The sequence below is a fragment of the Methylobacterium haplocladii genome, from assembly GCF_007992175.1.
Lineage (GTDB): Bacteria > Pseudomonadota > Alphaproteobacteria > Rhizobiales > Beijerinckiaceae > Methylobacterium > Methylobacterium haplocladii.
This window is the reverse complement of sequence record NZ_BJZT01000021.1, coordinates 1-44,658: the sequence shown is the minus strand read 5'-3', so window position 1 is coordinate 44,658 and position 44,658 is coordinate 1. Positions and strand designations below refer to the sequence as shown.

At 68.4% G+C, this 44,658-nt stretch carries 41 protein-coding genes and 1 tRNA gene; 25 read left to right on the top strand and 17 right to left on the bottom strand.

The window, feature by feature from the left end; translation table 11 throughout:
* From pyrF to MHA02_RS10585, 5 genes are all read right to left on the bottom strand, one after another.
* A partial coding sequence (gene pyrF, locus MHA02_RS10605) for an orotidine-5'-phosphate decarboxylase (RefSeq protein ID WP_147078610.1) occupies positions 1-546 on the bottom strand: 546 nt, incomplete at its 3' end.
* Positions 547-577: 31 nt separating this feature from the next.
* On the bottom strand, positions 578-1,258 hold the full coding sequence (locus MHA02_RS10600; protein WP_147078615.1) for a uracil-DNA glycosylase family protein: 681 nt from the start codon (positions 1,256-1,258) through the stop codon (positions 578-580).
* 96 nt (positions 1,259-1,354) lie between these two features.
* Positions 1,355-3,169: an extracellular solute-binding protein gene (locus tag MHA02_RS10595; RefSeq protein ID WP_147078614.1), complete on the bottom strand. Its 1,815-nt coding sequence runs from the start codon at positions 3,167-3,169 to the stop codon at positions 1,355-1,357.
* Between the two features lie 179 nt (positions 3,170-3,348).
* Entirely contained in the window at positions 3,349-5,259 is a 1,911-nt protein-coding gene (locus MHA02_RS10590) for an extracellular solute-binding protein (protein WP_147078609.1), read from the bottom strand.
* Between the two features lie 134 nt (positions 5,260-5,393).
* On the bottom strand, positions 5,394-6,353 hold the full coding sequence (locus MHA02_RS10585; protein WP_147078608.1) for a c-type cytochrome: 960 nt from the start codon (positions 6,351-6,353) through the stop codon (positions 5,394-5,396).
* Positions 6,354-6,638: 285 nt separating this feature from the next.
* On the opposite strand from MHA02_RS10585, the gene MHA02_RS10580 reads away from it, so the two are divergent.
* Entirely contained in the window at positions 6,639-7,382 is a 744-nt protein-coding gene (locus tag MHA02_RS10580; RefSeq protein ID WP_147078607.1) for a 3-deoxy-manno-octulosonate cytidylyltransferase, read from the top strand.
* A gap of 132 nt (positions 7,383-7,514) precedes the next feature.
* Positions 7,515-8,372 (top strand): prephenate dehydratase, encoded by an 858-nt coding sequence (locus MHA02_RS10575; RefSeq protein ID WP_147078606.1) that lies wholly within the window; start codon positions 7,515-7,517, stop codon positions 8,370-8,372.
* A gap of 202 nt (positions 8,373-8,574) precedes the next feature.
* On the opposite strand, the gene MHA02_RS10570 is transcribed toward MHA02_RS10575, so the two are convergent.
* Genes MHA02_RS10570 through MHA02_RS10560 form a run of 3 tightly spaced genes read right to left on the bottom strand, consistent with a single transcriptional unit; the run spans position 8,575 to position 11,079 of the window.
* Entirely contained in the window at positions 8,575-9,345 is a 771-nt protein-coding gene (locus tag MHA02_RS10570; protein ID WP_147078605.1) for an ABC transporter ATP-binding protein, read from the bottom strand.
* A complete protein-coding gene (locus tag MHA02_RS10565; protein WP_147078604.1) occupies positions 9,326-10,060 on the bottom strand; it encodes an ABC transporter permease in 735 nt (244 codons plus the stop codon). Before MHA02_RS10565 ends, MHA02_RS10570 begins: the two co-directional genes overlap by 20 nt.
* A gap of 32 nt (positions 10,061-10,092) precedes the next feature.
* Positions 10,093-11,079: an ABC transporter substrate-binding protein gene (locus tag MHA02_RS10560; protein ID WP_147078603.1), complete on the bottom strand. Its 987-nt coding sequence runs from the start codon at positions 11,077-11,079 to the stop codon at positions 10,093-10,095.
* A 219-nt stretch (positions 11,080-11,298) separates the two neighbouring features.
* On the opposite strand from MHA02_RS10560, the gene MHA02_RS10555 reads away from it, so the two are divergent.
* Positions 11,299-11,673 (top strand): 4a-hydroxytetrahydrobiopterin dehydratase, encoded by a 375-nt coding sequence (locus tag MHA02_RS10555; RefSeq protein ID WP_147078602.1) that lies wholly within the window; start codon positions 11,299-11,301, stop codon positions 11,671-11,673.
* Positions 11,674-11,820: 147 nt separating this feature from the next.
* Here MHA02_RS10555 and minC read toward each other — a convergent pair whose 3' ends face one another.
* The gene (gene minC / locus MHA02_RS10550; RefSeq protein WP_238180370.1) at positions 11,821-12,489 is read right to left on the bottom strand and encodes a septum site-determining protein MinC; all 669 of its coding nucleotides are present in this window, start codon (positions 12,487-12,489) and stop codon (positions 11,821-11,823) included.
* Between the two features lie 329 nt (positions 12,490-12,818).
* Between minC and typA the strand changes: the two genes are divergently transcribed.
* Together typA and MHA02_RS10540 are read left to right on the top strand one after the other, a co-directional pair.
* Positions 12,819-14,645: a translational GTPase TypA gene (typA, locus tag MHA02_RS10545; RefSeq protein ID WP_147078600.1), complete on the top strand. Its 1,827-nt coding sequence runs from the start codon at positions 12,819-12,821 to the stop codon at positions 14,643-14,645.
* Between the two features lie 216 nt (positions 14,646-14,861).
* Entirely contained in the window at positions 14,862-15,791 is a 930-nt protein-coding gene (locus MHA02_RS10540) for an alpha/beta hydrolase (protein WP_147078599.1), read from the top strand.
* Positions 15,792-16,077: 286 nt separating this feature from the next.
* Here MHA02_RS10540 and MHA02_RS10535 read toward each other — a convergent pair whose 3' ends face one another.
* Positions 16,078-16,353 carry a PepSY domain-containing protein gene (locus MHA02_RS10535; protein ID WP_147078598.1) on the bottom strand — a complete coding sequence of 92 codons (276 nt, stop codon included), beginning with the start codon at positions 16,351-16,353 and terminating at the stop codon, positions 16,078-16,080.
* A gap of 112 nt (positions 16,354-16,465) precedes the next feature.
* Between MHA02_RS10535 and MHA02_RS10530 the strand changes: the two genes are divergently transcribed.
* The 3 genes from MHA02_RS10530 (at position 16,466) to MHA02_RS10520 (ending at position 19,094) form a co-directional block, all read left to right on the top strand.
* Entirely contained in the window at positions 16,466-16,780 is a 315-nt protein-coding gene (locus tag MHA02_RS10530) for a PepSY domain-containing protein (protein ID WP_147078597.1), read from the top strand.
* Positions 16,781-16,942: 162 nt separating this feature from the next.
* Positions 16,943-17,614: a response regulator transcription factor gene (locus MHA02_RS10525; protein WP_147078596.1), complete on the top strand. Its 672-nt coding sequence runs from the start codon at positions 16,943-16,945 to the stop codon at positions 17,612-17,614.
* A gap of 91 nt (positions 17,615-17,705) precedes the next feature.
* Positions 17,706-19,094, top strand: coding sequence for an ATP-binding protein (locus MHA02_RS10520; RefSeq protein WP_147078613.1), 1,389 nt, complete (start codon positions 17,706-17,708; stop codon positions 19,092-19,094).
* On the opposite strand, the gene MHA02_RS10515 is transcribed toward MHA02_RS10520, so the two are convergent.
* From MHA02_RS10515 to MHA02_RS10500, 4 genes are all read right to left on the bottom strand, one after another.
* Complete coding sequence (locus MHA02_RS10515) at positions 19,081-19,815, bottom strand: hypothetical protein (RefSeq protein WP_210245062.1); 735 nt, start codon at positions 19,813-19,815, stop codon at positions 19,081-19,083. The genes MHA02_RS10520 and MHA02_RS10515 overlap by 14 nt on opposite strands.
* A gap of 150 nt (positions 19,816-19,965) precedes the next feature.
* Positions 19,966-21,771, bottom strand: coding sequence for a translation elongation factor 4 (gene lepA, locus MHA02_RS10510; RefSeq protein WP_147078594.1), 1,806 nt, complete (start codon positions 21,769-21,771; stop codon positions 19,966-19,968).
* Between the two features lie 147 nt (positions 21,772-21,918).
* The gene (locus tag MHA02_RS10505; RefSeq protein WP_170249166.1) at positions 21,919-24,846 is read right to left on the bottom strand and encodes a response regulator; all 2,928 of its coding nucleotides are present in this window, start codon (positions 24,844-24,846) and stop codon (positions 21,919-21,921) included.
* A 107-nt stretch (positions 24,847-24,953) separates the two neighbouring features.
* Positions 24,954-25,709: a HugZ family pyridoxamine 5'-phosphate oxidase gene (locus MHA02_RS10500; RefSeq protein ID WP_238180363.1), complete on the bottom strand. Its 756-nt coding sequence runs from the start codon at positions 25,707-25,709 to the stop codon at positions 24,954-24,956.
* Between the two features lie 367 nt (positions 25,710-26,076).
* Between MHA02_RS10500 and MHA02_RS10495 the strand changes: the two genes are divergently transcribed.
* The 6 genes from MHA02_RS10495 (at position 26,077) to MHA02_RS10470 (ending at position 31,586) form a co-directional block, all read left to right on the top strand.
* Positions 26,077-26,787: a response regulator transcription factor gene (locus MHA02_RS10495; protein WP_147078591.1), complete on the top strand. Its 711-nt coding sequence runs from the start codon at positions 26,077-26,079 to the stop codon at positions 26,785-26,787.
* A gap of 32 nt (positions 26,788-26,819) precedes the next feature.
* On the top strand, positions 26,820-28,670 hold the full coding sequence (locus MHA02_RS10490) for a sensor histidine kinase (protein ID WP_147078590.1): 1,851 nt from the start codon (positions 26,820-26,822) through the stop codon (positions 28,668-28,670).
* Positions 28,667-29,182 (top strand): HPr kinase/phosphorylase, encoded by a 516-nt coding sequence (locus tag MHA02_RS10485; RefSeq protein WP_147078589.1) that lies wholly within the window; start codon positions 28,667-28,669, stop codon positions 29,180-29,182. Before MHA02_RS10490 ends, MHA02_RS10485 begins: the two co-directional genes overlap by 4 nt.
* Before the next feature lie 125 nt (positions 29,183-29,307).
* A complete protein-coding gene (locus tag MHA02_RS10480) occupies positions 29,308-29,709 on the top strand; it encodes a PTS sugar transporter subunit IIA (RefSeq protein WP_147078588.1) in 402 nt (133 codons plus the stop codon).
* A 173-nt stretch (positions 29,710-29,882) separates the two neighbouring features.
* Positions 29,883-30,203: an HPr family phosphocarrier protein gene (locus tag MHA02_RS10475; protein WP_147078587.1), complete on the top strand. Its 321-nt coding sequence runs from the start codon at positions 29,883-29,885 to the stop codon at positions 30,201-30,203.
* 156 nt (positions 30,204-30,359) lie between these two features.
* Complete coding sequence (locus MHA02_RS10470) at positions 30,360-31,586, top strand: acyl-CoA dehydrogenase family protein (RefSeq protein ID WP_147078586.1); 1,227 nt, start codon at positions 30,360-30,362, stop codon at positions 31,584-31,586.
* Positions 31,587-31,613: 27 nt separating this feature from the next.
* Here the strand turns inward: MHA02_RS10470 and MHA02_RS10465 are convergent, their stop codons facing one another.
* Complete coding sequence (locus tag MHA02_RS10465) at positions 31,614-31,808, bottom strand: DUF2735 domain-containing protein (protein ID WP_147078585.1); 195 nt, start codon at positions 31,806-31,808, stop codon at positions 31,614-31,616.
* A gap of 412 nt (positions 31,809-32,220) precedes the next feature.
* Between MHA02_RS10465 and MHA02_RS10460 the strand changes: the two genes are divergently transcribed.
* The 8 genes from MHA02_RS10460 to MHA02_RS10425 all read left to right on the top strand — a co-directional run bounded on the left by MHA02_RS10460 (position 32,221) and on the right by MHA02_RS10425 (position 40,452).
* Positions 32,221-33,102 carry a DUF3108 domain-containing protein gene (locus MHA02_RS10460; RefSeq protein ID WP_147078612.1) on the top strand — a complete coding sequence of 294 codons (882 nt, stop codon included), beginning with the start codon at positions 32,221-32,223 and terminating at the stop codon, positions 33,100-33,102.
* Between the two features lie 52 nt (positions 33,103-33,154).
* Positions 33,155-33,481 (top strand): hypothetical protein, encoded by a 327-nt coding sequence (locus tag MHA02_RS10455; protein ID WP_238180365.1) that lies wholly within the window; start codon positions 33,155-33,157, stop codon positions 33,479-33,481.
* A gap of 89 nt (positions 33,482-33,570) precedes the next feature.
* Entirely contained in the window at positions 33,571-36,936 is a 3,366-nt protein-coding gene (locus tag MHA02_RS10450) for a helicase-related protein (RefSeq protein ID WP_238180366.1), read from the top strand.
* Positions 36,937-36,972: 36 nt separating this feature from the next.
* Positions 36,973-37,272: an RNA-binding S4 domain-containing protein gene (locus MHA02_RS10445; protein WP_147078584.1), complete on the top strand. Its 300-nt coding sequence runs from the start codon at positions 36,973-36,975 to the stop codon at positions 37,270-37,272.
* 235 nt (positions 37,273-37,507) lie between these two features.
* Entirely contained in the window at positions 37,508-37,846 is a 339-nt protein-coding gene (fdxA, locus tag MHA02_RS10440) for a ferredoxin FdxA (protein ID WP_147078583.1), read from the top strand.
* Positions 37,847-38,289: 443 nt separating this feature from the next.
* On the top strand, positions 38,290-38,886 hold the full coding sequence (locus MHA02_RS10435) for a CarD family transcriptional regulator (RefSeq protein WP_147078582.1): 597 nt from the start codon (positions 38,290-38,292) through the stop codon (positions 38,884-38,886).
* 253 nt (positions 38,887-39,139) lie between these two features.
* The gene (locus MHA02_RS10430) at positions 39,140-40,012 is read left to right on the top strand and encodes an RNA polymerase factor sigma-32 (protein WP_147078581.1); all 873 of its coding nucleotides are present in this window, start codon (positions 39,140-39,142) and stop codon (positions 40,010-40,012) included.
* A gap of 218 nt (positions 40,013-40,230) precedes the next feature.
* Positions 40,231-40,452: a hypothetical protein gene (locus MHA02_RS10425; protein ID WP_147078580.1), complete on the top strand. Its 222-nt coding sequence runs from the start codon at positions 40,231-40,233 to the stop codon at positions 40,450-40,452.
* On the opposite strand, the gene MHA02_RS10420 is transcribed toward MHA02_RS10425, so the two are convergent.
* Together MHA02_RS10420 and MHA02_RS10415 are read right to left on the bottom strand one after the other, a co-directional pair.
* On the bottom strand, positions 40,416-41,378 hold the full coding sequence (locus MHA02_RS10420) for a LysR family transcriptional regulator (RefSeq protein WP_238180367.1): 963 nt from the start codon (positions 41,376-41,378) through the stop codon (positions 40,416-40,418). The two genes, MHA02_RS10425 and MHA02_RS10420, sit on opposite strands and share 37 nt — an antisense overlap.
* 261 nt (positions 41,379-41,639) lie before the next feature.
* A complete protein-coding gene (locus tag MHA02_RS10415; protein WP_238180368.1) occupies positions 41,640-42,935 on the bottom strand; it encodes an MFS transporter in 1,296 nt (431 codons plus the stop codon).
* A 233-nt stretch (positions 42,936-43,168) separates the two neighbouring features.
* Here MHA02_RS10415 and MHA02_RS10410 point away from each other — a divergent pair, with 233 nt between their 5' ends.
* From MHA02_RS10410 to MHA02_RS10400, 3 genes are all read left to right on the top strand, one after another.
* Complete coding sequence (locus tag MHA02_RS10410; protein WP_147078577.1) at positions 43,169-43,921, top strand: 4'-phosphopantetheinyl transferase family protein; 753 nt, start codon at positions 43,169-43,171, stop codon at positions 43,919-43,921.
* Positions 43,922-44,005: 84 nt separating this feature from the next.
* Positions 44,006-44,082 (top strand) — tRNA-Pro (locus MHA02_RS10405).
* Between the two features lie 80 nt (positions 44,083-44,162).
* The gene (locus MHA02_RS10400) at positions 44,163-44,471 is read left to right on the top strand and encodes a hypothetical protein (protein WP_147078576.1); all 309 of its coding nucleotides are present in this window, start codon (positions 44,163-44,165) and stop codon (positions 44,469-44,471) included.
* Positions 44,472-44,658 lie beyond the last annotated feature (187 nt).

Genomic DNA, 44,658 nt, shown 5'->3' with positions numbered 1-44,658 from the left:
GGCTCCCGCCGGTCGGATGCCCGGCGTCACCACGAGCCTGTCCGGGCCGATGACCGCGCGCACCGCGACCGCCTCGACCGCGCTGCAGACGATGCCGTCGATTCCCGCCTCCGCCGCCTGTCGCGATCGCTGCGCGACGAGATCGGCCACCGGCAGCGCATAGCCGGCCTCACGCGCATCGGCCTCGTCGTAGGAGGTCAGCACGGTCACGGCGAGGATGTTCAGACCGCTTCCGGAAGCACCGCGGACGGCGGCGCGCATGGTCTGCGGATAGGCATGCACCGTGAGGAACGTCGCACCGAGGCCGCCGAGCGAGCGCACCCCCTCCTCCACGGTATTGCCGATGTCGTGAAGCTTCAGATCGAGGAACGTCTTCAAACCGCGCCGGGCGAGCCGCGCGGCGAAATCGAGGCCGCCCGCGTACCCGAGCCGGTAGCCGATCTTGTAGAACGTCGCGGCATCGCCGATGCGCTCCACCAGCGCCTCCGCCTCATTCACGTCGGGGAGGTCAAGGGCGACGATCAGGCGGTCGCGGGGGTCTTGCATCGGCGGTCCCGGTGGAAAGGTGGCGGCACCATCACCGGGTAGCGGACGCTGTCAATGCCGCGCGCGCCGTGGCCGGTTCTCGGGGTGTGCCCATCACCCGAGCCACCTCGGCCTTCAACACCGGCAGGAGCTCCGCCTCGAACCACGGCTCGCGCTTGAGCCAGCCGTTGTTGCGCCAGGAGGGATGGGGCAGCGGCAGGATGCGGGGCGTGCGGGGCTCCGACAGGATCTCGCGCCAGCGCCGCACGGTCTCGGTCAGACCGCCCTCCATACGGCCGAGGTGCCAGCCCTGCGCGTATTGCCCAATCACCAGGATCAGTTCCAGCCGGGGCAGCCCGGCGAAGAGTTCCGCGCGCCAGCGTTCGGCGCATTCGCGCCGCGGCGGCCGGTCGCCGCCCTTGGCGTCGAGACCGGGGAAGCACGCGCCCATCGGCACGATAGCGACGCGCCGGGCGTCGTAAAAGTCCGGTTCGCCAAGGCCGAGCCAGTCGCGCAGCCGCACGCCCGACGGATCCATGAACGGCACGCCGGAGCGATGCGCCCGATTGCCCGGCGCCTGGCTCGCGATGCAGAGCCGGGCACCGCCCGAGCCCTGCACGATCGGTAGCGGCTCCTGCGGCAGCGGCGCGCCGTAGAGCGGCGCGTCCCGGCAGATCCGGCAGGCACGCAAGCGGGCGGCGGTGGTTTCGAATGACGGGCGGGCTGGGGCCATCAGCGGGAGATGGGTCGTGCCGTCAGGCGCGGCCACCGTCTCTCGCGGCCGCCGCTGTCGCACGACACGCCCGCGGCCGCCGACCGTCCTACACCATCAGTTGCGCCCGATCCGCTTGGCCTTGTCCTCGTCGAACCACCACAGACCCGGCGCACCGAGGGCGTATTGCGGGGGCTTTTCCGGTCGGCCGAACACGTCCCAGACCGCGAGCCGGTGGTTCGGAGAATACCACATCGGGATCCAGTAGCGCCCGGCGCGCAGCACGCGGTCGAGGGCGCGGCAGGCGATGGTCAGCTCCGCGCGGGAAGCGGCGGCGGCAATCTTGTCCAGCAGCGCGTCGACCGCCGGGTCGTCGATGCCGGCGAGGTTGTTCGAGCCGGGGATGCCGGCCGAACGCGAGCCGAACGCCTCGCGGATCTCGGGCCCCGGCGTCGGGTCTGCCCCCGAGGCCCGGGAGGCGACATCGAAATCGAAGTCGCGCATCCGAGCCTGATATTGCGAGGCATCGACCACGCGCTGGTTGGCCTTGATGCCGATCAGACCGAGATTCTTGATGAAGGGCTGAACCACCGGCTCGAACACGGAGTCGTTGTCCAGGAACTCGAATTCCAGCGGCTTGCCGCTCGGCAACCGGATGGTGCCGCCCTCGCGGGTGCAGCCGGCCTCCTTCAGCAGAGCGACGGCGCGCGCCAGCAGCGTGCGATCCTGACCGGTCCCATCGGCCGCCGGCAGCGTGAACGGCTCGCCGAAGACGTCCTTCACCCAAAGCGCCGGCAACTTTTCGTGCAGCGGTTCGAGCAGGGCCAGTTCCTCGGCCGAAGGTGGCCCGTTGGCCATCAGGTCGGTCTTCTCGAAGTAAGAGCTCGTGCGGGTATAGGCCCCGAACATCGCCGAACGGTTTGTCCAGGGGAAATCGAAGCACAGCCCGATCGCCTCGCGGATGCGCGGATCCCTGAAGGCCTCCCGGCGGCTGTTGAAGTACCAGCCCTGGATGTTGGGCGGCGACAGGTCCGGCAGCGTGTCGCGCTTCACACGGCCCTCGCGCACGGCCGGAAAGTCGTAGCCGTTCGCCCAGATCCGAGCGGTGTATTCCTGGCGATAGGTGAAGGCACCGCCCTTGAAGGCTTCGAACGCCACCTGCCGATCACGAAAATACTCGTACCGGATCCGGTCGAAGTTGTTCTGGCCGATCGCCACCGGCAGATCGGCCGCCCAATAGTCCGGAACGCGCTCGTGCTCGATGAAGCGGCCGATCTCCATGCGCCCGACCCGGTACGGGCCGGAGCCGAGCGGCGCCTTCAGCGTCGGCTCCTCGAAATCGCGACCGCCGAAATAGGCTGCGGAAAAGATCGGCAGCTGCGCCACGACCAGCGGCAGATCCCGGCTGCGGCCGGCGGTGAAGCGCACCACCAGCGTCTCGTCGTTCTCGGCCGTGGCCTCCGCCATGTCGCGGATCACCTGGGAGATCGTCGGGTGGCCCTTCTCCTTCAGGATCGACAGCGAGAAGGCCGCGTCCTTCGCCGTCAGCCGGGTGCCGTCGTGGAAACGCGCCTGCGGGCGCAGGAAGAAGCGATAGGTCAGGCCGTCCGAGCTGATCTCGACGGCCCGCGCCACGAGGCCGTAGAGCGCGTCCGGCTCATCGAGCGCCCGCACCATCAGCGTGTCGAAGGTCAGGTTCATGCCCGCCGCGCCGTTGCCGCGGAAGACGTAGGCGTTGAGGGTGTCGAAGGTGTCGAAGGCCTGGTTGCCGAAGGTCTGCGTGATCTGCGCCGAGAAGCCGCCGCCGCGCGGGGCCTCCGGGTTCACGTAGTCGAAGGCTCGGAAATCGGCCGGGTATTTCAGGTCACCGAAGCTGGAGAGGCCGTGCGCGACACGCGGTGCGTCGTCCGCGCGGGCGCGCATCGGCAGCATGCCGGCCGCTGCGAATGCGCCGGCCCCGATCACGAGGCCACGCCGGCTCGGCTGCAGCCCCCCGTCATTGCGAGCCGGAGGCGAAGCAATCCAGGGCCACACCCGCGACGTCAGCCCGTTGACCCTGGATTGCTTCGCTTCGCTCGCAATGACGGGGACGTGCTGGCTGGGCTCCTTGCTCAACGCGGCGCCCCTGTCTTCGCAGCGAGCCCCTCGTCGTACCACCACGTCGTCGGGAAGCCCGAGCCGCCGTATTTCGGCAGCACCTTCGGCCGCGAGAACCGGTTCCAGTGGATCGTCCGCGTCACCGGCGAGGACCATTGCGGCAGGACATAGTTGTGGGCGAGCAGCACCCGGTCGAGGGCGCGGGTCGCAGCGATCTGGCTCTCGCGGTCGGTGGAGTAGATCAGCTTCTCGATCAGCGCGTCGACGGCCGGGTCCTTGATGCCAGCGATGTTGCGCGTACCCGGCTTGTCGGCGGCGGCGGCCCCCCAGAACTCGCGCTGCTCGTTGCCGGGCGAGAGCGATTCCGGCCAGTTCGAGGTGGTGATGTCGAACTCGTAGCCGCGCATCCGGTTCTGGTATTGGGCCTGGTCGATCACTCGGATCGAGCTCTGGATACCGATGAGCTTCAGCTGCGCGGCGAAGGGCAGGATCACCCGCTCGAAGACGTTCTGGAATTCCAGGAACTCGACGGTAAGCGGTTCGCCGCTGGCCTTGTTAACCATCTGGCCGCCCTTGAGCTCGTAGCCGGCCTCGCGCAGCAGTTTTACGGCTTCGCGGAGATTGGTGCGCACGGCTTCGGGGGTGTCGTTGACCGGGTTCTTGTAGCGCTCGGTGAAGACGCCGGCCGGAATCTTGTCCTTGAGCCCTTCGAGCAAGGCTTTCTCGGCGCCCTCCGGCAGGCCCGGGCCGGCGGCCAACTCCGAGCCGAAGAAGTAGGAATCGATCCGGCTGTAGAGCCCGTAGAAGAGCTGCCGGTTCATCTCCTCGAAGTTCATCGCGAGGTTGAAGGCCCGGCGCACGCGCTCGTCCTTGAACTTGTCCCGGCGCAGGTTGAACACGAAGGCCTGCATGATGCCGGTGCCGCGGCCCGGAAACTCCTCCTTGATCAGCCGGCCTTCCTTCACGGCGGGGAAGTCGTCGTAGGCGGTGGCCCAGTTGCGGGCGATGTTCTCGGTGCGGAAGTCGTACAGATCGCCCTTCAGCGCCTCCAGCAGCACCGAGCCATCGCGAAAGTACTCGAAGCGCACAGTCTGGAAGTTGTTGCGACCGACGTTCACGGGCAGGTCCTTGCCCCAGTAATCGTCGACGCGCTCGTAGACGGCGCTGCGGCCGGCATCGATCTTGGCGAGGCGATAGGGGCCGGAGCCGAGGGGGATCTCCAGGGTGGTCTGAGTGGCGTCGCGCGGCTTGCCCTGCGCGTCCTTCCCGGTCCACCAGTGCTTCGGAAGCACCTGCATCTGGCCGAGCACCTGCGGTAGCTCGCGGTTGCCGGCCTCGTCGAAGCGGAAGGTGACCTCGCGCTCGGCCGTCTTCTCGGCCTTCGAGACGCTCTGGTAATAGGCGGCGTAGAACGGGCTGTTGGCCTTCAGCGTGTCGAAGGACCAGATCACGTCCTCGACGGTGAGCGGCTGGCCGTCGTGCCACTTGGCCTGCGGTCGCAGCCGATAGGTGACGGACTTTCCGTCCTCGGCGATTCGCACGCCCTCGGCGATCTGGCCGTAGGAGGAGAACGGCTCGTCGGTCGAGTCCTCCATCAGCGTCTCGTAGATCTGGGTGATCCCGCCCTCGAGGTCGCCCTTGAGGCCGTTGACGATGAAGTTGAGGTTGTCGAAGCCGCCCTGCGCCCCGAGGCGTACCAGCCCCCCCTTCGGCGCAGCGGGGTCGGCGTATTCGAAATGCTTGAAGTCCGGCGGATACTTCGGATCGCCGAGCAGCGTGAGGGCGTGACGCCAGGTGCCGGGCGCTTCCTGCGCGGAGACCTGAGCCGGATCGGCGCCTCCCTGCGCAACGGCGTTGCGGGCGGCAGCTATGGCCAGAGCTCCGGCGAGGAAACTGCGGCGTCCGATCGCGGCGTAGGCTGTCACGTTGAGGCGGTCTCCCGGATCCCGCGGCAGGGTCGCTGCGAGGATCGGGGGCCGTTCTAGGACGGACGCCGCTCGGAGGCCAATCCGGCGCGTGCGCGCAGGACGGAAGCCTCGGCGGCGTCGCGTATCGGCCGTTACGGCTGGGCCGGCTTCTCCTCGGTGGGCTTCTCGGCCGGCTTGTCGCCCTCTGCGGGCTTGGTGTCCTCGGCCTTCTTCTCGGACTCCGCAGGCTTCGCGTCCTCCGCCTTCTTGTCACCGTCGGGCTTAGCCTCCACGGGCTTCTGCTCCGGCTCGGCAGCCTTTTCGGCCGGCTTGGCTTCTGATGGCTTGGCCTCTTCGGCCTTCGCGGGCTCGGTAGCTTTAGCGTCAGGCTTCTTCTCGCCTTCGGCTTTCTTCTCGCCCTCTACAGGCTTGGCCTCTTCCGCCTTCTTCTCGGGCTCGACCGCCTTTGCGTCGGGCTTCTTCTCGCCCTCGGCCTTCTTGTCGCCTTCGGCGGGCTTGGCGTCGTCCTTCTTGGGCTCTTCCTTCTTCTCCGCGGCCGGCAGCGGCTTCGGAGTATCGGCGAGCGTGCGCAGATAGGCGATGACGTTGGCGCGCTCGGGTGCCGCGGAGATGCCCTGGTAGGACATCTTGGTGCCCTTCACGTACTCGCTGGGCTTCGTCAGGAAGTGGTCGAGCTCCTCGTAGCCCCACTCGCCGCCCTTGGCCTTCATGGCCTCGGAATAGCCGAAGCCCTCGTGCGAGCCCTTCTTGCGGCCGACGACCTCCCAGAGGTCCGGACCGACCTTGTTCGGGCCGCCCTTCTCGAAGCTGTGGCAGGCCTGGCAGGCCTTGGTGCCGGCCTTGCCCTTCTCGGCATCGGCGCTGGCGAGCAGCGCCGCGATGCCCTCGCCCTTCGGCGCGGCCGTCTCGCCGCCACCGGCCGGCGCGGCAGCGCCGTGCTCCCCGCCCTCGGAGCCGCCGGGCAGGGCATAGCCCGCATTGCCGGCGGGTTTCGGCGTGTAGATCAGTTCCGCGAGAAAGCCCGTCCCAAACGCGAACAGCAGGGTCCCGAGCACGGCGCCCGCGACCTTGTTCAACTCGAAAGAGTTCATTCTCGACGGCTCCCCGCGCAGGGTCTCGGACCCGGGCTACATAGCGCCCGACGCAAGCGCCGCCGGACTTTGGAGGTTTTCGAAGGTGCTTAGCCGCTCGGCCCCGTTTCTGACAATGGCCGCGCACGCCGCGCGTGGTCGCATCACGGGTTTTTAGCGAATGATCGCACTGCGGACGTCGTCCACCCGACGCTGCCGGCACGCCGAGCGCTTTCATGACAACGGCCGCCGCCCCTGGTAAGCACCGGCCTCCCGCCAGCCGTGCTCGCGCGTCCGCTCCGAAACATGTCCGATCCCCTCGTCCTGATTCCCGCACGGCTTGCCGCGACGCGCCTGCCGAACAAGCCGCTGGCCGAGATCGCCGGCGAGCCGATGATCGTGCATGTCTGGCGCCGCGCCGTGGAGGCGGGCATCGGCCCCGTGGTCGTCGCCACCGACACGGCCGAGATCGTCACCCTCATCGAGGCGCAGGGCGGCCTCGCGGTGATGACCAGCCTCGACCATGCCAGCGGGTCCGACCGGCTCGCCGAGGCCCTGGAGACAATCGATCCGGAGGGCCGGCACGATGTCGTCGTCAACGTCCAGGGCGACCTGCCGACGATCGATCCGGCCGTCATCGGCGCCGTGCTGCCGCCGCTCTCCGACCCCTCTGTCGACATCGCCACCCTCTGCGCCGTGATCACGCGTGCGGACGAGGCGGAGAACCCGAACGTGGTCAAGCTCGTCGGCCATCATGTCGGCCCCGGCCGCCTGCGGGCGCTGTATTTCAGCCGGTCCCGCGCCCCCTGGGGCGACGGCCCGCTCTTTCACCATATCGGCCTCTACGCCTATCGCCGGAAGGCGCTGACTCGGTTCGTCGCCTTGCCGCAGGGCGAGCTGGAGCAGCGCGAGAAGCTGGAGCAGCTCCGCGCACTGGAGGCCGGCATGCGCATCGACGCGATGATCGTCGACGACCTGCCGCTCGGCGTCGACACCCAGGCCGACCTCGACCGCGCCCGCGCCCTGATGGCGCGCCGGCGCTTGAACTGACCCCGTCCGACGGCCGCCGACCATGACCTCTTCTGCGATAGGCCGTCGGCAAGCGCGAATGCGCGCCGCCGCTTATGCGGCCGATGTCCTCGATCGTCTTCGGTCGAGGACAACACAAGAAAGTCCGAAACAATGACCGAAAACACCATCGCCTATCAGGGCGAGCCGGGCGCCAACTCGCACATCATCTGCGCGCAGGCCTATCCGGACTGGTCCTCGCTGCCCTGCCCCACCTTCGAGGACGCCTTCGCGGCGGTGACCGAGGGCCGGGCAGCGCTGGCGATGATCCCGATCGAGAACTCGATCGCCGGCCGCGTCGCCGACATCCACCACCTGATCCCGACCTCGCCGCTGCACATCATCGCCGAGCACTTCCTGCCGATCCATTTTCAACTGATGGCGCTGCCGGGCGCCCGCATCGATCAGCTCACGAGCGTGCACAGCCACATCCATGCGCTCGGCCAATGCCGCCGCATCATCCGGCGCCTCGGCCTGAAAGCCGTGGTGGCAGGCGATACGGCGGGAGCCGCCCGCGAGATCGCCGAAGCCCGCGATCCGAGCCGGGCGGCCCTCGCGCCCGGGCTCGCGGCCAAGGTCTACGGGCTCGACATCCTCGAAGAGGACGTCGAGGACGAGACCCACAACACCACGCGTTTCGTCGTGTTCTCGCCCGAGCCCGGCCCGGCCGTGCCGCACGGGACGGAGAGCGTGACGAGCTTCGTTTTCCGCGTCCGCAACATCCCGGCCGCGCTCTACAAGGCGCTCGGCGGCTTCGCCACGAACGGCGTCAACATGACCAAGCTCGAAAGCTACATGGTCGAGGGCCGGTTCACCGCGACGCAGTTCTACGCCGAGGTCGACGGCCACCCGAACGACCCGTCGCTGCTGCGGGCCTTCGACGAGCTCCGCTACTTTTCGCGCGAACTCCGGATCGTCGGGACGTACCCGGCCCACCCGTTCCGCGAGACGACGCGGGTGGCGGCGGAGTAATTGTTCGGAGCGCACGTCCGCAGTCAGCACAAACTCTGTCATTGCGAGCGTAGCGAAGCAGTCCAGGGCCAACGCGCCGACCGTCGAGCCTGTGGCACTGGATTGCTTCGCCTCCGGCTCGCAATGACTGGTATTGCCAAGTCTTGAGTGCCCCGGTCATTTAATCGCTGCGCGAAAGCGGTTTGCTCGAGCGGCTTGACGATCAATCCGCGATCACGCTCGGGAACCGCCCCGCCAACCCCCGCCGCGTCGCCTCGGCCCAACTGCGCGAGCGCTCGACGCGCGGCGTGTCGAGCGGAACCTCGGCGACAAGACTGGCGGGCCGGCCCGACAGCAGCAGCAGCCGGTCGGCGATCTCGATGGCCTCGTCGACGTTGTGGGTGACCATCAGCACGCTGGTGCCGAAGCGCGCCACCGCCTCCACGACGAGGGCGCGCAGGCCCGCCGCCGCCGCATCGTCCAGCGAGACGAAGGGCTCGTCGAGGACGAGGATGCGCGGCTCCTGCGCCAACGCGCGGGCGAGCGAGACGCGCCGCTGCATCCCGAGCGAGAGCGCGCCGGGATAGCGCGAGCGCCATGGCGCCAGCCCGAGGGCATCGAACAGCGCGTCGAGGTTCTTTTCGCGTTTGGGGCGCGGGAGCGCGAGGCGGACGTTCTGCTCGACGCTGCGCCAGGGAAGCAGCCGCGGGTCCTGAAAGACCATGGCGATGCCGGCCTCGGCCGGATCGGGCAGGACGGTGCCCTCGTACTCGGCATCGAGGCCGAGTAGGATGCGCAGGGTCGTGGTCTTGCCGGCGCCCGAGGGGCCGATCAGGCAGGTGATTTCCCTCGGGCCGACCTCGAAGGCGAGGTCGCGCACCGCCTCGACCGGTTCGGTCCCGGCGCGGCGATAGACCTTTTTCGTGATGGCGACGCGCAGCAGCGGCTCGACCTCGGGCCGCGGCGCGAGGATCTCAGCGCCAGCGGCGGACATGGGCATCGATCGGCTGGAGGATCAGAGTGTCGATCGCGAGCATCACGGTCATGAAGACGAGGCTGTAGCCGATCACCGCGGTAACGTCGAAGAGCTGGAAATAGTAGTTGATGGCGAAGCCCACGCCGTTCGGCCGGCCAATCAGCTCGACCACCAGCACGATCTTCCAGGCGAGCGAGATGCCGGAGCGCGCCGCCGCGATCACGAAGGGCTGCAGCTGCGGGATCAGCACGTTGCCGATCCAGGTGCGCCGGTCGAAGCGGTAGCTCGCCGCCATCTCCTCCAGCCCCGGATCGAGCCCGCGGGCGCCTTCGCGCATGATCACCGCGACGTTCGGCAGCTTGTTCAACGCCACCGCGACGATCGCCGCGGTCTCGGTCAGCCCGAGCCAGACATAGGCGAGGACGGTGATGACGAGGGCCGGCGTGTTGAGGATCACCAGCAGCGGTGTATCGAGAACCTGGTCGGCCCATTTGGACCGGCCGAGCACGATGCCGAGCAGGCAGCCGAGACTCATCGCGATGACGAACGAGATCGCCACCCGCATCAGGGTGATGCCGACGTTGAAGAACAGGTCGCCCTTCTGCGCTTCGCGCCCGATGAAGGCGGCGACGGCGGCGGGCGAGGGCAGCGTGCGCACGTCGGCATAGACCGACACGGCCTGCCACAGCACCAGCAGCACGACGAGGGAAGCAAGACGCGCGAGGAGAGCCATTCGCGCGTCAGTGGCTCCGGAAGCCAGCCGGCTCAACCATTGCCGGCCGCATCGAGATAGAGGTTCGGCGGCAGAGCCTTGGCCGTGCCGACGAGCTGTTCGCCCCCGGTTCGCACCAGCGTCGCGAAAATGTGTTCACCGTCGACGCGCTCGACCTCGATCGTCCGGCGCGGAATGCCGGCCAGGAACTGGCGCTTGAGGGCCTCGAACGTCGCATCGTCCTCGGCCGCCATCAGCGGCCGCACCGCGTTCCAGGCCTCGGGATCGCTGGCGAGGATGTCCTTGGCGGCGCGGGAGGCGCGGGCGAAGCCCTGCACCGCGTCGGGGCGCTGCGCCACGGTCTCGCCCTCGAACAGGTAGCCGATCAGCGAGACCGCGCCCTTGGCCCCGAAGGCGCGCATCACGTCGTCGGCGCTGATCAGCCGCTTGAAGCCCTTGGCCTCGAGCCGCGCGCAATATTGCCAGTAGAGCAGGGCCGCATCGAGTTCGCCGGTCTCCAGTTTCTGCGCCAGCAGCGGCGGCGCGCCGAAAGCGAGCTTGGCGGTGTTCTCGAGGTCGATGTCGCCGGTCTCGCGGCCCTGCGCCTTCAGGAGCACCCAGCTCTTGTCGAGGGCGCCGCCCGCCACGCCGAGGCGCTTGCCGGAGAGGTCCTTGAGCCCTCTGATCGGGCTGTCGGCGGGCACCATCACGGCGCCCTCCGTTGTGGAATACGGCAGGAACTTCACGCCGCGCCCCTCGCTGCGCAGCCGTGCCGCCCAGATCAGGTCGCCGATGATGGTGTCGAGCTGCCGGCCCTGGAAAGCGATGCGGGCGGCATCGTTGCCGGCGAGCTTGACGGTCTCCAGGGTGAAGCCGTTCGCCGTGTCGAGCCCCCGCGCCTTGATGACCGCCGCCTCCCAGGCCGCGGTGCCGAAGGGGAGCACGCCGAGCTTGATCGTCTCGGACGCCGCGCGAGCGGGCAGGATCGCCGGCAGGGGCCAGAGGGCCGCTGTCGCGAGCAGTCCGCGCCGTGACAGCATGGGCGCCATCTCCCTGAGCTCTCGAGGATCGACCATCCGGCACCGCGTGCCGGACGCAATCTCTTGCGTTTCAGATAAGGTTTTGCCCCCCCCGCGTCCACAGCGGAGACGGGCTCCGGTCTGCGGCAAATCCCGGAGGGTGGAGACGCTTGCACCCTGTCGGAACTCGGCGCAGGCTTTCGGGGGACGAGCCTTCGACAGATCACGGGAGCGACGAACATGGCCAAGGCGACGGTCTTCGACGAGGCGCAGGTCGAGGCGCGGCTGAAGAGCGAGCTGCCGACCTGGCGGCTGGAGGAGGGCTGGATCCGGCGGACCTACAAGACGGCGGGCTGGAAGGGCACCCTGATGGTCATCAACACCGTCGGCCACCTCGCCGAAGCCGCGTTCCACCACCCCGATCTGACGGCGTCCTACGCCTGGGTCGAGGTCCGGCTGATGAACCACGCGGCCAAGGGCATCACCGAGTCCGACTTCGCCCTGGCAAAGAAGATCGAGGAGGTGGTGACGTGGCAGCCCGGCCTGGACGAGAGCAGCCCGCTGTCCGGCACGCCGGACGACCCGCGCTTCGCGTACATCAAGTACGACAAGTAGGGCGATTTAGGCCCTCGACCGTCATTCCGGGGCTCGCCGACGGCGAGAACCCGGAACCCACCCGTGATGCTGCGCTGGTCGTCGCGCTCGGTCGTGAATCCCGGGTTCCGCTGCGCGGCCCCGGGATGACGGTGAGCCATCGGCCTCTCAATCCACCGCCGCCACCACGATCGTGTCGCCGTCGAGCCGAGCCTGCACCGCCTGCCCCCAGAACCGCTCGCCGAGATCGTCGGCGGTCTTGTAGAGGCCGTCGATGGCGATGAGTTCGGGCTCGAAGCGGCGGGCGAGGATGCGGGCGTTGGAATCCCCCGTCGCTCCCGCGATGGCCCGGCCCCGCAGCGCGCCGTAGACGTGGATCGAGCCGCCGGCGATGATCTCGGAGCCCGAGGCGACCGAGCCGATCACGGTGACGTCGCCATCGAGATGCTGGACCACCTGCCCCGAGCGCACCGGCGCATCGAGCACCAGCGAGCGCACCCGTCCCCCCGGCTTGGCCGTGGACACCGCAGGCTCGGCGGCGGCCGCCCGCGCCTCGCCCGCCTCCGGCACGGTGACGTCGTCGGCCGCCTTGCCGCCCGTCAACGGCGGCGGAAAGCCCGGTCCGAGGGAGGTCGGGCCGATGCCCTCGATCCCGAGGATGGTGATGTTGCGCTGAGCCAGAGCCGCGCAGAGGTCGGCGAGGTCCGAGCGGTCGAAGCTCAGGCCCGTGACGTCGAGGATGATAGCGCGCACCGTGAGGAAGGCCGGCGCGCGCTGCTTGAGTTCGTCGAGTTCCGTCAACCACTGGGCGATCGGCGGCACCGGCGCCAGCACCATGGCGAGGAACGAGCGGCCGCGGAAGCGGATCGTCGGGCGGGGAGAGGCAGGGCCGGTCAAGGCTGTGTCCGCTGAGCGTCGAAAAACAGAAAGCGTCCCGTCCTTATAGCAGGTTGCACGCCGCGCCCGGCGTCCCGCCGCCTCGTCAACACGTTTCCGAAGCTCCCGTTTCCGGGTGCGGGCGACGCATGCGCGTCGGTGTCTTGCCGGATGCGGCGGCTGTCTCTATTGCAGCGCGACACGATCACGCCTTTCCCGCCCGACGCCGAGGGCCGCATGACGCGGCTCCCGCCTTGTCGGGCTCGACCCGTTTCGGACTCAATTTCCCGATGAAGCTGCGCAACATCGCCATCATCGCCCACGTCGACCACGGCAAGACCACGCTCGTCGACAAGCTGCTGCAGCAGTCGGGCACCTTCCGCGACAACCAGCGCGTCGAAGAACGAGCGATGGACTCGAACGACCTCGAAAAGGAGCGTGGCATCACGATCCTGGCCAAGGCGACCTCGGTCGTCTGGAAGGACACCCGCATCAACATCGTCGACACCCCCGGCCACGCCGATTTCGGCGGGGAGGTCGAGCGCATCCTGTCGATGGTCGACGGCGTGATCGTGCTGGTGGACGCGGCCGAAGGCCCGATGCCGCAGACCAAGTTCGTGGTCTCGAAGGCCCTGAAGATCGGCCTCAAGCCGATCGTCGCCGTCAACAAGGTCGACCGGCCGGACGCGCGCATCACCGAGGTCGTCAACGAGGTGTTCGACCTGTTCGCGGCGCTCGACGCCACCGACGATCAGCTCGACTTCCCGATCCTCTACGGTTCGGGCCGCAACGGCTGGATGGGCGATTCGCCGGAATCCTCGCCGGAGGAAGGCCTCGCACCGCTGTTCGAGCTCGTGCTCAAGCACGTGCCGCAGGCGCGCGTCGAAGAGGGTCCGTTCCGGATGCTCGGTACGCTGCTCGAAGCCAACCCCTTCCTCGGCCGCATCATCACCGGGCGTATCGCCTCGGGCACGGTGAAGCCGAACCAGTCGATCAAGGTCATGGACCGCACGGGCAAGCTCGTCGAGACCGGCCGCGTCTCGAAGATCCTGGCCTTCCGCGGCCTGGAGCGCGCACCGATCGACGTCGGCGAGGCCGGCGACATCGTCTCCATCGCGGGCCTTGTGAAGGGCACCGTGGCCGACACCTTCTGCGATCCGCAGGTCAACGAGCCGATCCAGGCCCAGCCGATCGATCCGCCCACCGTCACCATGTCCTTCATCGTCAACGATTCGCCGCTCGCCGGCACCGAGGGCGACAAGGTCACGAGCCGCATGATCCGCGACCGCCTGTTCAAGGAGGGCGAGGGCAACGTCACGCTCAAGATCGAGGAAGCCGCCGACAAGGATTCTTTTTATGTGTCCGGCCGCGGCGAGCTGCAGCTGTCCATCCTGATCGAGACCATGCGCCGCGAGGGCTTCGAGGTGGCCGTGTCGCGTCCGCGCGTGGTCCTGGAAAAGGACGAGGCCGGCGAGATCCTGGAGCCGGTCGAAGAGGTCGTGATCGACGTCGACGAGGAGTATTCCGGCGTCGTCGTGCAGAAGATGTCCGAGCGCAAGGCCGAGATGATCGAGATGCGGCCCTCGGGCGGCGACCGCCTGCGCCTCGTCTTCCACGCTCCGACCCGCGGCCTGATCGGCTACCAGGGCGAGCTTATGACGGACACCCGCGGCACCGCGATCATGAACCGCCTGTTCAAGGCCTACGAGCCCTTCAAGGGCGAGATTGCCGGCCGCCGCAACGGCGTGCTGATCTCGAACGACAAGGGCGAGGCCGTGGCCTACGCCATGTGGAACCTGGAAGACCGCGGCCCGATGATGATCGAGCCCGGCGCCAAGGTCTATCAGGGCATGATCGTCGGCGAGCACAACCGCGAGAACGACCTCGAGGTGAACGTGCTCAAGGGCAAGAAGCTGACGAACATCCGCACCACCTCGAAGGACGAGGCCGTGCGCCTGACGCCGCCGATCCGGATGACGCTGGAGAAGTCGCTGGCCTGGATCCAGGACGACGAACTGATGGAAGTCACGCCGAAGTCGATCCGCCTGCGCAAGATCCACCTCGATCCGAACGACCGCAAGCGCTTCGAGCGCTCGAAGGAAGCGCTGACGGGCTAAGGCGTCCGGGGGTTACCCCGACCTTCGAACAACCTTCACGACGAAACGGCCCGGGCGCCACCGCCTCGGGCCGTTTCGCGTTCGGGCAGGCGCGTTGAGCGGTCGATCGTCGCCATGCCCGGCTCGCTATGGCGTCCGCCGATCCGAGGCTCCTTCCTTGACAGCCGAGCACCCCGCCTGGGATCAGGCAGGCATTCCGTCCGGCCAGGAGCCCGCATGACCGATCCCAATCGCCGCGCCCTGCTCGCCGGAACCGCGGGCGCGCTGATCGGCGGAGGGCTGATCGTGGGGCCAAGCACTGCGCAGAACCTCGTCGAGGGCCCGGACAACTGGGCGACGATGAACCGGGCCGAGCGCGACGCCGCCTACAACAATTCCGCCGCCGTGCCCGAGGGCGCCGGCATGATCGACCGCTGGAATGCGGCGTCGGCCGAATTGCGGCGACAGCACAAGGACACCGTCGACCTCCCCTACGGCAAAGGGGAGAGGAACCGCTGGGACCTGTTCCCGGCGAAGAACCCCGGTGCGCCCTGCTTCGTCTTCATCCACGGCGGCTACTGGCAGTCGCGTTCCCGCGAGAGCTTCGCCTGCCTCACCGACGGCGTGCGCGAGGCGGGCATGGCGGCGGCGCTGCCCGGCTACACGCTGGCGCCGGATGCGACGCTGACCGAGATCGTGTCGGAGCTGATCGCGGCGCTCGACTGGCTCGGCCGCGAGGGACTGAAGCACGGCATCGCGGGGCCGGTGATCGTGTCGGGCTGGTCGGCCGGCGGGCATCTCGCGGCGCGGCTCCTTGCGCATCCGAGCGTGCGGGCCGGGCTCGCGATCTCCGGCGTCTTCGAGTTGGCGCCGCTACGCGACACCTACCTGAACGACAAGCTGAAGCTCACCGACGACGAGGTGGCGACGCTGTCGCCGCTACGCCTGCCGGCCGTCGAGAAGCCGCTGACGCTGGCCTACGGCACGGCCGAGCTGTCGCCGCTCGTGGAGAATTCCCGGGTACTCCACGCCTTCCGCGCCGCGCAGCACGCCCCCGGCGCGCTGATACCGGTGGCGAAAGCCAACCACTTCTCGGTGTTGGATGCGCTCAGGCCCCGCGACGGTCTCCTCGCGCGGGCAGCGATCGATCTCGCTTACGGATTGTGAAGGCCGGTCAGCGGCGCAGGACGCGCAGGGCGGCATCGTTCAGGTAGGCCATGCCGAACAGGGCGAGGCCGAGCGTGAGCGGGGCGGAGGTGAAGAGGGCCATCGGGCTTCCTTGTCGCTGGGGGACGGGCCTGAGGTTCAGGCGCGAGTATCCGGGCAGAGGACCTTGCCCGCAAGGGCGAGGCCGATGGTGAGGGCGGCGATCGCGATCATCGACATGCTCTGGTGCCTTCAGGTCGGGACGAGGCCGGCCGGGTGCGGGTGCACGCCGGCCGGAGCGCGCGGTTCAGTCGTCGTCCTTGTCGGCGGGCTTCTCCTTGGTGATGGCGCCGGTCTTCGCGTCGGCGTGGAACGCGATCAGCCCGCCGTCCTTCGTCGCCTTGCCCTCCCAGTGGCCGTCGTCGGCCTCGACTTCGCGGATGTCGGCATAGCCGGCCTGGGACAGCGCCTTGACCACCTGGTCGATCGGCATCCAGTCCTTGCCGGGCTGGTCGGCCAGTGCCGGGGCGGCAGCACCGAGGGTGAGGCCGAGGGCGACGAGGACTGCGGTAGAGGTCTTCATGGGGACGATCCTGGGTTCGTTGCGGATGCCCCCCTTTTTGCAGACGCCGAGCCCGCCGGCCTGACGCAGCCTGTCAGCGTTCCGTCAGCCGCCGTTTCGTAGTGTCGCGCGGATGTCCCGCCGCCACGCCATCGCCCTGCTGCTCGTCGCCCTCGCCGGCGGCGTCTCCCTGTCGGTGCAGGCCAAGGACGACCAGGAGCAGGCGCGCCAAGCTGTCGAGCGCGGCGAGATCCGCTCCCTGGACGAGATCCTCGCGGCCGCGCGAAAAGCCGTGCCCGGGGATGTCGTCGCCCTGGAGCTCAAGCGGAAGGACGAGCGCTGGCTCTATGAGATCAAGATCCTCACCGCCGAGGGCAAGCGCCGCGAAGTCAAGGTCGATGCGAGTTCGCTGGCGATCCTGGGCCAGGAGGATGACGATGACGACTGATTCCGATGGCCGTCCGCCTCGACCCTTCGTGCGATCGGCCGTCGGCAAGCGCGACTGCGCGCCGCCACGGTCGCACGTCGTCAGACTGCGAACCCTTGTCCTCGTGCGGCGGACCGTCATCGCGGCCCCAGCCTCGATGACCCCTCGAGAAAAGCACTTCCGATGCGCATCCTGATCGTCGAGGACGAGCCGCGCATCGCCGAGGACGTGCGGCAGGGCCTGGAGCGGGCCGGCTACGTCGCGGACGTGGTGGGCGATGGTGAGAAGGCCTGGTTCCAGGCGGAGGTCGAGAGCTACGACGCCATGGTGCTCGATCTCGGTCTGCCGCGCCTCGATGGTCTGAGCGTGCTGAAAAAGCTGCGCGCGACGGAAAGGCCGTTGCCGGTGCTGATCCTCACCGCCCGCGACGGTTGGCGCGAGCGGGTGGAGGGCATCGATGCGGGTGCCGACGATTACCTCGTCAAGCCGTTCCGGATGGAGGAGCTAGTGGCGCGGCTGCGCGCCATCCTGCGCCGCAGCGCCGGCCACGCCTCCCCCGTGCTCAAGGCGGGAACGGTCGAGCTCGACACGCGCACGCGCGAGGTCGGTGTCGCGGGGCGGCCGATGAGTCTGACGGCGCTCGAATACCGGCTGCTCGCCTTCCTGCTGCATCGGCAGGGACAGGTCGTGCCCCCGGGCGAACTCCTGGACCACCTCTACGATTCCGGCACGGAGCGCGAGGCCAACGCCATCGAGGCGCTGCTGACGCGTCTGCGGCGCAAACTCGGCGTGCCTCTGATCGAAACGCGCAGGGGCCACGGCTACATCATCCCGGCCGAGCCCGAGGCATCGTGATCCCGATGGTCGTGACCATCGGCAAGCGCGACCGCGCGCCGCCGCTCATGCGGTGGTCGCCTTCGGCCAATCATGGCCGAAGGCGCGCATGATGAGACTCCGCTCCCTCAGGCTCCGCCTCAGCGTCGCCGCGGCAGGGCTGATAGCCCTGGCGCTCGGGCTCGCCGGGGCCGGCCTCGTCGTGATCTTCGACCGCGTGCTCGACGCGCGCACCGCCGAGGATCTCGACCGCACGGCGAAGTTTCTGGCGGGGCAGGTCTCGCGCGCCCAGGACGGGCACCTGCACCTCGCCGCCGAGCCGGCCGATTCGCGCTTCGCCACGCCCTATGGCGGCCTCTACTGGCAGATCGCGCCCGATGGTCCGGACCGGGCGGGCGACCTGCACTCGCGCTCGCTCTGGGACAAGAGCCTCCCGGCCGCGACCTCCGATGCACGCGCCGTCGATCTCGCCGGACCGGAGGGCACGCGCCTGATCGCCGTCGCCCGCCGCGTCACCATCGGCCGCGAGGGGGCGCAGACGCCGTTGACGATCACCGTGGCGATGGATCGTCGCGACCTCGCGGCGAGCCGCACCACCTTCCTCGGCCTCATCGTCCCGGCCTTGGCCGGCCTCGGCCTCGTGCTGGCGCTCGCCATGCTGGTCTTCGTGCAGCGGGCTTTAAGGCCCTTCCGAACGCTGCGGACGGATCTGCGCGCCATCCACGACGGCTCCCGGACCACCCTGCCGAATACCTTTCCGGACGAGGTGCAGCCGCTGGTCGACGACCTCAACCGGCTGATCGGCGTGCAGGAGCGCGCCCTCCAGCGTGCCCGGACACAGGCAGGCGACATGGCCCACGGCCTCAAGACGCCGCTCGCGGTGCTGACGGCCCTCGCCCGCCGCAGCGCCGACGACCGGCCCGAGCTCTCGGCGGAGATCGAGGGCCAAGCCCTCGCCATGGGCCGGCAGGTCGAACGGGCGCTGGTGCGGGCCCGGGTCGCCGCGTCGGGCAACCTGCGACGCCGCGCCTGCCCGGTCGCTCCGGCGGTCGACCGCCTCGTCGCGACGCTGCGGCGGCTGCCGGACGCGGATTCGCTGTCCTGGGAGACGAGCGTCCCGGCCGTGCTGAGCTACCCCGGCGACGAGGGCGACCTCACCGAGATGCTGGGCAACCTATTGGACAATGCCCGCAAATGGGCCCACCGCCGCGTCGTCGTCACCGGTGAGATGCACGGCTCCGAGTCCATCCTCGTCATCGAAGACGACGGCCCCGGCATGACAGAAACGGCCATCGCCCGCGTCAGTCGCGGCCGCCGCTGGGACGAAACCAAGCCCGGCACCGGCTTCGGGCTCGCGATCTCGTCGGATATCGCCGAGGAGACCGGGGCGCGGGTAACGCTGGCGCGCTCGGAGCTCGGCGGCTTGCGGGTCACGCTGGACTGGCAATCGGCTTTACCAGCCGAAAGGCGGACCGCCGGACGCGAAGCTACTCCACATTAGGCTTCGCAGGGGCCGGCTTGCGGCGCTGCGCGCTTGGCTTGGGCGTCGGCTTCGGTTTGGGATCTGCCGATTCGGCCCCGCTCTCGGCTGCCACCTTGATCGAATTCGTCGGAGCAGGGCGGTGTTTGGCCCGGTCGTCACGGGTCGCAATCGCGGCCTTGAGCCTGGCATCGGACGGTCGCGACGGTGGCCGGGGTGCTCGCGCCATCGCCTGGGGAGCGGATGCCGGCTCCGCGACCGCGGACACGGCGACCGGCGGCTTCGCCTCCGGCTCCCGGGTTTCGGGAGCGGGGAGCACCGCAAAACTTTTCACCTCCGACGCAACGGGCTCGTTTTGAAGCGGCAGCGAAGCCGAGAGCGTTGAAGGCGCCTGCACGGCTGCCTGAGTTTCGCGCGGGCGGCCGACAGTGGTCGCTACGCCGGAATCATCCTTCGAGGCTTGCTGGCCGCAATTGCTGACGACGGCTTCACGCGTCTCGTTCCCGATCGTCGCGCCGACGATGCAAGTCGGCGGATGATAGACGAGCTCGAACTGAAACGATCGGGCATCGTCGGACGTGGTCTCGTACCGGCCGTCCAGGACGACGCGCTGGCGAGGCTCATTGGTTGTGCCGAGCACGAAAAGGCGGCCGGCCGTGATCGTGGCGATCGCGATTTCATCCGCAGCGACGGCGGCGGCGATCGAACTCCCGAAGCCAGCGATGGATGCGGTGATCATCACCGCCCAGGCGACGGCGGCCCCACGTCCCGAACGACCGAACCGAGTGAAGCGCACGGATCGAAGTCTCCTTCGATTGGGTTGACGACCACTGGGTGCAAATTTCGCGCCCCGGCCGGCTGCCGGACATTATATTCGTCCGGACGCCGCCACTCAATCGTCCATCTTGAGCGCGGCGATGAAGGCTTCCTGCGGGATCTCGACGCGGCCGAACTGGCGCATCTTCTTCTTGCCCTCCTTCTGCTTGTCCAGAAGCTTGCGCTTGCGGGAGATGTCGCCGCCGTAGCACTTGGCGGTGACGTCCTTGGAGAGGGCCTTGATGGTCTCGCGGGCGATGATCTTCCCCCCTAACGCCGCCTGGACCGGAATCTGGAACAGGTGGCGCGGGATCAGGTCCTTCAGCTTCTCGCACATGGCGCGGCCGCGATGCTCGGCGCGGCTGCGGTGGACCAGCATCGAGAGGGCGTCGACCGGCTCGGCGTTGACCAGGATCGACATCTTCACGAGGTCGCCCTCGCGGTAGTCGGAGATGTGGTAGTCGAACGAGGCGTAGCCCTTCGAGATCGACTTCAGGCGGTCGTAGAAATCGAACACGACCTCGTTGAGCGGCAGGTCGTAGACGACCATGGCGCGCTTGCCGACGTAGTTGAGGTCGACCTGTGCGCCACGCCGGTCCTGGCAGAGCTTCAGCACGCCGCCGAGATACTCGTCCGGCGTCAGGATCGAGGCGCGGATCCAGGGCTCGTTGATCGAGGCGATCTTCATCACATCCGGCATGTCGGCCGGGTTGTGCAGCTCCTTCGTCGATCCGTCGGTCATCGCGAGGCGATAGACCACGCTCGGCGCCGTCGAGATCAGGTCGAGGTTGAACTCGCGCTCGAGCCGCTCCTGAATGATCTCGAGGTGCAGCAGGCCGAGGAAGCCGCAGCGGAAGCCGAAGCCGAGGGCCGCGCTGGTCTCCATCTCGTAGGAGAAGCTGGCGTCATTCAGGCGCAGCTTGCTCATGGCGCCGCGCAGCGTCTCGAACTCGGCGGCGTCGACGGGGAAGAGCCCGCAGAAGACGACGGACTGGACGTCCTTGAAGCCCGGCAGCATCTGCTTGCACTGCCGCTTGTCTTCGGTGAGCGTGTCGCCGACGCGGGTGTCGGCGACCTCCTTGATCGAGCCGGTGAAGAAGCCGACCTCGCCCGGACCGAGCTCGCCGATATCCTGCATCTTGGGGCGGAACACGCCGATCTTGTCGACGCCGTGCACGGCGTCGGCCCGCATCATGCGGATGTTCATGCCCTTCTTGAGCACGCCGTCGACGATGCGCACGAGCACGACCACGCCGAGATAGACGTCGTACCAGCTGTCGACGAGCAGCGCCTTCAGTGGGGCATCGCGGTCGCCCCTGGGCGGCGGGAGGCGCGTGACGATCGCCTCCAGGACCGCCTCGATGTTGAGGCCGGTCTTGGCCGAGATCGGCACGGCGTTCGAGGCATCGAGGCCGATCACCTCCTCGATCTGCTCCTTGACCCGGTCCGGTTCAGCGGCAGGCAGGTCGACCTTGTTGAGGACGGGCACGATCTCGTGGTTGGCGTCGAGCGCCTGGTAGACGTTGGCGAGCGTCTGCGCCTCGACGCCCTGCGAGGCGTCGACCACCAGCAGGGACCCTTCACACGCGGCGAGGCTCCGAGACACTTCGTAGGCGAAGTCGACGTGGCCGGGCGTGTCCATCAGGTTGAGGATGTAGTCCTTGCCGTCCTCCGCCCGGTACTCGAGGCGCACCGTCTGCGCCTTGATGGTGATGCCGCGCTCCTTCTCGATGTCCATGGAATCGAGCAGCTGCTCGCTCATGTCGCGGAGCGCCACCGTGCCGGTGGTCTGGATCAGCCGGTCGGCGAGCGTCGACTTGCCATGGTCGATATGCGCGACGATGGAGAAGTTGCGGATGTTGTCGATGGGTACGGTGGTCATCATGGTCCCCGGCGCGAGGCGGCCCGTCCGAGGGGCTGGCGGCGCACGGCAGGTCTGAAGCGGGAAGTCTTTGCGCCGCGGGAGATAGCAGCGGCAGGCTCCAGCGCCAAGGCGGCACACGAACGCGTCACGAAGACGTCGCTCGCCTCACAGCAGCGCGACCTGGGGCCGGGCCTCGCTGCGATCGTTTCGCGCGAGTTCGTCGAACACGCGGCGGGCGAGATCGCGGGCGACGCGGGCGCGTGTCAGGGCGGCCTGTTCGGCCGGTCCGGGCGCGGCCTCGGCCAGGCGGTCATGCGCCGAAGCGAGGTCGAGGAAGCCGAGCCGGCGGGCCGCCACGGCGATCGTCTCGGCATCTGTCCGGGCGGCGCCGGGGCTCGTCGGGTCGGCACCGTGGACGGCCTCGACCAGCACCACGAACCCGCGCAAGGCGCTCTCCGCCGCCTCGGCCCCGAGGCTCGCGATCAGGCCGTCATAGGCGGCGCGGTCGAAGATCGTAGGCGCCTCGCCGCCGCTGTCGCGACGGGTCTCCATCACCAGCGAGGAGGCGAGCTGCGCCTCCACCGCCGCGCAGAGGCCCTTGCGGTCCACCGGTTTCGCGACATGACCGTTCATGCCGGCCTCAAGGAACCCCTTCACCTGATCGGGCAGCACGCCGGCGGTCATGGCCAGGATCGGGACACGCCGGGATGGATGCTGGAGTGCGCGGATGCGGCGCGTCGCCGTGAGCCCGTCCATCTCCGGCATCTGCACGTCCATCAGCACGAGATCGTAGCTGTGCTCCTGCACCGCAGCCACGGCGCGCGCACCATCGCACGCGGTATCGACCAGATGCCCGGCACGCTCCAGGAGCTTGCAGGCGATTTCCAGATTGATCGGATGATCCTCGACCACGAGCAGCCGGGCGGGCCGGCCGAGCACGGTTCCGGGGGCAGCGGGAACCGGAATGGGAGCCTCGGCGGCCGGGAACGGCAGCGTGAAGCGGTAGGTCGACGGCTCGTTGCCACCGGCCGTCGTCTCGAGCCGGCCGCCCATCAGCCCGATCATCCGCTGTGCGATGATCGGCCCGAGCCCCATCGCATCCGTCGCGACGGCACGGCCTCCGCTCGACGACAGGCTAAAGCCGATCCGGTCCTGCGTTCCGCGGCGCCTCTGGATCGAGATGGTGACGAGGCCGCCGCGGCGGCTCCTGAGCAGCACGTTCAGGAGGTTGAGCAGAATCTGGCGTAGTCTCCGCTCGTCGCCGAGCACGTGGGGCGGCAGGTCGGGGGCGATGGTCGCGCCGACGGCGACGCCCCGGCGGGCGGCCACGGGGCGCAGGAACGCGGCCACGCCCTCGATCGCGCCGGCGAGCCCGAAGGGCCGCGGATCGACATGCAGGTCGCCGCCCTCGATCCTGGCGAAGTCGATGATGTCCTCCACCGCCGTGAGCATCGTCGCGGTCGCATCGTCGACGAGGGCGATGTAGCGGCTCTGCTCCGCACTCAACGGAGCCGTGTCGGCGAGAAGTTCCGAGAAACCTTTGATGGTGGAGAGCGGCGTGCGGATCTCGTGGCTCATCACCGCGAGGAATTCCGATTTCGCCCGGTTGGCGTTCTCGGCCTTGGCCTGGGCGAGTTCGGCCACGTCGCGGGAGATGCGCAACTCCTCGGCATGGCCCTGGCGCTCGGTGACGTCGCGCAGCACGGAGATGACGTCGGGTTCGTCGGGACCGGCCGAGGCGATCCGGCTGGTCACACTCTCGATCCAGATCCAGGCCCCGTCGTGGCGGCGTGTGCGGAACAGGCACGTCACGCTCCGCTGGCCGGCGCCGAGCGCAGCGTCGATGCCTCTCACGGCGGCTACGTCCTCGGGGTGAATGTTGTCGCCGATGTCGAAGCTCTTGATCGCCTCGGGCTCGTAGCCGAACATCCGCGCGCTCGACGGCGAGACGGAGCTGAGGGCACCGCTGCCGTGCCGGCTCATCACGATGACGTCGCTGAGGTTCTCGGCCAGCACCCGGTGGTGCGCCCGGCTTGCCTCCAGGGCGCGACCGCGTTCCTCCACCAGTGCCTCGAGGGAGGCTTGCGCGGCAACGGCGGCGGCACGCTGCTCGATGAGGCTGCGCGAGGCCGTACCAAGCGCCGTGCCGATCACGTCGATCTCCCGGATCGAGCTGGCCGCGAGGCTGACGGGACTGCCCTGACCGACGGCTTCGGCGGCCGAGGCGAGGGCCCGCATCGCCGCCGAGACGCGGCGCACCGCCGGCAGGGCGATCAGGCCTCCGAGGGCAGCCAGCAACACCGCGAAGCCGGCGAGGAGCGCCAGCGATAGCCGTAGGGGCGCCTCCAGGGCCGCCGACTCCACGCCCGCCACGACTGTCCACGGCGCGTGCTTGGCATGATGCACGGTGGTCGTGCCGCCGCCGGCCCCCGGCTCGTCGGCGCCAGCAGCAGGGTCTCCCGGCGTTGCGGCGATGACCCGACCGTCGGTATCGAGAATGGCCGCGGAATAGGGTTTGCCGATGCCTTCCTGCTCGATCAGGGTCTCGAAATGCTCGACCCGGACGACGACCGAGACGATTTTCGTCACCACGCCGGCGCGGATCACCGGCGCATGGACCCCGACGATCCGGCGGCCAGTGAGACCACTGACCATGAGGCCGGACACGTATGGTTGCCGGGAAGCGGTCACGGCCGCCACGATCGCGGGTCTCGGGATGGTCGGCAGCGTCCGACCGGGCTCGGCACGGGTATGGACCCTGTGACGTCCGTCGAGATCCGCCAGCACGACTGTGGCGGTGTCGACGTCGATCACCGCCCGCGCCTGGGCGTCGAAGGCGGCATCGTCGCCGGCATCGATCGCGGGCGAGGTCGCGAGCGTCCGGGCGATCGCCGTCATCTCGGCGAGTTCGCGGTCGACGCGTTCGCGCAGGTGGTCGCCGGTCAGCCGCCCGACCGTGGTGAGGCGCGCATGCTCGCTTTGCCCGTAGCAGAACGCCGCGACGGCCGTGAAGATCGCCAGCGGGATGGCGAGCGCGAATGCGAGCCGAGCGAACAAGCCGACGAGTGAATGCGTGCGACCGGCGCCGATCATCCCGAAAGTCCGCTGCCCCATCCGCTCCGATACGGTCCAGAGCTAGACCAACAGTGGTTGCCAGAGGATTGACCGGATCGGCCTCGCGCGAGCTTTTCCCGCTATCGTCAAACGCTTGCCGCCGGATCCGGTGCGCCCCCGCCGCCGGCTCGTGCGGCATGGGCCATCGTGACGAGGCTCTTGCGCAGACCGCCCATGTCGGCGACCGGACTCGGATAGAGGACGCGCGTGGTGCGGTCGCCGGCCAGGAGGTCCATGCCCTCCGGGTCGAGGCCACTGAGCCGCCAGCCGCTCCCCTCCCCTCCGGCTCCCTTCGCGTAGAGTTCCAGCGCGTCGGCATGGTCGAGGTTCATGTGCTCGACGGCGCCGCGTTCGCCCGCGACGATCGCTTCGGCCTGCGACAGGTCGAGCAGCAGGTCCGACGGCGTCAGCGTGGCGGCCTTGGCGAAACCGCCGTTGAGATGACCGGCGATCGGCTCCAGCGCGAAGAAGCCGAAATCGGGGAAGTCGGCATAGAGCTTCGCCTTCGGATGACGGGCGAGGAACCGCTCGCGCACCCGCGGCTCCTCGGTCCGGATCGCGCGGCCGGTGACGGTGATGCGCGGATGGGCGAGCGGGTCGCCCTTGCCGCCGGCCGAGAACAAGAGCGAGGCTCGGGGATCGGCCATCAGGTTGCGGGTATGCGCCGAGAGCCGCGAGAGCAGCATCAGCGGCGTGCCGTCGACATCGGTGGCGATGGTGACGAGGGAGGCGAACGGGATGCCGTCCCCCGGATCGAGGGTCGCGAGGGCGCCCGAGCGGATGGTGCGCAGCAGGTGCCGGCCGAGGCCGATCGCATCGAAGCCGGCCTCGGCGGCGGGCATCGGCCGGGCTTGCACTCGCGGCGGGGAAGCGCCAACCGGCTCAGCGACTTGGTTCGACGGCCCGTTCTCCGACATCGATGTCCCTCCTGCCCGGCGCGGCGCCGGATTGGGAAGTGAGCATAGCGCGGTTGGATGGCGCGGCACGAGGGCGGGACGCCGCGGCGGCATTCCGATATGGCCAAGCTATGACGGGCGCTCGCTTTTTCCCGGCGATGGTCGTAAAGGACCTGACTCTGTTGCGCGATCTGAACCCGCCCCCGAAGCGGGCCGCTATCGCGCCATGGCCAGCCTGTTCAACAGGACCGGCGCCGGGGCGGCTCTCTCTTTACGATCGACCGCCGACACGCCGACTAGTCAGGGAAAGCGCATGCCGACCATCGCCCTCGTCGACGACGACCGGAACATCCTGACTTCGGTCTCGATCGCCCTCGAGACCGAAGGCTACCGTATCCAGACCTACACCGACGGCGCCTCGGCGCTGGACGGGCTGAAGCACTCGCCCCCCGATCTCGCGATCTTCGACATCAAGATGCCGCGCATGGACGGGATGGAGCTTCTCAGGCGCCTGCGGCAGAAATCCGACCTTCCGGTGATCTTCCTGACCTCGAAGGACGAGGAGATCGACGAGCTGTTCGGCCTCAAGATGGGCGCCGACGACTTCATCCATAAGCCGTTCTCGCAGCGGCTTCTGGTCGAGCGGGTCAAGGCGGTGCTGCGCCGCTTCGCCCCGAAGGACCCGGCCAACGCCGCCAAGAACGAGGCCGACGCCGCCGCACGCTCCCTGGAACGCGGCCTGCTGATGATGGACCCCGAGCGCCACACCTGCACCTGGAAGGGCGAGCCGGTGACGCTCACCGTCACCGAGTTCCTGATCCTGCAGTCGCTCGCCCAGCGTCCCGGCGTCGTGAAGAGCCGCAACGCCCTGATGGATGCGGCCTATGACGATCAGGTCTATGTCGACGACCGCACCATCGACAGCCACATCAAGCGCCTGCGCAAGAAGTTCAAAGTGACCGACACCAATTTCGAGATGATCGAAACCCTGTACGGAGTCGGCTACCGCTTCAAGGAATCGTGAGAAGTCTTTTCAGGACGAACCGCCTCAGCGCGATGCTCGCCCCCTTCTTCCGCAATCCGATCTCCGACGAGCCGGGTTCGCCCCGGACCGGCTTTGCGGCCAAGCTCGCGATGCTGTTCCGGCAACCGCCGCTGAACTGGCTGAGCGACCTCTGGAACGGGATCGGCCAGCGGGCCTCGTCGAGCCTGACGCGGCGCATCGTCGTGCTGAACCTCGTCGGGCTCATCGTCCTGCTGTTCGGCTTCCTCTACCTGAACCAGTTCCGGCAGGGGCTGATCCAGGCACGGGTGCAGAGTCTCCTCGTGCAGGGCGAGATCATCGCCGGCGCGATCGCGGCGCAGGCCTCCGTCGGCAGCGACGCGATCCAGGTCGATCCCGACCGCCTGCTGCAGTTGCAGGCCGGCGAGGGCAAGGACGGCGACGACGACCCCTCGACGCTGAGCTTCTCGCTGAACCCCGAAAAGGTCGCACCGCTGCTGCGGCGCCTCGTGACGCCCACCGGCCACCGCGCCAGGGTCTACGACCAGGAAGGCGGGCTGCTGTTCGACACCCGCTCCCTCTCGGCCCGCGGTGACGGAGCGCGGCCCGAACCGCTGCCGCGCCGGAAGCGCAACTTTCTCGAACAGGCCTGGGACTTCGTGCAGATCCGTGTCCTCGGTCTCATGCTGGGCGATCGCACGGGTGCCGACGAGGTCGGCCCGCAGAACGGCAAGAGCCTGAAGGAGGTCGAGGCGGCCCTGTCGGGCTCACGCGGCACCATCGTGCGCCGCAACGCCTCCGGCGAGACCGTGGTCTCGGTGGCCGTGCCGATCCAGCGCACCGGCGGCGTGCGGGGCGCCCTGATGGTCTCGACCCAGGGCGACGACATCGACCGCGTCATCGCCTCCGAACGCTTCGGCCTGCTGCAGGTGTTTCTCGTCGCCGCGGCGGTGATGCTGGTGCTCTCGATCCTGCTCGCCGGCGCCATCGCCGGACCGGTACGGCGCCTTGCCGATGCGGCCGAGAAGGTGCGCATGGGCATCAAGTCGCGCCAGGAGATCCCGGACTTCACCAGCCGCACCGACGAGATCGGCCATCTCTCGGGTACGCTGCGCGAGATGACCCAGGCGCTCTACCGCCGCATCGACGCGATCGAGAGCTTTGCCGCCGACGTCAGCCACGAGCTGAAGAACCCGCTGACCTCCCTGCGTAGCGCGGTCGAGACCCTGCCGCTGGCCAGGACGGAGGAATCGCGCGGCCGCCTGCTGGAGATCATCCAGCACGACGTGAAGCGCCTGGACCGCCTGATCAGCGACATCTCCGACGCCTCGCGCCTCGACGCCGAACTCGGCCGCGCCGAGGCGCGCCGGGTCGACCTCAAGAAGCTCCTCACCACCGTGGTCTCGGTGGCGAACGAGCGCCGCCGCGCCAACGCGGCGATCATCAAGTTCGACATGGAATCGCCGCCGGGCGAGCTCGAGGATCCGTTCCGCATCGTCGGCCACGACAGCCGGCTGGGTCAGGTGGTGAACAACCTGCTCGACAACGCCCGCTCGTTCTCGCCGCCCGGCGCGAAGGTGCGGCTGGCGCTGCGGCGCTCGGCCAAGGAAATCGAGTTCATTGTCGAGGACGAAGGGCCGGGCATCCCCGAGCACGCCCTGGAGCGGATCTTCGAGCGCTTCTACACCGATCGTCCCGAGCAGGGTTTCGGCCAGAATTCCGGCCTCGGCCTTTCGATCTCGCGCCAGATCATCCAGGCCCATCGCGGCAGCATCCGCGCCGAGAATCGGCCCGGCCCGGCCGACGAGGACGGTGAGCCGACGATCCGCGGGGCGCGATTCATCGTGCGCCTGCCACCGGCCACGCGCGCCGACCTGTTCGGTCCGGACGAGAAGGCGGCGTGAGCGTGGCCGGTGACGAGACCGGCTGGCATGCGACCTGCCTTGTGCTCGGAGAGGCAGGCGTCCTGATCCGAGGCCCAGCCGGGGCCGGTAAATCCACGCTCTGCCTCGAACTCCTGGATCACGCCGATGGGGCCGCCGCGCATGCGCGACTCGTCGGCGACGACCGGGTCCTCCTGGCAGCGCGTCATGGCCGGATCGTCGCACGGGGCCATCCGGCGGTGGCCGGTCTCATCGAGATTCGGGGCGTCGGCATTCGACGGCTCGTGAACGTCGCTCACGCCGCCGTGATTCGCCTCGTCGTCGACCTCGTCGCGGATGCCCCTCGCCTTCCTGCCCAGCCACCAGATCCGGTGCTGATTCTCGGCGTCGCACTCCCCCGCCTCCGCCTTGAACCGCATCGACCTCACGCATACGTGATTCGACAGGCACTCGCTGCAATGCAGCAAGACGGGATCGTGTCTTCGCGGACGCACTCCGCCGCCCTGTTGGCGGCAGAACCCTGCGACGTGTAGCGCCCGCATCGCCATCATGTCATGTTGGTGGCGTGAGAATGAGCAAAGCGTCGCGAATGTCTTGCGCTATACCTCGCGTTGCACAACTTGGCGGCCCCGCTCTGACGGCGTCGGAAAGCGCTTCCATGATCGGCATGGTGCTCGTCACCCACGGCCTGCTGGCGACCGAGTTCAAGGCCGCTCTGGAGCACGTCGTCGGTCCTCAGGAGCAGATCGAGACCATCACGATCGGTCCCGAGGACGACATGGAGCTCCGTCGCCGCGACATCATGTCTGCCGTTGGCCGCGTGAACACCGGATCGGGCGTCGTCGTACTGACCGACATGTTCGGCGGCACGCCCTCCAACCTCGCGCTGTCCTGTATGAACGGTGGCCAGGTCGAGGTGGTCGCCGGAATCAACCTGCCAATGCTGATCAAGCTCGCGAGCGTGCGCGACGAGGAGAGCCTCGGCGACGCGGTGCTCCATGCCCAGGAAGCGGGCCGAAAGTACATCAACGTCGCCTCCCGCGTGCTCGCCGGCAAATAATCGCACCACGCGAGAGCCGCAGCAGACGCGGTTTCGCCGAAAGTCCAACCGTTCCCGTCGGTCGCCGTTCAGCTTGACCGCCCTATCTGCGGTCGCGCCGTCCCGATCGAATGGGGCTGGCTGAGACGATGCCGGTCAGCGGCACGACCGTATCCAGGGACGACGCCGCGCCGATGAGCGAGAGTTTCGAGACTGACGACGCCGCGCCGGAGGTCCCCGAGGGCGGCCTGTTGCGCACGCTGCCGATCATCAACCGGCGCGGCCTCCATGCGCGGGCCTCCGCGAAGTTCGTGCAGACGGTCGAACGCTTCTCGGCCATCGTCACCGTGACGCGGGCCGGCGAGACCGTCGGCGGCCGTTCGATCATGGGTCTGCTGACGCTCGGCGCCGCGCAGGGCACCGCGATCTTCGTCACGGCGGTCGGCGAGGATGCGGAGGCGGCGCTCGACGCGATCGGCGAGCTGCTCGCCAACCGTTTCGGAGAAGACGAGTAGGCGTCCCGATCGCTTTCCGGACGTTCAGCGATCGAAACCGGGGGAATAGCGGCACTGTGCCCGTGGCGATGACTTGGCCCGGTCCTAGATAGACCGCCATGACCGCGGTTGCTGGCGCGGCCCTCCACTCGGAAAGCCACGGACTCGGGAGCCCCCATGCCGAAGCAGGACCGCCATCAGCCACGGCCGCCGGACCTGCTCTCACCCTGGAAGACGGAGACGCGCGTGCGTCTGCAGAAAGAGGCCCGCGCCTTCGCCCGCGACGTGGTCATGCCGATCGCCGACGAACTCGACCCGCAGAAGGGCGAGATGCCGCGCTCGCTCATCGACGCCATGGCGGAGAAGGGCTGGTTCGGCATCACCATCCCCACCGAGTACGGCGGCATGGGTCTCGGCGTGTTCGAATATTGCCTGATCTCGGAGGAGCTCTCCCGCGCCTGGCTGTCCGTCGGCTCGATCCTGGCGCGTGGCCAGGGCCTCGGCACGCAGACCCTCGACGACGACCGCAAGCGCGAATTGCTGCGAAAGTCCGCGCGCGGCGAATGGATCGGCAGCATCTCGCTCTCGGAGCCCACCGCCGGCTCGGATCTCGCCGGGGTACGGACCCGCGCCGTGCGCGAAGGCGACGATTGGGTGCTCACCGGCACCAAGCGCTGGGCCGGCTTCGCCAAGGCCGCCGACTTCATCGAGGTTCTGGCCCGCACCCGCGACCCGCGGGAGGGCGAGCCGCGATCGGCGGGGCTGGAGCCGTTCCTGGTCATCAAGAAGCCGGGCACCTTTCCCGAAGGCGTCACCGGCAAGGTGATCGACAAGATCGGCTACCACGGCTTCCTCACCTTCGAGCTCGAGCTCGACGGGGTACGCGTGCCCGAGAGCGACCGGCTCACCGGCCTTTACGGCGACGAGGGTGCCGATGCGGATTCCGGCGGATTCGCCTCGGTCCAGCGCGGCCTCAACATCGCCCGGGTCCATACCGCCGCACGGGCGGTGGCCGTAGCGCGCGCCGCCGTCGAGGACACGCAGGCCTACCTGCAGGAGCGCGAGCAGTTCGGACACCCGATCGGCGAGTTTCAGGCCCTACGCTTCGCGCTGGCCGACATGGCGGCGGAAGTCGCACAGGCCCGCGCCTTCTGGCAGCAGGCTGCACATCTCTTGGATGAGGGCGAGCCGGCGGAGAGCGGCTGCGCCATGGTGAAGCTGCTCGCCACCGAGATGGCAGTGAAGGTCACCAACCAGGCCATGCAGCTGCACGGCGGCAACGGCTACACTACGGAGCGGCGCGTCGAGCGCTATTGGCGCGACGCGCGGCTGACGACGATCTTCGAAGGCACCAGCGAGATCCAGCGCCGCATCATCAGCGACCGGATGCTACCGAAGGCGTGAGCGCGGCGACCTGCGTGTGGTTGTGGATCACCGCTTGCGGGAGCGATCCTCCTGGATCGCGGCGTCGTGATACGAACCGCTTCCGAAGTCGCAGAGCGGCAGTCGCGTCGGCATCAGCTCGACGACGGCCGCGGTCCCATCGTGCCGGGCCTGCTGACCCGGGCGGACCTTGGGCACGAACTGATAGATCCGCGCCGACTCCTGCTGGCTGCTCATAGACATCGGATCGCCTCTGCTTTCGTGATCCTGCTTTTACCTGTTCGGCAATTCGGTCTTCGTATCAGACCTTTCAAGTCGTTAACATGATCTTAAGGATGAAAAGCCGCGAATGCTTTCATTATGAGCATGATGAATTTCATTCCATTCGTGAGCACCTGCAGCAGTGTCGGCGAGACCATAGGGCCGGTTCAGAGGCGGACCGCGCCCGATGCATGCTCGTTCTGCGAAGTCGGCCGGTGTGACCTGACGGCGACTTCCCGGCGAAGAACCGTCTGTTAACCATGAGGTTGGACGATGGAGCCGTAATGACGCGTGCGGCGCCGGCGTTCAGTGCACCTCGCAGGAAGTCCCGCTCGGCGGGCGATTTGCGGGACACCCGGTCGGGCGCCGTTCTGAGGACACCCCTGTCGTGACCATGTCCGCCCTCTTTCATCCGCGCAAAGCTCTCGTCTCGGCGGCCACGCTGTTCGGTATCGCAGCCCTCGGCCTCGGGAGTGGCGCCGAGGCCCGCCCGCGAGCGCCGAAGGCTCCCCCCGGCGGCGCCGCGGTCGTCGTCGATTACGGCGTGAACCTCGCCGGCTTCCCGATCGGGACCGCCCAGATCTCCGGCGCCTTCGAGGGCAGCCGCTACCGCATGGACGTCTCGGCCCAGCTCACCGGTCTCGTCGGCGCCGTGACCGGCGGCCAGGGCTCGGCCCGCGCCGCCGGCAATCTTTCCGAGAAGCCGCTGCCGAACGCCTTCTCGATCGCCACGCGGACCTCGAATTCCGGCATCGCCGTGCGGATGGCGCTCGCCAACGGCAACGTCTCGCGTGCCGAGATCACCCCGCCGCTCATCGATATGGGCGACCGCGTGCCGGTCTCGGCCGCGGCCAAGCGCGGAATCGTCGACCCGGCGAGCGCGCTGCTGATGCCCGCGCACGGACGCGGCGACCTCGCCGACCCGGCCAATTGCAACCGCACCCTGCCGGTCTTCGACGGCGCCACCCGCTTCAACGTGGTGCTCAGCTACAGTGAGACCCGGCAGGTGGACAAACCCGGCTACAGCGGCCCGGTCCTCGTCTGCAACGCGCGCTACATCGCCATCGGCGGCCATCGGCCCGACCGGCCCGGCGTAAAGTTCATGGAAGACAACACCGACATGTCGGTCTGGCTCGCCCCCGTCGAAGGCGCACGGGTGCTGCTGCCGATGCGGATCTCGGTGCGCACGACGCTCGGCACCAACATCATCGAGGCGACCCGCTGGACCCGCTCCGGCGGCGCACCGACGGCGCAGGCGAGTCTCGCCGCCCACTGAAGGCGGTTGGGATCGCAGGCGGAATGTTTACGCTTGCCGCTATGATGTCCCCATGCGCCCAACGCCTCTCCTCGTGCTCCTCCTGACTTGTGCCGCCACGGCGTCGCAGGGTGGTGAACTCTCGGCCGGCGGTTCCGATTGCGGCGGCGACGCCTTCTCCTCCGCCCAGGTGGTCGAGCACCGGCCGCCCCGGCGCGGCCCGCTCACCGCGACGCCCGACACGCTCTGCGCCGACCTCGCCCCCCAGCAGCCTCCGGCGCGGGTCGACATATACGCAAACCCGATCATCACGCCGCAGGTTGGTCCCGGGCGCCAGCCGACCCCATATGACGGGTGGTCGCCGTCCGGCGGCAGGCCGCCGCGGCCCCGGAGCCCTTGAGCGGGCTCCGTGCAGAAGCCGGCACCGCAGGCGGGCTGAAACGACGGACCTCCCGTGAACGGAGGCCGCAGGGGTCGCCGACCACACCGATGAATCTTCACCACCTCCCCCCGCATGCCCGCTCGCGCGGTGCCACGGCGGTGCTCGGCCCGACGAATACCGGCAAGACCCATCTCGCCATCGAACGGATGCTAGCCCATCCGACGGGCATGATCGGCCTGCCGCTGCGGTTGCTCGCCCGCGAGGTGTATCTGCGCGTCGTCGCGCGGGTGGGGCCGGAAAAAGTCGCGCTGGTCACCGGTGAGGAAAAAATAAAGCCGGAGCGGCCGCGCTACTGGATCTGCACCATCGAGGCGATGCCGCGCGATCTCGACGTCGCCTTCGTCGCCATCGACGAGATCCAGCTCGCCGCCGACATGGACCGCGGCCACGTCTTCACCGACCGCCTGCTGTATCGCCGCGGCCGCGAAGAAACCTTGCTGATCGGCTCCTCGACCATGACGCCGCTGGTGCAGGCGCTGGTGCCGGGCGTGCACGTCACCACCCGCCCGCGCCTGTCGAGCCTCACCTTCGCCGGCGAGAAGAAAATTTCGCGACTGCCCCGGCGTACCGCGATCGTCGCCTTCTCGGCGGAGGAGGTCTACGCCATCGCCGAGCTGATCCGGCGTCAGCGCGGCGGGGCGGCGGTGGTGCTCGGCGCTCTGTCGCCCCGCACCCGCAACGCCCAGGTCGAGCTCTACCAGTCCGGCGACGTCGACTACCTCGTGGCGACCGACGCCGTCGGCATGGGGCTGAACCTCGACGTCGACCACGTCGCCTTCGCCGCGACCTGGAAATACGACGGCACCCGCTTCCGCAAGCTGACGCCGGCCGAGATGGGACAGATCGCGGGACGCGCCGGCCGCCACCTCTCCGACGGTACCTTCGGCTCCACCGGGCGCTGCAAGCCGTTCGAGCCGGAGATGGTCGAGGCGCTGGAGAACCACCAGTTCGATCCCGTGCGCATGCTGCAGTGGCGCAACCCGGATCTGAGCTACGCATCCCTCGATGCGCTCCAGAAAAGCCTCGACGAATATCCGCGCGAGCCCGGCCTGACCCGCGCGCCGCTCGGCGAGGACCAGGCCTCGTTCGAGATCCTCGCCCGCGAGGACGACATCCGCGACATGGCGACGAGCCCGGCGGCGGTGCGGCGCCTCTGGGACACCTGCGGCGTGCCGGATTACCGCAAGGTCCATCCGCAGACGCACGCCGACCTCGTCGCCCAGCTCTTCCGCTTCCTGATGCGCGGCATGGCGGGGCGTATCCCGAACGACTGGTTCGCCAAGCACGTGAAGATGATCGACCGCACCGACGGGGACATCGACGCCCTGTCTCAACGGATCGCGCAGGGACGCACCTGGACCTTCGTCGCGAACCGTCCCGACTGGCTCATCGACCCCCTGCATTGGCAGGGCGAGACGCGTCGGGTAGAGGACAGGCTGTCGGATGCCCTGCACGAGCGCCTCGCGAGCCGCTTCGTCGACCGACGGACCAGCGTCCTGATGCGGCGCTTACGAGAGAACGCGATGCTCGAAGCTGTGATCACTCCCGGCGGTGACGTCACCGTCGAGGGTCAACATGTCGGCCACCTCCACGGCTTTCAGTTCGTCCCGGACGCCAATGCCGAAGGGCATGAAGCGAAGACCCTGCGCAACGCGGCCGAGAAGGCGCTCGCCGGCGAGATCGAGGGGCGGGCCGAGCGGTTCTCCGCAGCGGCCGATTCCGCCCTCGTGCTGTCGCATGACGGCATCGTGCGCTGGACGGGCGACCCGGTGGCCAAGCTGGTGCCCGGCGACAAGCTGTTCGAGCCGGGGCTACGCATCATCGCCGACGACGGGCTGACCGGACCCCACCGGGAAAAGGTCGAGACGCGGCTGAACGCCTGGCTCAAGGCCTATGTCGTGCGCCTGCTCGGGCCGCTGACGGAAATCGAGTCCGCCGCCGACCTGACGGGTCTCTCCCGCGGCATCGGCTATCAGGTGGTCGAGTCCCTCGGCGTGCTGGAGCGGGCCAAAGTCGCACAGGAGATGCGCACCCTCGACCAGGACGGCCGGGCGAACCTGCGCCGCCATGGCATCCGCTTCGGCGCCTATCACATCTTTCTGCCGGCCCTGCTGAAGCCGGCACCGCGCACGCTGGCCGCCCAGCTCTGGGCGCTGCGCAACGGCGGACTCGACCAGCGCGGCCTCGACGAGATCGCGCATCTCGCCGGCTCCGGCCGCACCTCGATCAAGGTCGATCCCGAGATCGCCAAGGGCCTCTATCGCGCCGCCGGCTTCCGCGTCTGCGGCGAGCGGGCCGTGCGCGTCGACATCCTCGAGCGTCTCGCCGACCTGATCCGCCCGGCCATCGCCTACCGCCCCGGCGCCACGCCCGGTGACCCGCCGGCCGGCACCGCCGACGGCGAAGGCTTCGTCGCCACCGTCAACATGACCTCGCTGGTCGGCTGTTCGGGGGAAGACTTCGCCTCGATCCTCAAGTCGCTCGGCTACGTCTCCGAGGCACGTCCCGGGCCGGCGATTACGGTTCCGTTGGTGCCCGCCGCCGCGACAACACCGGCTGCTTCGGCTGCGCCTGCGCAGCAGAAAGCCGGCGCCGAAGAGGTTGTTTCCGGCGAAGCCGAGGTTTCGGGCAACGTGGCTGCGGACACGACCGAAACCGCTTCGGACGTGGCCGAGACGACGGACGCCGTCGCCGTGTCGTCCGAAGAGGCACCTTCCGAGGCCTCACCGGCCGAGCCTGTCGCCGAAACCGTGGTGGACGCTGCGCCGACGGCCGCTGCTCCCGAGCCTGAAGCGCAGTCTGCCGAGCCGGAGCCCGTTGCGGCAACCGCCGAGGAGCCGGCCGCTGAGGTCTCGGTGCCGGAGCCTGCGGCAGAACCGACCATCGAGTCGCCGGCGCCCGAGGTCCTCGCAGCGGACGCGGATGCTTCGTCCGAAACCGCATCCGCCGAGACGCAGCCCGACACCGCGGCTTCGGCCGAGCCCGAAGTCGCCGCCGAGCCCGAGACCATCGAGATCTGGCGCCTGCACCGCCACCAGCGCCCGGCCGGCCAGCGGCCGAACCGCGGTCCGCGCGGCGATGGCCGCTCCGGCGAGGTCCGGACCGGCGAGCCGCGGCCCGAAGGCGGACGCCGGGATGGCCGCCGGCCGGACGGCGCCGGCCGCGACGACCGCAACCGTCGTGGTGGCGATCGTCCGGATGGCATCTCCCGGCCCGAGCCTCGCGCCGACGGTGGTCCGCGCCGCGACCAGCGCGGTCGGCCGGATCGCCGCCCCGATCAGGGACGCGACGAGGTCCGCAAGGTCGAAGCCCGGCCGCCACGCCGCGAACGTCCGGTCGATCCCGACTCGCCCTTCGCCAAGCTCGCCGCCCTCAAGGCGCAGCTCGAATCCGGCGACGGCGGCAAGCGCTGACCGGATGAGGATGCCGGCGGTGGAGCACGGTCCCGGTTGAGCGTCGACCGCCAGCGCCTCGACAAGTGGCTCTGGTTCGCGCGCTTCGCCAAGACGCGCTCTCTCGCCGCGCGCCTCGTCGCGGACGGGCACGTGCGGATCAACGGCCGACGGGCGGAGGCGCCAGCCAAGGGCGTTGCCGTCGGCGACGTCCTCACCGTCGCGGCAACGCACGTCACGGCTCTGGTGCGCGTGGTCGATCTCGGCCAGCGGCGTGGCCCGGCACCGGAGGCCCGCGGCCTCTACGCCGACCTCGGCGGCACCGACTTACCGACCGACGATCGGGACACGTCGTAGCAGGACCGGGCCGCCACCATGGCGACGAAGCGACACCGGGTCGCCAATGGCGATGCTGGCAGTCCGCATCGGGTTGTCAGCCCCGTGGGCAGGGGCTAAGGCGCACGAACGCGTGCAGGTCGCCTTCCATCCTGTGCGCCGCCCGACGGGAAACCAGCGCCCGACGGACCTGCACGGTCCGTCACCGCACGCGGCAGGACAGGCCCGAGAAAGCGTTCCGAGGACCGAGCAGCCCATGACCTACGTCGTCACCGACAACTGCATCAAGTGCAAGTACATGGACTGCGTCGAGGTCTGCCCGGTGGACTGCTTCTACGAAGGCGAGAACATGCTCGTCATCCACCCGGACGAGTGTATCGATTGCGGCGTCTGCGAGCCGGAATGCCCGGCCGAGGCGATCAAGCCGGACACGGAGCCGGGCCTCGAGAGCTGGCTGAAACTCAACACGGACTATGCCAAGAGCTGGCCAAACATCACCCAGAAGAAAGATGCTCCGGCCGACGCCAAGGAGTGGGACGGCGTCGCGGGCAAGCTCGAAGCGCATTTCTCGGCCAGCCCCGGCACCGGCGACTGATCGCGATCCCGGGACGGCGACCGAGAGCCGCAGGCCCGGATGCTCCGCTAAGAGCCGGACCGGACAGAGCGCTCTCCGCAGCGGTTCGATCGACGTCCACGCTTCGCCGGCCCCTCGCGCGGACGCGTCGGCCTGCGCCGGCAATCCTTTGATTCGAAGCCTGGATTGTGGTAGACCTGTGTCTGCCGTCGCACTCGCTTGACGTGCTCCCTCCGCCGTTCTCCTGCGGCTCCAGCCCTGGATAGAGGTTGCATGTGATCGACCGCGGGAAGCCCCGATGCTTTCCGCGGCGGTTCAGTCTTTGCGTGGACGCATGGCGAGCCCGGGAGCCGGCGGGAGCGTGAGCAGCGCCTGCCGGTCAAGTGGTGTGAGCCGGGTGTCCCGACCCGGAAGTGACCCTGTGCGGACGTCTGATCCGCGCGATGATCTGGAGCCCTGTTCGCATGACCACAGCCAAGAAGACGACGACCGCCTCAGGCCGTCAGGGCTTCAAGACCGGCGAAGCTGTCGTGTATCCGGCTCACGGCGTCGGGCGCATCACCGCGATCGAGGAACAGGAGATCGCCGGCTACAAGCTCGAGCTGTTCGTCGTCGCTTTCGAGAAGGACAAGATGGTCCTGCGCGTTCCGACCGCCAAGGCCAACAGCGTCGGCATGCGCAAGCTCGCCGAGCCTGAACTCGTCAAGAAGGCCCTCGACGTGCTCACTGGCCGTGCCCGCGTGAAGCGCACGATGTGGTCGCGCCGCGCCCAGGAATACGAGGCCAAGATCAATTCCGGCGACCTGATCTCGGTCACCGAAGTCGTGCGCGACCTCTACCGCTCCGAGGCGCAGCCCGAGCAGTCCTACAGCGAGCGGCAGCTCTACGAGGCCGCCCTCGATCGCGTGGTTCGCGAGATCTCGTCGGTGAACAAGATCACCGAGACCGAAGCGTTGAAGCTGATCGAGCAGAGCCTCGCCAAGTCGCCGCGCCGTGCGAAGGCGGACGCCGATGCGGAGGGCGAAGCCGAGAGCGACGACGTGCAGGAAGAAGCCGCCTGAACGATTTCTCTCCTCGGCCGATCCGATCGAATCCAGACCCGGTGTGCCAGCGCCGGGTCTTTTCTTTTGTGGATCGGCCTGGTCTGGCCCACTTGAAAATCTTTCGGTCCGTTCCACGTCGCACCGCGAAAAATGCGGAACAACGGCCGCGGTCGGCATGTTGTGCCTGAGCCCAGCGAGGGCTTGCCCGATCGTCTCCGATGTGGCGACGCCCCTGCTGCCAGAAGACTCTGACTAGAAAGGCACGACGGGGATGGCGGAAATCGCTGGAATTCGGCGTCAGTTCATACGGACCGCGATGGAGGCGCCCTTTCTCGCGCGAGACGAAGAGCGTGGTCTGGCAGTCAGCTGGAAGGACAAGGGGGATGAGCGAGCCCTTCATCGTTTGATTTCGGCCCATATGCGCCTCGTGATCGCGCTGGCCGGCCGCTTCCGCCATTACGGCCTGCCCATGGCCGACCTCGTCCAGGAAGGGCATGTCGGTCTCATGGAAGCTGCGGCTCGATTTGAACCGGAGCGGGAGGTTCGCTTCTCCACCTACGCCACCTGGTGGATCCGGGCTTCGATTCAGGACTACATCCTGCGGAACTGGTCCATCGTGCGCGGTGGGACGAGCTCCGCCCAGAAGGCACTATTCTTCAATCTGCGTCGCCTGCGCGCTCGGCTGATGCAATCCACCGAAGAGCAGGTCGGCTCCGAGATCCACAGCCGCATCGCCATCGCCATCGGCGTCTCGACCAAGGACGTGGCGCTGATGGATGCGCGCCTCTCGGGTCCCGACATGTCGCTGAATGCGCCGGTGGGCGAGGAGAGCGAGGCCTCTTCCGAGCGCATGGACTTCCTCGTCGACGGTGCCGCACTGCCTGACGAGACCGTCACCGCCACGGTCGATGGCGAGCGCCGGCTGAGCTGGCTCAAGCAGGCTCTCACCGTCCTGTCGGAGCGTGAGTTGCGGATCCTGCGCGAGCGTCGCCTCGCCGAGGATCAGGCCACGTTGGAAGCCCTTGGGCATCGCCTCGGCATCTCGAAGGAGCGCGTCCGGCAGATCGAAAACCGCGCTCTGGAGAAACTCCGCCGCGCATTGGCCGATCGGTTCCCGAATTCGGCGAACAACATCTACGCCTGAACGAACTCAGATCTTGGCGAGCGGGTCGACGGGGTAGACTGCACCCCGTCGGTCCGTTGTCCAAGCGATGAAAGACGGGGTGAGGCATCCGGCACACGGTCGGAGAAAATATGCTTCCAACACCGTGGGGTTGTTCTTGTTTCGAGAACCGGCAGGTTAGGACGATATCGGGTCGCGTGGCGGCCTCTCCGTTTTCCTGTCTCCTCCGCGGGCATTCCGTGAAGCCTCTTCCGTTCCTCGCCGCCCTCGTGCCGGCCCTCGCGAGCCTCGTCTTCATCGCCGCACTACGGCATGAACTCGCGTGGTACGAGGCGACCGCCTTGTTCTACGGCACCCTCGCGCTGGCGGAAGGAGGCTATCTCGCCACCATCTTTCTGCACCGTGGTCACGCCATGCAAGCTGTTCAGGAGCGCAGGGCGAAGACGGGCGCAGGGGAGTAATCGCGGGACGGATCGATATCGATCGTCTCGGGCACTGGCGTTCCTCGTGCGACGGCGGTCAGGATCGCGTTGATGCGCTTCGTCGCGAAATCAATGAAGCTGCGCGCCTTGGCGGGCAGAAGCCGGGACGTCGTGACGATGTAGACCGGCGTCGGCGGCAGCCGCCATTCCGGCAACACCCGTTCCAACTTGCCGCTCAGCACGTCGCGTTCGACGTTGATCAGGTTCGCCGGGGTGATGCCCTGTCCTGAGACGACGAAGCGGCGTGCGAGACTCAGACTGTTGCAGGAAACCGGTCCGCCGACGGTGACCGATGCGGTTTCCGTGCCCCGCGTCAGGGTCCAGTTCGAGCTTGCCCCTTGGGACGGCAGCACGATGCGATGTTGGCTCAAGTCACGCGGATGCTGCGGCCGACCATGCGCCAGCAGATACGAACGTGAGGCGAACAGGCCGTTCTCCAACTCCCCCACCTTGCGCACGATCAACGAGGTTTCGCGCGGCTCTTCGATCGCGATGGCGAGGTCGTAGTTGTCGGCGGCGAGGTCCACCGGCGCCGGCCGCAGATCCACGTGGATCTGCACGTGCTCATGGTCGCGGGAGAACTCGGAAATGACGCCGGAGAGATGGCGCAGGACCCAGAAATCGGGCGGCACCGCGATCTTGAGGAACCCGCTGGGTCCTTTGGCCTGCGAAACCATATCGTCAAAGGTGCGTTGCGCCTCTTCCACGAGCCGGGTCGCCTGGCTGAGATAAGCCTCGCCGTAAGATGTCAGGACCAGCTTACGCGTCGTCCTGTCGAGCAAACGCAGTCCTACAGCCGACTCGAACAACGTAATTCGCCGAGACAGCGAAGAAATCGGCATCCCAAGCGCAACGGCAGCTTGGCTGAAGCTCTTTCGTTTCGCGACCTCGACAAACAAGGCCATGTCTCGGAGAACTTGCGGATGCGGCATGAGTGTCCCCGTCCCTCTCGTTCAGAAGCCGGCAAGATCCGCCGCAGGATTTGCCGATTGTGAACCGTTCCAATCTCCATAGATCATACACGCTCGCGATCAATATCGGGTTGCATTTTCTGTCTCATTTTGGGCCATGAAACTTGTTTCCCTCACCTGGAACAATACACATATGATGGTTTCAGATGGCAGGATACGACGCTGTCAAGACTGAAAAGCTGTGGTCTACCAGACCTATCGCGTACAATTTTCGAAAAGCAGGGCCGGCCGCCTGCTCAAGCCGGCGCATGTGAGAAACACCAATCCGACGAGCCCCGCGACGGCGCCGCTCGGTAGTATTTCGGCGCTCAGGCCCGACACGCCGCCTCCGCCGACGGAGCCGAGGTTCATCGTCGCCATGAACACTTCGAACTGCGTCGCCGCGCCCGGACGCCCACGGCTGGCCCGCATCAGGGCCGGCACCAGCGCCACGACGAGGAGTGTGGGCAGCACGTTGGTCAGGCCGAGGATCAGCGGCGCGGCCGTCGCGACGCGATCGGCGCCGATCAGCATCGCAGCCGTGCCGAAGGTGGCCGCGCCGCCGAGGAAGAGACCTGTCAGCGCCGGCAGCGGTCCGGCCCGGTCCGACCACACCCCGATGACGAGCGCGCCGACCGTACCGCTCGCCAGCGCGAGGCCGGCCTGAAGTCGTGACAAGGCGGCGGCGTCCCAACCATGCGCCTGCACGACCTCGACGTTGAAGCGCACCTCGAACAGAGAGAGGATGAAATCGACGCAGAAGCACAAGACCAGCAGCCGCAGGGCCGTCGGGCGACGCAGGCCCACGAGCAACCGCAGCAGGAACGACCTGAACGATCGCGTCTGCCGTGCCGTCCCATCGGCGCGCCTGGCGAGGGAGACGAGCGCATCACCGGGCGCCTCCCGCACGATCACGAGCGGCAGCAGCGCCAGCGTGCTCAGCGCCATGAGTACGGCGATGCACCCATAAAAGCTCATCGAGGCGAGCAGCGTCGAGAACACGGCCGCGCTGAGACTGGTACCGATGACGAAGCCGCCGCGGGTACATCCGCTCATCCGTCCGAACGCGTCCTCCGGCACATGATCCATGATCATGCGGTCGCAGGCGGTATCGAGCAGCGCCGCGAACAAACTGTGACCGAGGAAGGCGAGGCCGACCCAGCCGAGCGCCTCCGGCCCCGGCACGAACCAGAGCAGACCGAGGCTCGCCTGCGCACCGAGCACCGCCCAGAACGCCCAGACCCTGCGACGCCCCATGCGCGCCCCGCCGGCCCGGTCGATCAGCGGCCCCCACAGGATCGGCTGCAGCGTCCAGGGCAGACCGGCTATGGCGAAGTGCAGGCCGACCTCGCTCGCCGGAATTCCGATCCCGGCATAATGGTTGGCGAGCGCGGTCAGCGAGAAGCCGGCGACGAGCCCTTGATAGAGATACACGCCGAAGAACACGACGTACCGGGCACCGGGCCAGGCCAGCGTCGGCTGCCAATCGGCCGAGACAGGAGCAGCGCTCAAGCGGACGCCCTGGCCTGTGGCGCGGCAAGGACGCAGCGAGCCGGGGCGGCACGATGGTCGATCATACCGCTCGCGTCCTCCGGTGGCTTCGCCCAGCCTAAGCAGGCTCTCGTCGGCAAGCCAACGCCTGGTCCGCTGAGGCCCTTGTCGCATCGCAGAATTTTAACGGAAAGCCGCGGCGTCCCTGCCCGAAGCCTGCTGACTCCGTCGTCGCGCCCGCCGGGAGGACGGCCGTGACCGACCGCGTCGCCTGGACCGTCGCAGCACCGGGTCCGTTGCACGAGCCCACCGTGTGGCGCGTCCCTCTCACCCTCGACGAGGCCGGCCGCCATGCCTGCCTCGCCGCCCTCTCGGACGAGGAGCGCCAGCGGACCACTCGTTTCCTGCGCCAGGAAGACCGCGACCGTTACGCTGCCAGCCACGCTGCGCTGCGGCGGATCCTGGCAGGCGCCCTCGCTGCCGATCCGGCAGACGTTCGTTTCCTCGCGGACGAGGCCGGCAAACCGGAACTCGACGGCCCCTGGCGCGGGCACCTCGCCTTCAACCTCTCGCATTCCGGCGGCGTCGGCCTGATCGCCCTGTCGCCCGACGCGCGCATCGGCGTCGACGTCGAACGGATCAGGCCGATCCCCGATTGCCTAAGCCTGGCGCGCAGCTATTTCGCGGCTGGCGAGGTCTCGGCCCTGCAGCGTCTCCCGGCCGAGGCGCTGCAGACGGCCTTCTATGCCTGCTGGACCCGCAAGGAGGCCTTCGTGAAGGCGCTGGGCCTCGGGCTCGCGTTTCCCCTGGACCGCTTCGCCGTGTCGATCCCGCCTGCCGCGGCCGCCCTCCTCTCGATCGACGGATCGGCGGACGCCGCGCGCGCCTGGAGCCTGCAGCATCTCGCCCCCGCCCCCGGCCATGTCGCGGCCGTCGCCATCGAGGCGCCGGGCCGAACCTGCGCCCTGCGCAGCCTCATGCCGGACTGGTCTTCCGGCCCGGCGTGAGCGCCGAAATCCTTTTGCCCAATCCGCTTGCGGGTGGACCAACCCCCAGCTATAAGCCCGCTCGCTGGCCCGAGGGCCGAGCTTCGGAGTGTAGCGCAGTCTGGTAGCGCACCACGTTCGGGACGTGGGGGTCGCAGGTTCAAATCCTGCCACTCCGACCAAAATTCAGGTCGATCCCGACTGACCTAAGCGACAGAATAACCGACAGAGTCCTCGTTCTTACGAGGGATTTTGTCGTGTGTTGGGCGACGCGATCACGCCGAAGCCGATCCGATTCGGAGAACGGGCCGATGATCGTGCCGGCCAACTGCTGGGCTCCGTTTGCGATCATCTCAACGAAGCCGAGCGCCGCGCCCACTTCCGAACCCTCTGCGCTAACGTCCGCTCCTCGACTGGCCTGCGCGGTGCCCGCCTCGATTGCTTGCTGCGCCAGGAGGCCGAATGCGAGCCGGACGCGCTGGATCCGGTGCTGGCTGCCCTCGACACCCTCGCCTCAGTTGACCACTGGCACGTCCTAGCGAGGTACGCCGCCCTCCCCCGTCCCGCCTGAGAGGATCAGCCGATGCGTGCCACCGAGATCGATAGCCTCTGATTTCACAGCTTCCCCGATCGGCACTTCCGCCTCCGCCGGCAGACCCGCCCGAGATCGCGCAGTTGTGCGTCCAGCCACGGCCTGACTGCCCGGTGTGGTGCATCATCAGCCGCGCGACCGGCGAGCTGCAGGCGTTCGCGCTCTA

What these genes read in the sequence shown, in the direction of transcription:
- MHA02_RS10495 (WP_147078591.1), top strand. Translation starts at nt 26,077, where the DNA reads ATGCCGACCATCGCCCTCGTCGACGACGACCGGAACATCCTGACTTCG.
- MHA02_RS10470 (WP_147078586.1), top strand. Translation starts at nt 30,360, where the DNA reads ATGCCGAAGCAGGACCGCCATCAGCCACGGCCGCCGGACCTGCTCTCA.
- MHA02_RS10500 (WP_238180363.1), bottom strand. Translation starts at nt 25,709, where the DNA reads ATGCCCGCCGCCGAGGCCGGCTTCGATGCGATCGGCCTCGGCCGGCAC.
- MHA02_RS10580 (WP_147078607.1), top strand. Translation starts at nt 6,639, where the DNA reads ATGTCCGATCCCCTCGTCCTGATTCCCGCACGGCTTGCCGCGACGCGC.
- minC (WP_238180370.1), bottom strand. Translation starts at nt 12,489, where the DNA reads ATGGTGCTGGCGCCGGTGCCGCCGATCGCCCAGTGGTTGACGGAACTC.
- MHA02_RS10435 (WP_147078582.1), top strand. Translation starts at nt 38,290, where the DNA reads ATGACCACAGCCAAGAAGACGACGACCGCCTCAGGCCGTCAGGGCTTC.
- MHA02_RS10520 (WP_147078613.1), top strand. Translation starts at nt 17,706, where the DNA reads ATGAGACTCCGCTCCCTCAGGCTCCGCCTCAGCGTCGCCGCGGCAGGG.
- MHA02_RS10430 (WP_147078581.1), top strand. Translation starts at nt 39,140, where the DNA reads ATGGCGGAAATCGCTGGAATTCGGCGTCAGTTCATACGGACCGCGATG.
- MHA02_RS10525 (WP_147078596.1), top strand. Translation starts at nt 16,943, where the DNA reads ATGCGCATCCTGATCGTCGAGGACGAGCCGCGCATCGCCGAGGACGTG.
- MHA02_RS10535 (WP_147078598.1), bottom strand. Translation starts at nt 16,353, where the DNA reads ATGAAGACCTCTACCGCAGTCCTCGTCGCCCTCGGCCTCACCCTCGGT.
- MHA02_RS10420 (WP_238180367.1), bottom strand. Translation starts at nt 41,378, where the DNA reads ATGGCCTTGTTTGTCGAGGTCGCGAAACGAAAGAGCTTCAGCCAAGCT.
- MHA02_RS10460 (WP_147078612.1), top strand. Translation starts at nt 32,221, where the DNA reads ATGTCCGCCCTCTTTCATCCGCGCAAAGCTCTCGTCTCGGCGGCCACG.
- MHA02_RS10480 (WP_147078588.1), top strand. Translation starts at nt 29,308, where the DNA reads ATGATCGGCATGGTGCTCGTCACCCACGGCCTGCTGGCGACCGAGTTC.
- MHA02_RS10575 (WP_147078606.1), top strand. Translation starts at nt 7,515, where the DNA reads ATGACCGAAAACACCATCGCCTATCAGGGCGAGCCGGGCGCCAACTCG.
- fdxA (WP_147078583.1), top strand. Translation starts at nt 37,508, where the DNA reads ATGACCTACGTCGTCACCGACAACTGCATCAAGTGCAAGTACATGGAC.
- MHA02_RS10475 (WP_147078587.1), top strand. Translation starts at nt 29,883, where the DNA reads ATGAGCGAGAGTTTCGAGACTGACGACGCCGCGCCGGAGGTCCCCGAG.
- MHA02_RS10505 (WP_170249166.1), bottom strand. Translation starts at nt 24,846, where the DNA reads ATGATCGGCGCCGGTCGCACGCATTCACTCGTCGGCTTGTTCGCTCGG.
- lepA (WP_147078594.1), bottom strand. Translation starts at nt 21,771, where the DNA reads ATGACCACCGTACCCATCGACAACATCCGCAACTTCTCCATCGTCGCG.
- MHA02_RS10560 (WP_147078603.1), bottom strand. Translation starts at nt 11,079, where the DNA reads ATGCTGTCACGGCGCGGACTGCTCGCGACAGCGGCCCTCTGGCCCCTG.
- MHA02_RS10585 (WP_147078608.1), bottom strand. Translation starts at nt 6,353, where the DNA reads ATGAACTCTTTCGAGTTGAACAAGGTCGCGGGCGCCGTGCTCGGGACC.
- MHA02_RS10595 (WP_147078614.1), bottom strand. Translation starts at nt 3,169, where the DNA reads ATGCTGCCGATGCGCGCCCGCGCGGACGACGCACCGCGTGTCGCGCAC.
- MHA02_RS10540 (WP_147078599.1), top strand. Translation starts at nt 14,862, where the DNA reads ATGACCGATCCCAATCGCCGCGCCCTGCTCGCCGGAACCGCGGGCGCG.
- typA (WP_147078600.1), top strand. Translation starts at nt 12,819, where the DNA reads ATGAAGCTGCGCAACATCGCCATCATCGCCCACGTCGACCACGGCAAG.
- MHA02_RS10490 (WP_147078590.1), top strand. Translation starts at nt 26,820, where the DNA reads ATGCTCGCCCCCTTCTTCCGCAATCCGATCTCCGACGAGCCGGGTTCG.
- MHA02_RS10600 (WP_147078615.1), bottom strand. Translation starts at nt 1,258, where the DNA reads ATGGCCCCAGCCCGCCCGTCATTCGAAACCACCGCCGCCCGCTTGCGT.
- MHA02_RS10450 (WP_238180366.1), top strand. Translation starts at nt 33,571, where the DNA reads ATGAATCTTCACCACCTCCCCCCGCATGCCCGCTCGCGCGGTGCCACG.
- MHA02_RS10455 (WP_238180365.1), top strand. Translation starts at nt 33,155, where the DNA reads ATGCGCCCAACGCCTCTCCTCGTGCTCCTCCTGACTTGTGCCGCCACG.
- MHA02_RS10570 (WP_147078605.1), bottom strand. Translation starts at nt 9,345, where the DNA reads ATGTCCGCCGCTGGCGCTGAGATCCTCGCGCCGCGGCCCGAGGTCGAG.
- MHA02_RS10530 (WP_147078597.1), top strand. Translation starts at nt 16,466, where the DNA reads ATGTCCCGCCGCCACGCCATCGCCCTGCTGCTCGTCGCCCTCGCCGGC.
- MHA02_RS10555 (WP_147078602.1), top strand. Translation starts at nt 11,299, where the DNA reads ATGGCCAAGGCGACGGTCTTCGACGAGGCGCAGGTCGAGGCGCGGCTG.
- MHA02_RS10465 (WP_147078585.1), bottom strand. Translation starts at nt 31,808, where the DNA reads ATGTCTATGAGCAGCCAGCAGGAGTCGGCGCGGATCTATCAGTTCGTG.
- MHA02_RS10565 (WP_147078604.1), bottom strand. Translation starts at nt 10,060, where the DNA reads ATGGCTCTCCTCGCGCGTCTTGCTTCCCTCGTCGTGCTGCTGGTGCTG.